This is a genomic window from Bacillus sp. MM09(2025) (genome assembly GCF_050496725.1).
Classification (GTDB): domain Bacteria; phylum Bacillota; class Bacilli; order Bacillales; family Bacillaceae; genus Bacillus; species Bacillus pumilus.
On record NZ_JBNWEN010000003.1, the window covers coordinates 341,326 to 394,533 of the forward strand.

The following is a 53,208-nucleotide window of genomic DNA, read 5'->3' on the forward strand; positions in this document are numbered from 1 at the left end:
TTGCGGCTCTCGTTTTGCTCATTGGTATCATCAGCTTTACGTGGATTTATCAGATTGCCATGGGACAAAAAGAACAAGGTCATGAGGCGGCGATTGAACGAGCAAAAAAACAAGCAAACATCGTACAAGTGGAGCAAGTAGAAACTTTTGTTGGAAAAGAAAAACAATTTATTGTTGAAGGGAAAAACAAACAAAACGAAACAACCTATGTTTGGGTACCTGCCAGCAAAAAAGAAAAAGTGATCGCAAAAAAAGCAAAAGAAGGCATTAGCTCAAATCAAGCAGTACAAGCCGTTCAAAAGGAGAACACGGTCTCTAAGCTAAAGGACGTTCAATTAGCAAGAGAAGATGACGTACTCCTTTGGGAAGTGACGTACTTAAATGAAAACAATCAATACAGCTTTAGCTATGTCGATTTCTCGACAGGACACGTGGAAAAAAATGTAACGCCGTAGTTTCTCCTGTCTTGCGTTGACCATGCTGATTTAGAACGGTTATAATAAAATGTATGAAAAAAGAATCACACCTATCGAAAAGGTGAGCTTCTTTCTGGCTTTGGAGGGAATTATGTTGAAAACAACGATTAATCAAGTGTTCAAACATGTCGATGAAGATGTAACCATCGGCGCATGGATTGCCAATAAACGTTCAAGCGGTAAAATTGCATTCTTGCAGCTGCGTGACGGGACAGGCTTTATTCAAGGAGTCGTAGTAAAAGCAGAAGTGGAAGAGGAAGTCTTTAAGCTTGCGAAATCAGTTACTCAAGAAACATCTGTCTATGTGACAGGACAAGTAACAAAAGACGAGCGTTCACCTCTTGGTTTTGAATTGCAAGTGAAATCCATTGAAGTGATTCACGAAGCAACTGACTACCCGATTACACCAAAAGAGCATGGAACAGAATTCTTAATGGATCACCGTCATTTATGGCTTCGTTCTAAAAAGCAGCATGCTATTATGAAAATTCGTAATGAAATCATTCGTGCTACATATGAATTCTTCCATCAAGAAGGCTTCGTGAAAGTAGACCCGCCAATTTTAACTGGAAGTGCACCTGAGGGTACAACGGAGCTGTTTGCAACGAAATATTTTGATGAAGATGCGTACCTTTCTCAAAGTGGACAGCTTTACATGGAAGCTGCGGCAATGGCACTCGGAAAAGTATTCTCATTCGGTCCAACATTTAGAGCTGAAAAATCTAAAACAAAACGTCATTTAATTGAGTTTTGGATGATCGAGCCTGAGATGGCTTTTGTCGAATTTAATGAAAATCTTGAGTATCAAGAAAATTATGTGACTCATGTGGTTCAAAGTGTACTTGAAAACTGTAAAGTGGAACTGCATACACTTGGCCGTGATACAGCAAAATTAGAAAATATCAAAGCACCATTCCCGCGCATCACTTACGATGAAGCAATTAAATTCTTGCAAGAAAAAGGATTTGACGATATTGAATGGGGAGATGACTTCGGCGCGCCTCACGAAACAGCGATCGCTGAAAGCTACGATAAACCGGTGTTTATCACTCATTATCCAACATCATTAAAACCATTTTACATGCAGCCTGCACCAGATCGTGATGATGTCGTTCTTTGTGCAGACTTGATTGCACCAGAAGGCTACGGAGAGATCATTGGCGGTTCTGAGCGTGTCCATGATCTAGAGCTGCTTGAAGCAAGATTGAAAGAACATGGCCTAGATCAAGAAACTTATAAATGGTACACAGAATTAAGACAATATGGTTCTGTACCGCATTCAGGTTTTGGTCTTGGACTTGAACGTACAGTTGCTTGGATTAGTGGAGCGCCGCATGTGCGTGAAACCATTCCTTTCCCAAGATTATTAAACCGTTTATATCCTTAAGTCGTGAAAGCCTCCAACATATGGAGGCTTTTTCAAACGTTTATTGAAGGGGCACGTGAAATAAAACGTGATATACTTAAAGTGAAGAGGTGTATCCGATGAATAGGCAGCAATTTATTAATATGCAGCAAATGGGCTCGACTAGTTTGCCTAATTTGCTGATTGCTCATTATGAGCAGTTAGGACTGAATGAATCACAAATGATGGTGATGCTTAAGATTAAAATGAATGAAGAACAAGGTGTGTTCTTTCAAACATTTGAAGAGCTATCCCATGGCATGACCATTTCAGCTGAAGAGTGTGCGTATATGGTTCAGCATTTAATTCAAAAAGGATTTATTTCGATTCAGCCGTTTGAAGACGGGTCTGGTATTCAGCATGACCGTTACTCAGTTGAGCCTTTATGGGGCGTGCTGTATGACTTTCTAGAGGCAAAACAAGCGAAGGAAGGTCAAAAACTTCATGTACAGGCTGAAAAGTCTTTATATGCTTTATTTGAAGATGAATTTGGCAGACCACTGTCCCCTCTTGAAGGAGAAACACTCTCGATTTGGATGGATCAAGACCATCATGATGCTGAAATGATCCGCCTAGCATTAAGAGAAGCGGTTTTATCAGGAAAATTAAATTTCCGTTATATCGACCGAATTCTGTTTGAGTGGAAAAAGAAAGGGCTGAAAACAGCGGAAGAAGCAAAAGAGCATAGCCAGCATTTCCGTTCTCAGCAAAAAGCGCCACCTTCAAAAGAAGAGACGTCAACATATAAGCGACAAGTTCCTTTTTATAATTGGCTGGAACAATAACCAATAAAGGAGAAGTCATGTTATCAAAAAAACAAATCAATGAATGTTTAGATATTATAGGAGATATGTTTCCAGAAGCTGAGTGTGAGCTTGTTCATTCCAATCCATTTGAACTTGTGATCGCTGTAGCACTTTCTGCGCAGTGTACAGACGTGCTTGTCAACAAAGTGACCAAAACGTTATTTCAAAAATATAAAACACCAGAAGACTATTTAAGTGTACCGCTTGAAGAATTGCAGCAAGATATTCGTTCGATTGGCCTTTATCGAAATAAAGCCAAAAACATTCAAAAGTTGAGCAAAATGCTGATTGAAGAATATGGCGGCGAGGTGCCAAAAGATCGGGACGAACTTGTGAAGCTTCCTGGGGTGGGCCGGAAAACAGCAAATGTCGTCGTTTCGGTCGCTTTTGGGGTGCCGGCAATTGCAGTGGATACACATGTGGAACGTGTCAGCAAGCGACTTGGAATCTGCCGCTGGAAGGATTCAGTTCTGGAAGTAGAACAAACTTTAATGAAAAAAGTGCCAGAAGAAGATTGGTCTGTGACGCATCACCGCCTAATCTTTTTTGGTAGATATCACTGCAAGGCGCAGCGTCCGCAGTGCGAATCTTGTCCGCTTCTTGATATGTGTAGAGAAGGGCAGAAAAGGCTGAAAAAAGGATTGGTGAAGCTGGCATGAGCGGGGCAGTTGTTTTTTCCGCATATGTCGAAAAATTAAAAGAGAAAAAGGTAGAGATGAAAGGCGATCGAGTAAACATCCTTAGAGAGCATCCACTCGCATATGATCTATCATCAGAACTTTTAACAGATGAACTTCCATGGCAGAAAACAGAAGAATTTGTTCCTGTGATGTTCGAACTGTGGAATGAATTAAAAGAAAAAATGCTTCCTCGTTTTCAAACAAGAAAGTCACGGTGTGAAGAAGAGGATATGCTGCAAGGGATTGTCAGTATGATTGCCGTGTTTTACTGGATCAAAGGGGAGAGACTTCAAACGCTTGATTGGGAACATATTAAGCAAGAGACATTTCCTGTTGCTCCTATTAATTGGACAGAACGTTTAGAGTTCATTTTGCTAAAACCGACTCAATATCACTGCTTTATTCAACTAGACGAGTTATACACAGAACTAAAAAAGCAGTATGGAAAATATGAAGCACTTAAAAAGATTAGACAAAACCGTTAAAAAAAGCACTTGCCATATAGGCAAGTGCTTTTCATTATTCATTTTCTTTTCGATTAGGAGAAGTTGATTGCGAATTTGAGCTTTGAGAGCTGGTTTTCGCATCATCTTTCTTTTTATCTTTATTGTCAGTTTGTGAGTTGCCGTTCCCATTTGTACTGTCTGAGCCATTATCGGAAGAACCATTATTTCCGTTTTCCGTATTTCCGCCTTGATCCTGATCCTTATCTTTGTCTTGATCTTTTTGATCATCTGGCTTTTGCTCATCAGTGCCTGGGGGTTGATTTTTGTTATCGTCAGTCTGGTCTGTCTGCTCGTCGTCAGGCTGCTGAGGTTCTTCTTCTTCTTTGTTCTCATCATCTGCTTTTTCTTCCTCATCTTCATCATCCTTGATGGTGAGGAAAGTAGAAGCTGTTTTACTTGTAACATCCTCAACAGTGGCTGTCACTTGGAATTTATAAGTAGAGCCAGGCTTCACATCAGAGATAACCGCTTCTTTAGCAGAACTGTTTTGAATCTCTTTATAGCCGCCGTTATCAACCGCTTGTTTTACATTAAATGTAGCATCTGCGTCGTCATCATAGCCCCAAGTCAGTGTGATGGATTTTTTCTCTTCATCATACACTGCTTTTAAGTCAGAAGGCTTATCTGCTTCTTTTTTCTCATATGTGTCAGACACTTTTGTCGGAACCGTTCCTTTTACAAAGTATTCTGTTGTCTTTTTATCGCTCGGTGTATTTGGTCCGGCTAATTTCGCTGGATCCGATCCTTTTTCAACCGTAGCTTCAACGACACTGTCTGGTTTTTCAAATGAGCCGCTTCCATCATCAATTTGAGAAATTAATCGCTGGAAGACGATTTTGGCAACACGCTGCTCATAATCTGTGAGCCACATTTTGCCGTCCGCATCTTTTGAGTTACCGATCCCAGTCCAAACGGCTGCTGTATATTGCGGCGTATAACCAACAAACCACGAATCTTTCGCACCGCCAGAAGGTATATTGTATTTATTGATATCATCTTGTGTAAAGTTCGTTGTACCTGTTTTACCAGCTACTTGAACGTTCGGTACTTGTGCAAGTGTCCCAGTTCCAGATTGGACAGCAGTTTTTAGCATATCTGTGACCATAAATGCTGTGTAATCACTCATAGCCGCTTTGGAATCTGGCGTAAGGTCAAGCTTTGTACCGTCATTAAATTCAACAGATGTGACAGCATGCGGTTCATTATAGTATCCGTTATTACCGAATGCACTAAAGGCTCCAGCCATCTTCAGGGAGGAGACACCATCGTCAAATCCACCGATTGAGTAAGACTCTGGAATGTCAGACGGTAAGTCCATACCTAAGTTATTAGCGAATTTAACGGCATTGTCTGTGCCAGCTTCTTGGAAAGCCTTTAGGGCAGGGATGTTTCTTGATTGTGCCAAAGCACTTCTCATCGACATTTTCCCTAAATGTCTTCTGTCAAAGTTATTAATCGGTGTACCGTTTGAGTACGTATATGGCGCATCATCAATTTGCTGATACGTTGACCATTTTTTGTTTTCAATGACAGGACCGTAATCTAAAATTGGTTTTATCGTTGAACCTGGCTGACGTTTTGCATCTGTCGCATAGTTAAAGCCGCCAGCTGGTACATCACGTCCACCGCCAATAGCTCGGATTTCACCATTTTTCGTATCAAGCAGGGTGACACCCGCCTGCATACCTTTCGTAAAACCAACTGAATCCCCATTGATAATATCATCTAAGTGATCCTGAGCTTTTCGATCAAGTGATGTATAGATTTTTAGTCCATCTGTTGATACATCCACTTTGGCTTTTTTCTGTACTTCTTCCATGACTTCTTCAATGTAAGCAGAATACTTACTTGAGTTCTGGCTCTTATATTTATCAGCAGGGACTACGGTCTTTTTGACAGGGGTTGCTTTTGCAACTTCATAGTCTTTCTCTGAAATATAGCCTTGTTTTTTCATGAGTCCTAATACGATATTACGGCGTTTTTCCGCTGCCTCAGGATTTTTCACTGGGTTATAAGCAGAAGGGCTCTGCGGCATACCAGCAAGTGTGGCAGCCTGTGCAACAGTTAGTTTATTTAAATCTGTCACGCCGAAAAATTGTTCAGCCGCTTTCCCAACACCATAGGCATAAGGCGAGAAGAAAATACGGTTTAAATACATTTCTAAAATTTCATCTTTAGAGTACTTTTGCTCAAGCTGAATCGAGAGCCATACTTCCTGTACTTTACGTTTTAACGTTTTTTGATTGTTAAGTAGAGTGTTTTTCACAACTTGCTGTGTAATTGTACTTCCACCTTCAGCTCCAAAACCGTCCTCGACGTTTGCGACAAGGGCACCGCCAATACGGATTGGGTCAATCCCGTGGTGTTTATAAAAACGTGCATCTTCCGTTGCAATAAATGCTTCTTTTACCACATCAGGTATATCTTTAATCGAGACATACGTTCTTTTTTCCGCACCGACTTCTGCAAACACTTTCTTGTCTATGTCATAAAGCTTTGAAGAATACGGTGTTTTGAGCTTACTATCATCAATTGAAGGAGCGCTTGATGCAAAAACGGCAAAAGTTGTGATTCCGGCCACTACACATAGGAGACCGATCACGAGTAAAGATAAAAATATTTTTTTAAATAGACCTGCTTTCTTTTTGCCTTTTTTGTTCTTTTGCTTCTTATTGTTTTCTTGACTTGCTTTACGTCGCTGTTCACGACTTGTAAATTGATCAGACATCACATCTCAACCTTTCGTGTTAAACCTTTTTCGAACGTCATTGTTACTCACTTTCATCCGAAAAATGAAGTGTCTCCACTACTTTAATATAATCAATTCTTGGCGAATATCCAAGTGTCATTAAGTGGCCTGCTTCCACTAATTCGTCTTTACTAATGGATTTTCGGCCGTTTAGCTTCTGCCGCTCCCAAAAGAAAAAGAGATCTGAAGCGGGCAAATAATAAACGGAGCCAAATGCGGATATAATAACGAAACAAATACCGCCTTGCTTTTCAACCTGTTTCATATGCTCAATTTGATGGTCGTGGAAATTTTTGAGCGGAAACGAGGTGGCGCTTTTGGTTTCCTTTGCTTCAAAATCGATATAGCGCCCTTTGTACACTCCATTATAGTCTGTTGTGGATGATTGTTTAAAGTAGGCTTCTTTGATCACAGCAGCGCTTCTTTTTGGATAATCCACATTCACAATTTGAACGGGGGTAGGCTTTTTATGAATGACTGCGATCCCGTTTACCAAATAGTACTGGTTGGTTTCATTTAAGTCAGCCTCAAGCGTCATCCCGCGGTTACTATAAGAGGATTCGCCGCTGATTCTTTTTTTTGTCCCAATTGGTTGAATGGGCTGATACGATTTTCCGTTTGGATACCGAATCATCAAGTTTCAGCCTCCTTTTAATGCATTTTGTATTGGAGAGATACCTATGTTGTCACAAAAAGAGCACATCATCACTCAGCATATATTGCGTGAAACGAAAGTGAAAAATAAAGACAACCTGACGAGGACAAATGCTTACAAGCGCTTTTATGACCGTCATCCAGAGATGAAATGGTCGCTGCTTGCTTCCTTTGTCTCGAGAAATGCTGGATGGTCTATGACGGATCTAAAGGGCGAGCTCTTCCATCCAGGTTTAACAGATCAAGAGGGGCACCTTTTTTTCACAGCATATGAAAGAGCGAATTGGCTGATCTTTGCGGATGCTTACCCTCAGCTTCTTTTGTATGAATGGTCTAAGCGGTGCGGCAAACCCTTGTTTCATCTGCTTCCGTATTTTTCTGTATCTCGTTTTATGAGCACTGAGTGGGAGCGATTTTGGTTAAAGCGTGACACAGAGCGCCTGCTTTATGCACTCATCATAAATGAACAATATACTATACAATCTCCTATTATACAAAATCCTCTTCTGAAAAAGAATGTTTTTCACTCGATTCAATATCTGTTCAGCGAGTGGGGACATTTTCAAACCGTTGTTTTTCCAACGGTGGACGGGCATTTGTACGGGTTAACCATACGGAAGTTTTCCCACGTAAAGGAGCGTATTACATTAGGGAAAAAACTAGCGAAACTATTATTTCGGGCCGATTTATTTTCGGATTTTTATCATTTTTTGCATACTGTTCCGCATACCGGATCACGGTTTGATTTTGAGCCGTTTTTAGGGATCGCTAGGAGGTCAACACCTTTTCTTCGAACTGTTTATCCAGTGATGACACATTCATTAGACGATCAAAGAGAAGATTGGTTTCAAAAGAAATTGAGCCCATCTTTGTTTGATGCAGAGACGCTGCCAAAACAAATTGAGCTGACCGACTGGTATTTTCATAAAAAAAGACAGCTTCGTTTTCTTTTCTCATTAGAGCACTATTTTTTGCATAAATAAAAAGCAGGGGGTACCTGCTTTTTTTACGTGGATGGTCGATTAGGACCGCCGAGCTTTTTATCAAGCTGATCTGTACTGTTTTCTTTCCCTTTTGGTTTTTGCTGCTTTTTCATGAAATCTACCTCCTTTGTCCTTAGAATTTACACAATCGGACGCAATCATACAAAGAAGGACAAGCATATGTCGAAAAGGAAGAAATAGCGCTCATCTACACTTAGATTGGCGATTTGCTTCTAGTTTTGTCATGTGTGAAGGAGGGTGTGAAAGAAAAGAGAATGTAACGAGAGACGATAAAGGAGGAATCTGATGATGAGCGAATTTGTATCAAAAGAATCCATTTTGCAGTTATTAGAGGAAATCGAGCGAAAAATTGATGCGGTGGAACAAGAGCTGTCTCTTGCTGTGAACGAAACAACACGTGCAGCCATAGAAGAGCAAGAGCAAATGATAGACCGGCTTGAATCGGAAGTAAAGGACTGTGAAGTGAAGATTCACGCAGCTGAGTATCAACTGGCGGCAAGACCGGCATACCACGCAGGGTAGCTTTCTATTTGAGCAATAAGTAAACGTTTGATAGGATGGTTCATAGAGGTGAACACTTTGGATAATCAAACATTACTTAAACATACACAAGAGCTGAGAATATGGATCGAAGAGGCGTATGAGCAGTACCAAAAGGGAAAGGCTGAAGAGGAATACCCCGTTTATGATTTTCACACAGAAATTCAGCCAGCCGTTGAGACGTTTGATCAGAAAATGGAAGAGTGGCTCACTGCTGCGATCTCGTTTATTCATCTGGCGAAACCTAGATATTTACACGAAGAACAGCTTGAAGCCGTCAAAGAAAATGGGAAAGAGGTTGTCCTGCAATCTTATTTTGGCAAACAGCATGCACCCCGTGTGAAAAATTTAGTTGAGTCAGTGATTTACACACTGAACCTTTTAATAGAAGAAATTAACAAGCGCAGCTGAAGACATCGCTGCGTTTTTCTTATGGCTGCTTTAGGCACATCTTCTGTTCTTCATCATAATATATGAGTGACAAGACTATGTGTTGAGAGCGAGAGGAGCGAGATATATGATCCCTTATTCAAACCAGCAGCCTTATGAATTCAATCCATTCAATCAAGGGCCTTTTCCGTATCCAGAAATGCAGCAGCAGCCTCCGCAGCCTCCAGAATATTTCATGCCGCCACATCAAGGTGGCATGAGCCAGGCATCACCTGCTGTCTATCAGCCGCCTTATGGATACCAAGAAAATGGGCCGCCTTATCAGCCGCCCGAAGCGATCAATCAACCCCAGATGCAGCCACCAGGCATGATGCACATGCAGCAGCCTATGAACCCTTATCCTTTGCCCAGACCGCAAAAACAGCAATCATCTCAATTTAAAAGTGTGCTATCGCAATTCAAAAAAACGAATGGACAATTCGACTTTAACAAAATGTTTGATACAGCTGGGCAAATGATGAGTACGATGAATCAAGTAGGCTCATTAGCGAAAGGATTTACGAGCATTTTTAAAGCATAGTGAAAACCCAATAGAAGGATCTATTGGGCTCTTTGCTTTGGTGCCGTTACACGAAGTGTTTGATCTTTCCACACGCTTTTCATGTTCGTTTCATCTATTTTTGCCGGCATTAAAATGGTTTTTGTAAAGCTCGAATACGAGGAAGTTGTATCCGTTTTGATTGTTTCTTGCACGGATAAGTGTAAATATTGGGCTTTTACTTCTAGCGCGATATCGCCTTCAACAAAATGGTCGGGAAATTGGATTGCGATATACACAAACTGCTCATCCTCTGTCACATCGGTCGTAATCGATGCAAGTGAATGCGATGTGGTCATGAGCGCCTCCGCACTATTTAATATCTCATGAAACGGGGAGGATGCGAAAAATTGTTCAATCGCTTCATAGAGAATATCTTCATTTGCCAGCAATTCATGTTTCTTTTCGCCTTCATGTTCCATTTGAATCACCTCTCATCTACAGCCTATGCAGAAAGGACTCAGGCGGTTATCAATTGATGAGAGGAAAAAATTATGATTAAATAGTGTTGAATGAAGCAAGGTGTATGAGCGTATCGTTTCATACACGGAATAGATCTAGAAGCAAAGCTTGAAGGGAGCAATTGACATTGCTGAAAAAATTATTCGGTTTCGGGAAAAACCAAGATGATGTAAAGGAAGAAATCATTTATTCTCCAGCTGATGGAGAGTTAATGGATATGACGGATGTACCAGACCCTGTTTTTTCTCAAAAGATGATGGGAGACGGCGTAGCAGTGAAACCAAAAAGTGGTACGATTGTGTCACCAGTAGAGGGTGAAATCATCCAGCTCTTCCATACAAAACATGCAATTGGCATTCGAACACTCTCAGGGCTTGAGCTTCTGATTCATATCGGACTTGAAACAGTGGGATTAAATGGTGAAGGATTTGAAGCGCACATCAAAGAGGGAGATAAAGTGAAGATCGGTGACCCTCTCATTACGTGTGATTTAGAACTGATTGAAGAGAAAGCGTCAAGCACAGTGACACCGATTGTCATTATGAATGGTGACTTGATCGAGCATCTCGAAAAAGAACCAAAGGGATCTGTTGAAAAACAGACATCTAAGCTTTTTACCGTTAAATTAAAATAATCAGGACAAAAAAACTACCCAATTGCATGAGGGTAGTTTTTTTGATGACATTAATCTTCCATCGGAACCCAGCCTTGACTCGCTTCCATAACAGACCACAATCCTTCTGGGATCAAATACTGATCTTTTTGGCTTCGTTTAATGACAGTTTCAATCTCGCTTTCTCTGCCTTCTTTAATCTTCTTTGCCCAATCTAGATCGACGATCAGTTCACGTGCGACAGCGATAAGCGGAATTCCTTGGTTATAGGCATTTAGTGCATCTTCGGCTGTAATCACGCTGCCTACGCCGATGAGCGGAAGTGTATCGCCGCAGCGATTCTTTAGCAGCTCCATCCGAGTCTTATCCGTATCTGCACCGCGTCTTGCTTTAGAGTCAATCTCCATTAAAGAGATATGCAAATAATCAAGGTTTTTAGTTTTAAGAACATCGACTAAGGTAAACGTCTCTGTCATCGTTAAACCAGGTGTTTCTGGTTCTTCAGGGGATAATCGATATCCAAAGATAAACGGTTTTGTCGCATGTCTTTCGATTGCCTCTTTCACTGCATCCACAACAGCGATAGGGAAAGCTAGACGCTTTTCTTCATTTCCTCCCCACTGATCTGTCCGCTGATTGCTATGCGGAGAGTAAAATTGCTGTAATAAATAACCGTTTGCACCGTGGATTTCCACGCCGTCAAATCCTGCTTCGACCGCTCGTCTTGCTGCTTCTTTAAAAGAGTCAATGATATGGACAATTTCCTCTTCTTTTAAAGCGCGTGCAATCTGATTTCCATCTTTAAATACATCACTTGGCGCAACCACATCACCATTTGGAACTAAGTGAGGGAGAGCCTGAGAGCCGCCGTGATGAATTTGAATGATGGCTTTTGTTCCCTTTGCCTGAATCGCAGAAGCTAGTTTTTTCAGACCAGGTATATCTTCATCTCTTGCGATAGAAGGCTGTCCTTCAAATGCCTTACCATCTGGAGTCACGTTCGCACATGCTGTGATCACCATGCCCATCTCACTAGATCTAGCTGTAATGAAATCAATTTCCTCTTTAGAAATGGTGCCATCCTCGTGAGAACCGAAGTGTGTCATTGGCGCAACGACTAACCGGCCATTAATAGACGCACCTCCTGGAAACGTAAATGGTTCAAATAAAGGCTTAAATTCGTTTTTCACTCTCATCATCTTCTTCCTTGATAAAATCATTTCACTATAGAAGTGTAATAGATACTGTTACAACACTTCAAAGTATTTGCTCATAAGCTGCGCATCAAAAAATTGCCGCCTAGTCATGCAAACAAATATTCGGTACACTATGTAAGAGAGGTGATGCGATATGAAAAAGAAAACAATGAACGAACTCATAGAAGAATTAAAAAAAGATGAACAGGTAGAACATTGGCATGAAATTGAAGCGAAGCCCGCACAGACCTCTCCAGTGCCTGAAAGAGTGAACGAAAAGCTGAAAAAGGCGCTTGAGAAACGAGGCGTGAGTGAACTCTACATTCATCAAAAGGAAGCCTTTGAACGTGTGATGGACGAGGAGCATGTTGTAACTGTCACACCAACAGCTTCAGGTAAAACACTTTGCTACAATCTGCCTGTCCTTCAGTCGATCGTAGAAGATCAGACAAGCCGCTCCCTTTATTTATTCCCAACAAAAGCGCTCGCACAAGACCAAAAGAGTGAACTTAACGAGATCATCCACGAGATGGATGTTCCGATTCATAGTGAAACATATGACGGGGATACCTCACCCGCCATTCGGCAGCGAGTTAGACAAGCAGGACATATTGTCATCACAAACCCGGATATGCTGCATTCAGCCATTTTGCCTCATCATACGAAATGGGTCAGCTTGTTTGAGAATTTGAAGTATATTGTCATAGACGAGCTTCATACATATCGAGGCGTATTTGGCAGTCATGTAGCCAATGTGATTCGCAGGTTAAAACGAATTTGTGCATTTTATGGAAGTGATCCGATTTTCATTTGTACGTCCGCAACGATTGCGAATCCAAAAGAGCTTGCGCAGCAGCTAACGGGAAGCAAGATGCATTTGATTGAGCGAAACGGGGCACCTAGCGGTAAAAAGAATTTTGTGTTTTACAACCCGCCAGTTGTGAATAAACCACTAAATATTAGACAAAGTGCCGCCACTGTCGTCAATCAGCTGGCTAAAACTTTTTTAAAGGAAAAAATCCAAACGATTGTTTTTGCTAGAAGCAGAGTAAGAGTAGAAGTGATTTTAAGTCATATTCAAGAGCTAGTGAAAAAAGAAATCGGTCCAAAATCAATTCGTGGATATCGTGGAGGCTATTTACCAAAAGAGCGGCGCGTGATTGAAAAAGGATTGAGAGAAGGAGATATTCTAGGTGTCGTCAGTACGAACGCACTAGAATTAGGTGTGGACATAGGTCAGCTCAAGGTCTGTATCATGACCGGGTATCCTGGCAGTGTAGCGAGTACATGGCAGCAGGCAGGCCGTGCTGGAAGGCGTCATGAGGAAGCACTCATTATCATGGTGGCAAGCTCCTCACCCCTTGACCAATATATTGTCAGACACCCAGAATATTTCTTTAATAGACCACCTGAAGCTGCCAGAATTAACCCTGAAAACCTCATTATCTTAGTGGATCATTTAAAATGTGCATCCTATGAGCTTCCGTTTCGGGAGGATGAACAGTTTGGCGGCATGGACGTAGAAGAGATTTTGCAATACTTACATGAGGAAGGCGTTCTCCATTTTAGCGGGAACCGGTATTATTGGTCAGATCAATCGTTCCCAGCGCATGGCATCAGCCTCCGGTCTGCAAGCCAGGAAAATGTCGTAATTGTGGATCAATCAGATGTGGCGAATGTTCGGATTATTGGCGAGATGGACCGTTTCAGTGCGATGACGCTACTTCATGATGAAGCCATTTATTTACACGAAGGGGTTCAGTATCAAGTGGAAAAGCTAGATTACGAGCATCTGAAGGCTTATGTGAAACAAGTAGATGTAGAATACTATACAGATGCGAATTTAGCCGTCCAACTTAAGGTGCTTGAAATCGATCAGACGACAGAGAAGGAAGCTGTATCTGTTCACTACGGTGATGTGACCGTTAACGCAATGCCGACGATTTTTAAAAAAATCCGTCTGAGTACCGGTGAAAATATCGGATCTGGACCGATTCACTTACCGGAAGAAGAAATTCATACGAGTGCTGCTTGGTTTGAATTACATGAGGCAGAGCGGAGATTTGAAGAGAAAACTCTTGAACAGCTGCTTCTAGGCATTGCAAATGTTCTTCAGCACATTGTACCTGCTTTTGTGATGTGTGACCGTTCTGATATTCATGTGGTTTCACAAATTAAAGCGGCACATACCGGAAAACCGACGGTCTTTTTATATGACCATTACCCTGGCGGAATCGGCTTAAGTAAGGAAGTACAAGCTCGCTTCGATGAAATAGCAGGCGCAGCCATTCAGCTCATTGAGCGGTGCCGCTGTGACAATGGCTGTCCATCCTGCATTGGCATGGAAATGAAAGAGGTCAACGGAAAAAGCAGCATCGTTGAATTGATGTCCGTATTTTAAGGGAAAGGAGGGGACACCTGCTCATGTCTTTAAAAGGGAAATTAAACAGAATGAAAAAGCATCTATCGCACAATCAGACACATGAAAACCGGCAGAAAACATCGGAAGGAATACCTCAGCCTGTGACTTCAGAAAATATCCCATTTTTAAGAGAATGGGAAGCATTAGGTGTGTCTCCTTATCATTTTGAGGAGTCCTTTTGTCTGATTCGCGAAGTTACCTACTCATTAGATCATCAGCATGGGCGCTATTCGTTTCCGGAACTGCCGAAAATCATTGAGCAATGGAACGAAAGCGGCATCCAGCATTCGCTATCGGCTAAAGGGTACGAGCCGCACGAGCTGTTTTTCTTTGATACAGAAACAACAGGATTATCTGGCGGTACGGGAAATATGATCTTCTTGCTTGGACACGCACGTGTCTTTTCGGGCAAAGTGGTGGTGAAACAGCACCTGCTCACCAATCCAGGAAATGAAGCGGCTCTTTACAAAAGCTTTCTGGATGAAGTAAACGTAGAATCGTTAGTTACATATAATGGTAAATCATTCGATTGGCCGCAAGTGAAAACGAGACATACGCTTTTACGAGGTCAAATCCCTGCACTTCCTGAATACGGCCATTTTGATCTTCTGCACGGATCTAGACGATTGTGGAAGCATAAATATGAACGAATGGCGCTATCTGTTGTGGAAAAAGAAGAGCTGCACGTGCAGCGTGAAAACGACACGCCGGGGTTTTTGGCACCGATGATTTATTTTCATTTTTTAAAGGAACAAAACCCGAAGCTGATTGAAGGAATCTTGACTCATAATGAACTAGACGTCTTATCGTTAATCAGCCTCTACATTCACCTATCCAAAAAAATACTATCTGAGGATGCGGTAAAGGAACACAATGAGAAATATGCGCTCGCTAGGTGGCATCTTGCTCATCGTGATGTACAGGAAGCAACGAAGCATTTGCAGGAATTAACGAATGCTGACTTTGAGCATGCGAATCAGGCATCTTATGATCTTTCCTTGCAATATAAACGACAAAACGAGTGGGATCAAGCGGTTCAAATTTGGGAGAAATTATTTGCATCAAGTGATGTCCATTTAGCATTAAAAGCGGGTATAGAGCTTGCGAAGTATCAAGAACATCGTGAAAAAGATGCAAGATCAGCTCTATCTGTCACTGAATCGTTATTATCTTTTTCTACGTTAAGTCAGCGAGAAACTGAAGAACTTGAAAAGCGAAAAAAACGGCTTTTGAGAAAAGCTGGGCAATAAACATTATTGCCCGGGAAAGCGCAAAACATGACAACGTTCGGCTCTCGACCGAAAATGAAAATTGTTTAGCACTTTTATTGTAGAAAAGTCACGAATCCTGTAAAATAACGTTAGATATTGAATGAGGAGCGTAGAGCATGTATAAGGGTCTTTTCTACTTGTTTTTTCTTGTTGTCATTTTGGTCGCTTTTGTGTTTTCAAACTATAAGGATGTTTTCCTTGCAAACTTTTAAAATAGGTTAATGCATTAGTACATGTACACCTCTTAATTCATACATTATTAATGTAAGAAAATTAAGGAGAGGGGAATGCTACATGTACCATCATCATCATTGCCAGCCTAATGTTACACAGCCAATTGTTCATCCGACGAATCATTGCTGTACACACAGTGATTCAACAACAATTGTGCCGCATATCCATCCGCAACATGTGACAAATGTTCACCATCAAAATTTCAAACATGTTCACTACTTCCCGCATACGTTTTCTCAGGTGGACCCGGCAACACATCAACACTTTAACTGCGGTGGACCTTGCTGTAACAGATAAAGTGGAATGGGACTTTTATAAGTCCCTTTTTTTAAAAGCAGGTGAAAAAATGAAAATTATTGCTGTCACAGGGTACAAGCCATTTGAGCTTGGGATATTCAAACAAGACGAGCCTGCACTTCAATACATAAAAGCGGAGCTTCAAAAAAGGCTGACAGCTTTAATTGAAGATGGCCTCGAGTGGGTTCTCATATCAGGCCAGCTTGGTGCAGAAATCTGGACGGCCGAAGTAGTATTTGAGCTTCAAGAGGAGTATCCAGCGTTAAAACTTGCCGTCATTACGCCATTTTATGAACAGGAAGAGCGCTGGAATGAACAAAACAAAGAGTTGTATGAAGGAATTCTTGCACAGGCCGATTTTGTAGAAAGTGTCACGCATAGACCGTATGAAAGTCCGGCACAATTTAAACAAAAGAACCGTTTTTTTATTGAAAAAACAGATGGACTCCTCGCCCTTTATGATCCGGAGCATGATGGCTCGCCAAAGTACATGATCAAAGAAGCGGAAAACTATACCGATTACCCTATTATGTACATCACAATGGATGATTTGAGAGCGCAAGTTGAGGCGGAAGATCCGTTTTTTGACTAAAAGCAAGAGAAAATTTGACAACGTCACGTATTTCTGAAAAAATATACTATGAATTCACGATATGAGGTGAAAAAGATGCTTGCTGATAAAGTAAAGCTTTCTGCGAAAGAAATTTTAGAAAAAGAATTTAAAACTGGTGTCAGAGGATACAAACAAGAAGAAGTCGATAAATTTTTAGATATGGTCATTAAAGACTATGAGACCTTCAACCAAGAAATCGAAAAGCTTCAACAAGAAAACCTCCATTTGTCAAAACAGCTTGAAGAAGCCGTTGAGCAAGGGAAAAGACAGCCTGCACAGTCTAATACAACAAACTTTGATATTTTAAAAAGACTATCTAACCTTGAGAAACACGTTTTCGGAAGCAAACTTTATGATTGAGCCTTGCTGAAAAAGCTTGTGCCTCATGTCATTGTCGTTTATAATAACGCATGTTGATTAACGTTCGGGTAATCGCTGCAATGCGTTTAGACATTGCAGAGGAAAGTCCATGCTCGCACGGTGCTGAGATGCCCGTAGTGTTCGTGCCTGGCGAAAAAATAAGCCAGGGCAGCCTGGGAAAGGCTGACGGCAGGAAAAATGCCTACGTCCTTTTAGGATATGGCAAAGTATCCTTGAAAGTGCCACAGTGACGAAGTCTCACTAGAAATGGTGAGAGTGGAACGCGGTAAACCCCTCGAGCGAGAAACCCAAACTTGGTAGGGGAACTTTCTCAAAGGAACCAAACGGAGAGAAGGACAGAGTATTCTGTAGATAGATGATTACCACCTGAGTACGAGGCATTTGCCGTTTGCAGTACAATGGAACAAAACATGGCTTACAGAACGTTATATCCGTTATTATAAACATGATGAAAACAAAGCTCTCCTATTTCAACATATGGAGAGCTTTTATCTTGGAATACATAAAAGGACGAGAAAACAGGTGATAAATCAATGAAAACCTATACACTTATCGCAACTGCTCCAATGGGGATTGAAGCGATTGTTGCAAAAGAAGTAAGAGACCTTGGCTATGAATGCACAGTAGACAACGGAAAAGTGATTTTCGAAGGGGACGCACTTGCGATTTGCCGTGCGAACCTTTGGCTGCGTACAGCAGACCGAATAAAGGTACAAGTCGCTGAATTTTCGGCAAAAACATTCGATGAGCTGTTTGAACGCACAAAGGCGATTGACTGGGCCGCTTTTTTACCGAAAAACAGCACGTTCCCTGTCATCGGTAAATCTGTGAAATCACAGCTTGCCAGTGTGCCGGATTGTCAGCGTATCGTCAAAAAGGCGATTGCGCAAAAGCTCATCTCCTCTTACAACATACAGTCTGAATGGCTTGAAGAAACAGGACCCGAGTATAAAATTGAGGTTGCCCTTTTAAAAGATAAAGCTGTGCTCACGCTTGATACATCTGGTGTAGGTCTTCATAAACGGGGGTACCGCATGGATCAAGGCGGAGCACCTATTAAAGAAACCCTTGCGGCTGCACTCGTGCTATTAACGAATTGGACACCTGACCGTCCGTTTGTTGATCCTTTCTGCGGATCAGGAACAATCGCTATTGAAGCGGCCATGATTGGACAAAATATTGCCCCAGGATTTAACCGGGATTTTGCATCCGAGTCATGGGAATGGATTGGTGAAGACGTATGGAACAAAGCGCGTCACGAAGTGGAAGAAAAGGCAAACTATGATCAGCCGCTCCACATTATTGCAAGTGATATCGATCACCGGATGATAGACATTGCAAAAATGAATGCGGAAGAAGCTGGACTAAGTGAATTGATTGAGTTTAAACAAATGCAAGTGAAAGACTTTCAAACAAAAGAAGATTACGGTGTGATTGTCGGAAATCCGCCTTATGGAGAACGACTCAGTGATAAACCAGCTGTTGAAAAAATGTATCAAGGAATGGGCGAAGCATTTAAAAGCCTAGACACATGGTCCATTTACATCTTAACGTCACACGAACAGTTCGAAGAGTGCTTTGGTAGAAAAGCAACGAAAAAGAGAAAACTGTTTAATGGTTTTATTAAAACAGACTATTACCAATATTGGGGAAAACGCCCGCCTAGAAAACAGACAACTGAATCATAAAAAATGGTCACACCTACAGAAGGTGTGGCTTTTTTTATCGCAGAAAGGTATAAACCTTCACGGGACGGAATAAACTGAACTTGATTTTAAAAAAAGAGGTGTCTCCATGATACAATATGATCAATTTCAGTTAATCCAAAAAGCACTCGCTTCGACTGCTCAAGAAATTAAAGGGCAAGAAGGTGGACAATCTGCTCAGCTGACTGCAGCCATCGAAGATTTAGCGCTTGCTCAGGCTTACATAGAGCGATCTGAGCATGCATTTTTAATGAAGGAAACCTACCAACATCGTTTGCGGTCATAAAAAAGATTGTCATTCCCCAGCATAAATGTTACTATAGAATGTCTGAATGATTCAAAAGTTGGGGGTTGAAGCAGGTGACAGCATCTCGTTTGCCTTTTTCATTATCAAAAGAACATAATTTTTACGAAGAACTGGGCAACTGGATTGGTGATGTGTTCTATGACATTTTGCCAGAAAAGGGCTTTGATCTTCGAGATGAACAAATATTCATGGCTTTTCAACTAGAAAGAGCCTTTAAAGAAAAAAGTGTGATGTTTGCCGAAGCTGGGGTAGGCACAGGCAAAACCATCGTTTATCTATTATTTGCGGTCACATATGCAAGGTATACAGGGAAACCTGCGATTATTGCATGTGCAGACGAAACGTTAATTGAACAGCTAGTGAAACAAGAGGGTGATATCTATAAAATTGCCAATCACCTTGATATTCAAATAGATGCGAGATTAAGTAAATCGCATGATCAATATTTATGCTTAAAGAAATTAGAGAAAACCATGCAGCGTGAAGATGATGAGAAGTGGCTCGATATTTATGAAACGCTTCCTTCGTTTGTTCATGAATCACATGGGATGCAGAATTTTTATCCGTATGGTGATCGAAAAGAGTACCCAGAGCTATCCAATGATGAATGGTCACGCATTGGCTATGATTCGTTTCAGGACTGCTTGACGTGCGATATGCGTCATCGCTGTGGTTTGAATTTATCAAGAGATCATTACCGGAAAGCAACAGACCTCATCATCTGTTCTCATGATTTTTATATGGAGCATGTGTGGACGAAGGAATCCCGCAAACGCGAGGGTCAGCTTCCGCTGCTTCCAGAACATAGCTCTGTTGTATTTGATGAGGGGCACCTTCTTGAATTTGCCGCACAAAAAGCACTGACATACCGAGTGAAGCAATCAATGCTGGAAACCTTTTTAGAGCGCCTGCTTCAAAACGATATACGCGAAGAGTTTGCCGAGCTCGTTGAAGATGCACTAGCTACAAACGATGAGTTCTTTTATCTCTTAAAAACACATGCCAAAGAAATCAAGGGCTCACATCGACTTGAAATTGGCCGGGTGGATGAGGTGAAGCGTTCTGCAAGTGAATTGTGTGATTTACTTGAAAAAATCGGAGAAGCACTCGTATTTGAATCAGAGATGTATACAATCGATCAATACGAATTGTCTGTTGTAGAAGAGTACATTGAACAAATGGCGTATTCTCTGTCGCTTTATCAAAAAAATGCGATTAGCTGGCTTGAAAAGCAGGAATTAGATACGACATTTGTTGTGATGCCAAAGACTGTCGCAGAGGTACTTGGTGAAAAGGTATTCTCGCAAAAAAGACCATACATTTTCTCTTCTGCTACATTGTCTGAAAATCAATCCTTTGATTATTTAGCTGAAAGTCTTGGGATAAAAGACTACTTATCAATGAGTGTCGCTTCGCCGTATGATTACGATGAACAAATGAAGATTTATTTCCACGGGATTCAGCAGCTTCAAGAGCAAGAAGTAAAAGGACAGCAAGTGATCACTCAGCTGAAAGATAATGGAGGACGGTCTCTCATTTTGTTCCCTTCATTTGATGAACTTCATTTCTTTAGAAAGCAGCTTGAAGCATCGGATGAATCACTGCCTTTCGACGTGTACTTTGAGGGAGACGAGGAAATCAGTACGATTGTTCAAAAGTTTCAAGCGGATGAGACATCTGTGTTATGCTCTGTTCACCTTTGGGAAGGGCTGGATATTCCAGGACAATCATTAACAAATGTGATCATCTGGGGACTTCCTTACCCGCCTCATGATCCGGTATTTGAGGCGAAACGGAATGAAGCAAAGGATGCTCGTGCTGAAGTCGACCTTCCGTATATGCTGCTGCGTTTACGACAAGGTATTGGAAGACTGATTCGGACAAGCCAAGATGCAGGAACCATTCATATTTACTTTGACCGTAAGGAAGATACAGAGCTTCAAAGTAAAATTGAATCCGTTCTGCCAGTAAAGCCAATCATCACATCTTAAATAATATATAACGAAAAAAGAGAGGAGGATACCATCTGCGTATCCTCCTTTTTCATTGACAAAAGAACATTCCTTGAAGTAGCCTTGAAACGTACATACATATTTTATCGATTGGGGGAACAAACGTATGAGTCTTGAAGCACAAGAGAAAGCGTTTTATCAATTACTAGGAAAAATCGCCCACTATACGGAGGCGCTCCATTTACTTTATTGGGACTCTAGAACACAGGCGCCTAAAAAAAGCGCCGATTTCAGAGCTGAAACGATCGGTCAATTATCAAGTGATATTTTTAATATGAAGACTTCTGATGAAATGAGAGATCTTCTTGATGCATTAAATAAACACCGAGATGAGCTGTCAAAAGATACACAAAAGGCGCTCGAATTATCACAAAAAGAGTATGATGAAAACAGCAAAATTCCGAAAGAAGAATTTAAAGAATACTCGATTTTACAATCAAAAGCAGAGCATGTCTGGGTTGAAGCAAGGGAGAAATCAGACTTTTCACTCTTTGCTCCATACTTAAAACAGCTCATTGATTTTAACAAGCGTTTTATTCAATATTGGGGCGTGAAACAAACGCCATATGATGTGCTGCTCAATAACTATGAGCCAGATATGACGGTTGAACAGCTCGATCAAAAGTTTGGTGCACTTCGTGATGCCATTGTTCCTCTCGTGAAAAAAATCGAAGCCTCTCCTCATAAACCGGATACTTCATTTTTATCGAAAAGCTTTCCGATCGACAAACAAAAGGAACTGAGTCTTTTCTTCTTAAAAGAATTAGGCTATGACTTTGATGCAGGACGTCTGGATACAACGGTTCATCCGTTTGCTGTGACATTGAGCAGAGGGGACGTTCGTGTGACGACCCGTTATGATGAGCATGATTTTCGGATGGCGATCTTTGGCACCATTCATGAGTGTGGTCATGCCATCTATGAGCAAAACATTGATGAGGCGCTGAGCGGAACATTATTATGTGATGGCACATCAATGGGGATCCATGAATCACAGTCTCTTTTCTTTGAGAATTTTATTGGCAGACATGAAGACTTCTGGAAAACGTATTATCAAAAGCTTCAAGAAGCGTCTCCTGAGCAATTTAAAGATGTCTCTTTAGAAGACTTTGTGCATGCAGTGAATGAATCGAAGCCAACTTATATTCGAATTGAAGCAGATGAGCTTACATACCCGCTTCACATTATCATCCGCTATGAAATTGAAAAAGCGATATTCAATGAAGAAGTGGCGGTTGAAGACCTGCCTGCACTGTGGAATAAAAAATATAAAGCATATCTTGGCATTACGCCTCCTAATGATGCACTCGGCATCTTGCAGGATGTTCACTGGTCTGATGGTAGCTTTGGATATTTCCCTTCATATGCCCTTGGTTATATGTATGCGGCGCAACTAAAGCACCAAATGATCAAAGATTTACCGAATTTTGATGAGCTGATTCAAAACGGGTCTTTTGCACCAATAAAAGAATGGCTCACAACACATGTTCACCAGCATGGAAAACGCAAAAAGCCTTCTGAAATCATTCAAGATGCAACTGGTGAGGAATTAAATGTACAATATTTAATCGATTATTTAACTGATAAATATACGAAACTGTATTTATCTTAAATAAAAGGCACCCTTTGCTCAGAAGGGTGCTTTTTTGATGCTTGAATATTCTAAAAACGAACGTTTTGATCTGATTTATTATTTAAGTTCGGTATTTTTCTAGAAAAGTGCTTTCCAAGCGTCTGAAATCTTGTTATAATTTGAACACTATAACACTCATATAATCGCGTGATGATGGCACGCAAGTTTCTACCGGACACCGATACCGTCCGACTATGAGTGAGCAAATGAAACAGCTCTTGTTTGAGCTGAAGATCCGTGGATCGTTTTCGCATTGCTTGCTCCTCATGGACAGCAATGCTTTTTTTATGCGAAAAATAAAAATGTTTGCCAATATGCTGGGAGGAAGAATGATGGAATTGTTACGTCAAAAAATTGAGAACGAAGGAATCGTTCTGTCAAATCAAGTGTTAAAGGTAGATGCCTTTTTAAATCATCAAATTGATCCTGTCTTAATGCATGAGATCGGGCAAGAGTTTGCTAGATTATTCAAGCATGATGGCATTACAAAAATTATCACAATCGAATCTTCGGGCATTGCACCTGCTGTGATGGCTGGACTAGCTCTTCAAGTACCCGTTGTCTTTGCTCGAAAACGTCAATCACTCACACTAACAGAAAACCTATTAACAGCGAATGTGTACTCTTTTACAAAAAAAGTAGAAAGCACGATCGCTGTCTCAAATACGCATCTCGGTGAAAAAGATTGTGTATTAATCATTGATGACTTTTTGGCGAACGGTGAAGCCGCTAAAGGACTTGCCGCAATCGCAAAGCAGGCGAAGGCAAAAGTAGCCGGATTTGGCATTGTCATTGAAAAGTCATTTCAGCCAGGAAGAGATGCGCTTGTTCAAATGGGCTACCGCGTCGAATCCCTTGCACGTATTGAATCACTTGAGGAAGGGAAAGTCACGTTTGTACGAGAGGTACAATCATGAGTACAGCTAAAAAAGCCAAAACACTCTCGCTAGGGATTCAGCATGTGCTGGCGATGTACGCAGGTGCCGTTCTTGTACCACTCATTGTGGGAGATGCACTCGGCCTCACACCTGCACAACTGACTTACTTAATCTCAGCAGATATTTTCATGTGCGGGGCCGCCACGCTCCTTCAAGTTTGGAAAAATCGTTTCTTTGGTATCGGTCTGCCTGTTGTATTAGGCTGTACATTTACTGCGGTTTCTCCTATGATTGCGATTGGCTCTAAATACGGGATTTCGTCTATCTATGGAAGTATTATCGCTTCGGGGTGTATCATCATTCTGCTTTCCTTTTTCTTTGGGAAGCTTGTGAAATTTTTCCCGCCTGTCGTGACAGGGTCTGTCGTAAGCGGTATTGATTGGGTACAACAAAGGTTTGCATGAAAAAAGAGCCGTACGATAGGCTCTAGTCTATAGACAAGTTGTTCATCAATTGATTTACTGCTTTATTAGTTTGATCGATAGCTTCATCCGATGGCTTGTTTCTTGAATAAACTGTTATGCTATATCCTCCTTTAGAGAACTTCGAAACACTATCTGCCTCATCAATTTCTAAAGAATCTAGAGTATTCTCAATAAACTTTCGTACACGTATGTAACTCGACTTTATAAAATCACTTACAGAAATTTCGCTATGTATGGACTCTGTCACCATATTCACCTCCTCTTAGTCTATGATACCACACTTTGCTATGTATGTAATTTGTATTTTATTAAATTTTTGTTTCCCATAAAACATATCTTTTATTCTAAGTACATCAATTTTAATAAAAGCTGATCTTTTGCTATAATAAGCATAGCTCTAAAATACAGTAATAAGTTAGGTGTATGTGATGCGTAATAAACACATCTTTGAACAAAATAGAAATAAAAATCCACTCAAACAAAAAGATAGCGCCACCAATAAGGCCGAACTTATAAAGAAAATGAAGTTGAGCATGTTCATATTGGGAATTTTAAAGTTTTAATAATTAGTAGCAGGGACAGGAAAAAATTTACAGATTGGTTAAGGTTGCATGGATTGCAAGTAGAGTGGATGGACGGTTTCAACAAATTAAAGGATACTAAAAATATGATGATCAGTGCTGATGTAGTGTTTGCGTGCGCTGACAGTGCTTCTCATGACATAATAAATCGTGTTTCCGATCAAGGGAATGATCCCAAGTATCAAGTATTGTTTAATCCGAATGAAGACATAATAATCTTAAGAACCATTTACGCCAAACATCAATTAGGGTTAGATAAGATAGGAGGAGATAGTGATGAAGAAGTTTAAATTTAAAAAATTTGGAATAGATTTAGAGATGAATTATGGAATCAACAATGAAGATGAGAATGCTCGTAATATGAATGAATTGATCACAGTTTCTGGGGAATCATTTAAAATTAATAGAGCTTACAAAACACAGCCTAACGAGTTTATGCATGTTAAAAATGACTGTGTACTTACATTCGAAATAGGATGGGCTACTTTAAAGATAACGCCAAAGAAATTTAAGTTGAAAGACGTTGAAGGTAATGTATATCCTTATTACTTCACCAAGCAAGAAGACGAAGCATATCTTTTAGATAAAGAAACGAATAAAATTCATTTTGATGTTAAAAACTGCGACCGTTACCATTTGATATTCACATCACTTGAAAACAATGAAATATTAATTAATGTTGATAATATATAAGGATGTAAGGTGTTTACTTACATCCTTTTTTTGTTTGAATGAAAGCACAATGTCCATAACCTGAGCTTGATTAACTAAAGCAATGAGTCTAATTAAATTCTCTCTTTTGCGGTATACCGAAAACTTTTAAAATGGGCACCTCGACTTTACATATGTTGTAAATATCGTGTTAAAATTATACAAAGGAATTGTTTACAAGGGGGTAACGGGATGACAAGGTTAATTGCCTCTCAAGAGGTAGGAAACATGTTGAACACTTGGAATCTTGCCATACAAAAAGGGGATTTATCAGCAGCTATTGAAATGCAAGATGACATAGACAAAGCAATCGAATCAATGGAAGAAAATCAAGATATTCTTTTGTACTATCAACTATTGAGCTTTAGACTTAAGCTGAAACTTCAGAATATTAGCAGAAATTTAGACAAGCCGTTCTTTGAGAGAAACGCTCCAGACGAAAAAGAAGAAAAAACAAATAAACTCATGTCATATTACTTCTATTTCTATAATGGGATATATCATGACTACTTGCAAGATTATGATAAGGCATTAAGTTTTTTCAGAATAGCCGAAAAGAAGTTGGCTTATGTTGATGATGAGATAGAAAAAGCTGAATTTCATTATAAATTAGCTGTTCTATTTTATGATTTGAAAATGACTTTCTTATCTAAATATCATGCTCAAATCGCTTCAGATACTTTTAATGCACATGAAACCTATGTCAAAAGACAAATCAATTGTAGGATGCTACATGCGCTGAACTTAATAGATCAATTTAAATATGATGATGCAAGTGTCCTCTTTAATGAAGCAGAGGAAATGATTAAGAATATAGGCGATAATCACTTAATCATACACCTGTATTACAATATGGGATTTTTGGAAAGTAAGAAAGGCAATTACTCAGATGCCACTGAACTATATAGGCATACCTTAAGCTATAGTGAAATCGACAAAAATGATTTATTGAAATTGAGATGTTTGTACGAATTATCTAGAGTTGCAATATTAACTCAAAGTAAAGAAGCGATAGAATTAATTGATCATGGCTATAGCTTATCTGAACAAGTTGAGCATGAAATTTTTATGGTTAAATTTAAATTATTGAAAGAGCTTGTTTATGATGTTTCTGAGAGCCAAATAAATAATATCAGTACCTTGTGCTCAGATCTTGAAGGAAAAGGTGTATGGGTTGATTTAGAGGAAATCTTGGTTGATGTGGCGAAATATTTAGAAAGAAGAGGCTTGCTGCAACAATCATTGGATTACTATAAAAGAGCCTTACGTGCAAGCCAGTATGTAGGAAAAGGAGTGAATTAAATGAAGAAGTCAATTTTTATAACATTATCAATAGTTGTAATGGCACTAGGTACACTTTTCTTTACAAATGGTTTGATTCAACCTTTGCAAGATGATGTCCAGACAGTCGCATCAAGAGGAAGCTCTGGTGGTTAAAATTGGATAAAATAGATTAAAGTATAAGACTCCTTATGGTATTCTAGTAAAAGAATATTCCATAAAGGAGTCTTTTTTATTATGAAAATATTAGACGCTCCCTCTCTTGTATCAGCTGTTGAGAAAAGGTCAAAGGCATATGAACAGCTTCGAGAAGAAATAACAGATTTAAAAAAGGCATTACAAAGTGTTGCCAATCTCGGTGATGATTTCACAGGTAAAGGTGCAGACAATATCAAAGCTTTTTATAATGATCTTGCACTATACACAGACACTTATCTTGATTTTATTGATATGCAAAAGGCTTTTTTAGATGGAGTCAAAGGAAAGCTTGATGATGAATCATTAGGCGGTAGTACATTTATTGATGAGCACTTTTTAGACGCTCAACTGAAACAAGGCATTCAGAACAATAAAGACATGGTTGAAGAACAAAAGGAAGCCCTTACGGCTATTTTCGATGATATTAGTGATTTGATTGAATTACAGACATTTTCCAGCAAAGAGGTAGATGAGCATTTAGATGATGCGGACAACAAAAGGAAAGAGGCAATTGATGCTTTACATAAAATAGATCATGCCCTAAAAACAGAATACGAAAAATCAGAAGCGATTGAGAAACATCTTGCAACTTTTTATGCAAAAATGATGGCTGCTACAGGAAAAGGGAAAAATGCGCAGCCAATGTATTACGATGCAAAAGCATTTCATGAGACAGATGTGTACAAGAATCATGATAAAATCGATGCACAGGTGAAAGCATATTTAAAGGTGAAAAAAGAAGAAAAAGAGAAACGAAGAATCAAAGAATTAAAGGAAAAACTCAACGATCCTTCGTGTATATCAGAAGAGAAATACTTTGAGATTGTAGACGAAATTGGATATGAAAGTCTTTCTTACGATCAAAAAATGTATTACAGCCAGCTTCTCCAGATCAAAGCGCAGGAAGAAGCATCAGAGGGGTTCGTTGATGTTGTAAAAGGTGCAGCAGTTGGTCTGTATGATGTGGCCAAAGATACAGTAGTTGGCATCTACGATCTTGTGACAGATCCTGGAGGTGCCGTTGAATCGGTCGTAACGGCTGTTTCCCATCCAATTGAAACATCGAAAGCGATTGGAAAGTCGATTTCGGACTCATTCCAAAAAGAAGTCATCGATGGTAATGCATATTCTCGATCACACTGGTTTGCCTATGCGACTGGTTCTCTAGCAGAGATTGTCTTTGGTTCTAAAGGTGCAGGAGCCATTACAAAAACGGGGACAACAGCGGCCAAAACAACGGTGAAGAAAGGCCTTGAACAAGGAGCAAAATCATTAGACAGAGTTTCTATTCCGAATCTATTGCCATACTCACCAAAATTTCAACTGGCTGGTGGCCCGAAGCTGCCGTATAACGTGTTTGACGGAGAAAATCTCAAAAATAAACTCCTCTCTATGGCAAAGCGTCTAGACAACAATTCAGGATATGGAATCTCTAAGACAGGCAGACGTTTACCAGCACCAAAATCACCACCGACTGTTGTCAGTTACGGAGAACACTATGTGAGATGGAAACGTAAAAAAGTGTTAAAACCAAATGTTGTGTATACAACAAAACAAGGGTATACCTACACAACCGATCACTACGGAAGGATTGTCAAAGTTGAAGCAAGTGATTTAAAATACGGAGAGGTCAAAAGAAACCAATACGCCCAATCCAATTCAGGAAAGCCAGATCGATTACTGGATGATGATGGAGGACATTTAATTGCGTCAATTTTTAAAGGTTCAGGGGATATTGATAACCTGCTTCCGATGAATTCACAGATTAATCGTAGTGGTGGGAAATGGTACAACATGGAGCAAGAATGGTTGGCTGCACTAAAAGAGATTCCACCTAAACATGTAGAGGTAAGTATTGAGCCTATTTATCAGGGTGATTTGTTAAGACCTGATAGTTTTTTTGTGGAATATAAAATCGGAAAAAGTTATGTTCAAGAATTTATCAAGAATCAACCTGGAGGTTAAAGATAATGGAATCGATAGAACACTATTATAAAAAAATAGCAGAATCAATTGATGAAATAATACCGTGTGATTGGGATAAAGTTTGGATGTATGCAGAAATATTAGATGATTCAGCTGGAATTACATTTTGTTTCAACGAGACTAATAGTGAAGAGTATGTTTATGGACATGAAATTCCACTTAAATATAATGTAAGTAAATCAACATACATTCATTTATTATACGAACTCAGTAAAACTTTTGAAGAATTGAAAAAAGCATATATACAAAATGATTTAGGTGCTTGGACAACAGCTACCCTCCAATTAGATAAAACAGGGAATTTCTCGATTGATTATGGATATGAAGATATTTTATCTATAGGGCTTTATGGTATCCAGAGAAGAGCCGTATGGGAGTATAAAACGTTCGGGTTTTTACCAGAAGACGAGAAAGATAAAGAAGCTGTGCTGAATTATCTTAAAAATAAAGAAGAAAACAACTAACACACTGCCCTCCAATAAAGGAGGGTTTTTAAATACCAATATTTACATCGAACAAAAGTTCTTAAAACACATTGATAAAGAACGTTTGTTCTGTTACTATTTAATCATTCAAGAAGGAGTGATTAAATGCTTAGAGACAGAGGTACGATTAAATGGACAGCTATGATGTTACCTGAGCATGTTGCACGACTTAAACACGATCTAGCAGAAACGAAAAAAACAGATAAACCAATTATAGATGAACAGCAAGCAGAAGAATTTGAAGCAACAATTGCTTACGCCATGAGTGTTAACAAGGCATTGAATTTTTCAATTTTTGATTCAGGAGTTGTCAATCAACTTAAAGGTTTCACACAATACATCAATTACGAAAAGAAGATGCTACATATAAAGGATATGTCAGATGATATACACTTTGTTTTGTTAGATGACATAGTGGGTGTTTCTTATGATTGATTACACCAAGTTTCCACGTCACAAGATACTGTGTGTAGACATGAAATCTTTTTATGCTTCCATTTCAGCAGTTATGATGGGGTTAGATCCACTAGAGTGTTATTTAGCTGTAGTGGGCAACACAGAGAGACAGGGGAGTGTCGTGTTAGCAGCAAGCCCTAAACTCAAGCAAGATTTCAAAATTAAAACTGGCTCAAGGCTATTTGAAATTCCGAATGATTCAAGAATTCATATTGTTAATCCCAAAATGGACACTTTTATAAACGTTTCAACAAAAATCACACAATTGTTTTATCGCTATGTGCCAGAATGTGATGTTCACACTTACTCCATAGATGAATCCTTTTTAAAAGTTGATGGTGTTATGAGAATGTGGAACAGTGTTGAAGAAATAGCAGAGCATATACAGGATGCTATCATGCGGGAATTTGGCTTACCTTGTACAATTGGAATTGGTGATAATATGCTGATCAGCAAACTTGCTTTGGATTTAGAAAGTAAGAAAGCACCGAACGGTATAGTTAGATGGAGATATGAAGACATTCCAGAGAAGCTATGGCCAGTTAGACCAATCTCTAAAATGTGGGGAATTGGGAGACGAATGGAACAAAACTTGAATCGAATGGGCATATACACAGTTGGTGCATTAGCTAAATATTCACTTGAATCCTTAGAAAAGAAATTCGGAGTAATGGGGAATCAGATTTATCACCATGCTTGGGGTATAGACTTATCTGAGATAGGTGCCCCATTGTTACAAGGTCAAGTTAGTTTCGGAAAAAGTCAGATACTACTCAGAGACTACACGACAAAAGAAGAAATCAAAGCAGTGATTCTCGAAATATGTGAAGAGGTTGCTAAAAGAACACGAGATCATAATAAAGTGGGGAGAACGATTAGCTTAGGTATAGGTTACAGCAAAGAGGAATATGGCGGAGGTTTTCACAGGAGTAAAACAATTGAAAGTCCAACCAATATCACTATGGACATATATCAGACGTGTATGGAGTTGTTTAACACGTTTTATCAACATAAGACTGTTAGAAGTATATCAGTAACATTAAGTAAAATTGAAGAAGATACTAATCAGCAGCTAACTTTATTTGATGAAAGAGGATTGGAGAAAAAAAGACAGCTCGGCTATGTCATGGATGGTATAAGAAATAAATACGGATCGAAATCGCTGCTTCGGGCAGTTTCATATACTAAAGGTGGTACGGCATTGTATAGAGCTAGTTTAACAGGTGGTCATCAAAGTTAATGTTGAAATAAAAATTGAATTGAGATAAAATTAGATGAGGATAAAAGTGGATAGCTTCATATTTTTCACCTCCTTTGAGGTGGAACGAGCTTGGGCTACTGGCATAGCCTAGGCTAAACAAAAACAGACATTTCCACAACTGTCCACGTTCATGAGATGTCTGTTTTTGCAACTAGAAAGAAGCTTGGATGGTGCCGTATCATGGCGATAACAATAAGGCCTACAAGAGGGCTGGCTAATCATTAGATAGTTTTTAAGGATAGACTTTCCCTTTTACCGTCCAAAGCTCAAGGGGAGTCTATTTTTTATTTAGCTAAAAAAACGAAAAAAATACCCCTGCTCAAATGAGGAGGGGCTTTGTTTATTTAATCCTAATGGCAATAAATTTTGAAATAAATGAAGAATAAACTGTTGATGTTCCAGGAGTTGTTTCAAAAGCTCTATACACTTTTTCTTCATCTTTAATTAAGTCTCCATTAACAAGTCCGTCTGTGGAACCGAACGAGAAAACTTCAGGTATTGTACCCTTTAACCCTTCGCTCGTACTCCCATAAATAACGTTACTCATCAATATGTTTTCACCAGTTTTATTCTTACCTCCTAATCCTAAATAGGTTAGACAGGAAATTGGCGGAATAACAGAATAATCATTCTTTATATCAGTCACATATAATCTTCTGCCTCCTCCTATACTACTTGAAGCAAATACACAGGAACTCCACTCATGTTCATCTGCGAAAGTTACGGGAACACCTATGTAATTCAATGTAGATGGTAGTGTAAGCGACAGAGAATAGTCAGTCAAGAAGATAAGTCTGTCCTTATTGCAGCTGTAATAAAGTTCGATTGGCTGATTAGGAAGGATTTCTGATTGATAAGTTATCGCTACAGCTTTCCATGTATCACTATTTTTTGAAAATATTCCAGCAACACCAGAAGATCCAGGCAGATACCTACCTGATAATCTCATTGAGAAAAATCGTGAATTTGTATTTGAAAATGTCGTGGATGAGCCTGCAGTTGTACTGGCAATATCTCTAATCTGAAAATAAATTTCCTTCTTTCCATTCTCACCATTTGAAAACATCACATCATAATCAGTTGATGGACGACTAGAGATATTTTGCCATCCTGATTCGAGCATGATTTGCTTTAGCTTGCTATATAAATCTTTCTTTAAAACAGTTATTTTATTGAAAATTGTATCAGACATTAATTCTTCATCCCCTTAGTCCAACTATGCTCTAAAGGTGTTTGTCTAGGGGCATTCATGGACGATCCACCTAAAACGAAACCTTTTCTAATATCAGTTTTCTTCTTAGCTGATTTAATTGCAAAGGGATCTGAAACAATAATCTGTTTTTCGAAATTCGAGTCTCTTAATCCTACAACAGGCGCAGGTGGAACAATCTTAACTTTAGTGTATGACGGCTTCCTCTGGCCAAATAAAGTTGAGCTCATTACAAATCCTTTTAGCTTATCCATTATTCCACCTCAATTCCAATGTAGTTTGAGGGAAAAGAAGTTGTTCTGTTAGTCGTGTAGTAAGTATAGAACACCTTATATTTTTTCTTTGTATTCGAGTCAATGTAAACATCTCCATCTAACAGGGCAGTGTCTTTTATAGCATACAGTCCGTCTAAATAACCTCTCACACCTTCTAGGGTATCACCGAAAGCAATTGGGCTTATGAACATAGTGCCAAAAATGTTGGTTATGTTATCGCTCATAAAGGTGCTTAATAAATAAGAAGCTGCTTGAGGATAATCTGCTTGATCGTCTATTAATGCTTTTCCAGTAGTCAATGGGTTGGCTGAAGTGGCATAAAGGCAATTAACATTCTTAGCTGTTTTACCATAATTAGTAGGCTTCCCAAAATAGCATATGCTGGCATTAGACCTTAAGATAGTGGGAGGAACAACAGTGAAAACTATCCGATCTCTATTTACTGAATAATACAAAGTCAAATCAGTTTCTGGGTTGAGCGTTGCTGCAGTTGTTATAAAAACAATGTTCCAAGCTTCATTTCTTTTGAAAGTTCCAGGATTCATCGGAGTAATAGATGGTGCGTACTCCTTACATAGTCTGAAGGAAAAGTAGGCGTAATCGGTTGTTGAAAAATTTGTAGAAGCGGAAGGGGAAGTAACTGCACTAGCAAAGGGACGAATATTAAAATAGATGCTTTCTTTACCAGTCTCACCTGTAGAATACATAACATCAAAATCTGTACCAGGATTCGATGTAACATTAGTCCATCCAGCATCAATTAATAAGGATAGAATTCGATTATAAAGATTCTTTTTTTTTATGGTTTCCTTCTTGAACACACTCATAATTAATATCCTGTGACTTCGATTGCTAAAGCAGCAGAACCAAATGTATTGCTGGAGAATACGCCTGGAACAACCACGAAGTATTGCCTTGAGCCGTCTTCTATAATGCTTCCATGCAACACGTTATCATTTGGCAACCCATAAATTCCAGTTAGTTTACCACGAGTACCTTCACTAGCGTTTCCATAGTAGAATTCGGAAAGCATATACAAGCCTTGAGTATTTGGATTCTTTGGTGAAAGATTCACTATGATTGGTCTAACTGTAGCGCTAGTTGCAGGAGCGATGTTGACTGGTGAATTTGAAATAAGTAGGTTGCTTGCAACATCTGCTCTTGAGGTAGTTGCAAAAATCAATCCTCTGCTATCTGGTTCATCTGCATAGATTTCGTCAGGAATGCCAATGTAATTAAGTACACAACCTAATCCTGTTGCGGAAGGACTTTCAATGACTATAATCAATCTATTTTTGTTAACGTTAAGACGATATGTCATCGTAGTGTCTTTCGATAGTGTGCCCGAACTAGGGGCTACCATGAAATACTTCCACGGCTCGCTAGGTCTACCTACAGTGCCAGCAGCACCATTTGAACCAGGGGTGTATGATTCAACTAATCTTAACGAAGCTGTGCAATAATCGGTTGAGATGATTGAGTTTTTGTCTGTGATATCAGTTGCTCTCATCTGAAATACAAGTTTTTTATCTCCTGATTCTCCAGTAGAATAAAAGACATCATAATCAGAAGTGGCGTTAGAGGATTTGTTTTCCCAGCCAGCATTAATTAAAGAGTTTTTAATCACTGAGTAGAGATCACTCTTAAGACAAGTTCCTGTTGTAAATATGTATCCCATAAATAACCTCCTATAGTAAGTTTGTTGTTTTGATTTTTAATGTTACTTGAGCATTGTTCTGGCTGTGATTGATTAATTGAACATGTATTTTTTGCGTTCCATCTTTATCCTGACAAGGAATGTTTGCGATATCATAGATTGAATCTGATTTCAAACTCTGATAAACAACGTCACCATTTGAAGATTTGTCAAAAACAGACACGGATATTAAATTCTTGTTCTCATCTTTTGCGTAAATGGTTCTAATATCATATTTATCAAACCACGCATCTAGTGAGAGTGTTTTTGTTTCACTAGGCAGCAATGCAACAGTATCATTAATCTCGTTTAACGTAGGCACTCCACCTCGTCCTCCTGACATTGCAATAAAGACAATATGGTCTTCAACTGGGATTTCTTTAATAAATTCAATGGATTTATTCGATTTTTCAATGTAATCCATCTGATTTGATTGAAGAACACCGTTTTTGTAAACCATCATTGTGTCATTGTTGTTTTCGTATTCTGGTACATTAAACAACTTAGCTGGGGTAGAACGATCATTAGGCAATGATTCATAACGATATTTAATCCCACCGCTATTAATAGAAGTGATCGTGATTTTCTTTCCAGTTTCATCTACTGCCAGTTTCGTATATCCTCCAGCAATCAACTCATAGTTCCCTGTGATTTTCTTCATGCCAATAAAAACTGAATTACTTTCTACAGGTACATAATTCAGTCTTTCAGTACCTTCGTTATATGCAAGAACTTTATTGTTTCCGATGCTAGATTCATCAACTAAAACTGTGCCCAGCAGAGCAGGATCGTGCAAGTTTGTATGAGTGTGATTAGTATTAGCCTTGAAATTTAATGACTCATTAATTTTATCGCTTGACCATGTAGACACCTTATCAACGTTATTGTCATTTATAGCAGTTGATTGGCCATTTGCTATGCTTGAAACTCTTCCTTTTTCATCGACAGTGACAGTGGGATTAACATATGTTCCAGCTTCAACACCATTCTTGGCCAATTGAGGAAGAGAAGCCGTTCCTGTCAAGTCACCACTTAATGTAATTCCGCCCTTAACTGTCGATGTGGCATCATTAATAGTCGAAGCTCCACCTGCATACACCCAAACATCTCCGCTATAAATATACTGCGTTTTACTTCCACCGTGGTTTGAATCACTTTTTACAAAAATCCAATATCCACGTTGAGGAGAAGGGAAAGCTTGCATAGCTGCTGGGTATGTATCAAACTCACCTTTAAATTGAACTCCAGTAGTGATTCCATTAATCTGATCCTGGATATTACCTGTTACGCCTAATAGGCTATTAATTTCATCGATTGATACAACTTGACCAGAAAGTGATTTTGCGAAGTCGACAATATCATCGCCATCAGCATCGTATATTAATTTTTGCATATCTCCTGAAGCCACTTTTGAGTTGCCATACATCAGGTTGCCGTTTTGCTCAGTAAATTTATCAATCACTTGCTTGTTGCTGTGTACATGACTTTTTATCTCAAGTTGATCAATAGAATCATTAACTGTTCTGATGGCTTCTGCTGTAGTTTTTAACCTGTTTTCGACATTGCCTGTTAACCCTTGTAAGTAAGCAATTTCTTTAGGTTTAACATTTCCAATGGAAGTTGTTTCAGGTAATTGGACTACGCCCTCAAATACAGGACTATCAATAGGAGCTTTTTTGAAGTCCATTTCCTCAATAGCTGTTTGTACGTTATCAGATTCAATTGAATCAGTAGGGGTGAACACGACCGAAGAAGCGTCACCGCCTGATCCACCACCTTGCGGAGCATCAACAAATATTAGCCCAGTACCACTTGGATTTATCTTAATCCACTTGTTCGCATACCCTTCATACGAAGCAGGCGTGTCTATCAGGTCAAGAAAACTTAATTCTGTATCACCGACAGATGATCCACTAACAAGCTCAAATTGTCCATTTTTATAAATATAGAGAGTTGGCTTATTAGATTGGGATTCATCATTTAAAACAGCGTAGATAGCGCCTTCTTGACCATTAGATAACTTAGTTCTATTCTCTACAACTAAAACAGCTTCTTTGCCAGCTAAATGCTGTATGGTCTGTAAGATTAAATTCAAATTATCACCTCATTTCTATCCAAAACATCTCACCATGATTTCGAACAAATTCGTATCAACTGGGTTATTAAAGGTTATTTTGTTTTTATCAGTTTTTACATAAGAGGAAGGAGAGCACTCAACTCCTCCAACAATAACTGCAAGTTGATCTTTAGTCGGGTCGTAATCTGGAACTACAATATACGAGATTGTTTGGTCGTTCTCGTCAGGCGTATATTCAAAAGACCATTTCAGTGATATTCCGTTGTTTAACCTGGGATTAAAAAAACTCATGTGTGAGCACCAGCAAAGTTATACTGAATTCCTTTTTCTTTGATTACAAAGCTAAAGATAGGAGTGTCAATATGATCCATTGAAAAGCCATCCCCAGACCTGATGAAAATGGGTTCTCCGTGATTTATAGAAACAGTGCAATCTTGGTCATTGCGAAATTGAAATTTATAAAACTGTGTCGGTCTATTCGAACCTTTTGATTCTGGAGGGACAATATCGAAGTTCTCAATGTTTGTTGACTCTAGTTTTAAAGAGCCTTTGTATCCAGATCCTAATCGCATAATTTAACCTCCATTAAAAATGAAAAAAAGAGAGGGATTACCCCTCTCACATTTGTTTAATCATATCTTTTAAAACTTGAAGAAATGCTTTAGCATCTTCTTTTTCCATCCTTAAAATGTCTTCGTTGCCCAAGCCTTCAGAGAGTGAAATCTTGAGAACGGGGAAGATGGCTGGTTCACTTTCTTCATCAGCTTGGGGAACTTCAACTTCGTCTAACAACAGAGTTAGAACTTTCTCCTCACCCTCAGCATTAATGTGGGCTTCACTGAATTTATTCGGGTATGGCGAATACTTAATGTTGACTGTATTCATTATTTTCTAGGCTCGTCATATTCTAAAGCTTGATCACTGTCAGACACTCCTTTAGTAGTTGGGTCATCTACAATACCGACAATGGATAAGAATGTGAGAAGTGCGTTAAATTTCACAGTTAGATCATCGCCAAATCCTGTTAAGTCATAACCGAATGCTTCAGCGATCATTTGAACGAATAAAAGGGTGGCTGAGAGGATTGACACCCAAAATGTTTTCTTTTTTAAACGTACTTTCCAGTTGATTTTCATTACATCAAGCTCCTTATTTATTAATTCCGAAATGGTATAGCAAATATGCTCCGATTATCGTTGTAGCTACTGAGGGAAGAATCTTATAAAAAATATCTTTGGTAAACTGCGAGGGATCTATCTTTCTTGTTGAATCACTTCGTTCAAGAGTTTCAACCCGTGTATCTAATTTTTCATAAGATTTATTGAGGTTTTTTAAATTATTACTCATTTCAATGAGTGTTGAAGTTAACTCTTTCGATTGCTTTTGAGATTCTTTATTAAATTCAAGTTGTTGTTCGCATATCATTTCAATTCTGTTGAGTGTATTTGTTTTATCTTCTAGCTTAACAATTTGAATTGCTTGCTGATTTGATTTTTCTTCAAGCAAGCTTATACGAACATGAACGTCATTACTTTCCATTTGACACCAGCCTTAGAGAAGGAGGTGATTTTAGTTCACCTCCTTGAAGTTGATTTTCATAAATTCTCATGGATATTTGTAAATCCACAAAAATCTATATTAATTTAGTTATACTTTGCTTCCATACTGACCTGAAATATAAGCTCGTTTACCTTTATGGATTACTTCCCAGTATCCTTTAGGGTTGTTAGAACCTTTTACAGATCCTGAGATTTCAATTGTTTTTCCTAGTCCGATGGTGTCTAAATTCTTGGCTGAATTGCGATCAGGCTTATCCATAATAATAGCTGCATTTGATACGCCGATAATTTTAATTTTGCCTGCTGATTTAATTGCAGAGCTTTTAGTAGTCTGTTTTGGCTTTGAAGCTTTCTTAGCAGGAGTAGCTGTTTTAACTGCGCCTGTTACTTCAACATACTTATCAGAAGCAGTAATGTAATAAGTCGTACCCTTAGAGTTTTTCACTTTATATTGATATGCCGTGTCAACTTTTACTTTTTCGACAACAATAGGAAAGCCAACACCTTTATTAACAGTACCTACAACATCTTTATCATCCCATGAAGCTTTAGCATAAAATCGAAGACCGTCTACTTTAGATTTTAGAGAGCTACTTGCTTTAGAAGAGTTAGACATGGAGGGAGTTGGGGAAGAGGGGGCTTTAGACTTAGTTAACAACTCTTTGATCTTAGCAAGAGTTGCTTTACCAGCGATTCCATCTACTGCAAGCTTGTTTGCTTTTTGGAATGCCTTCACCGCAATTGCAGTTTCATCACCAAAGTGAGAATCAGCGCCATATTTCGATAGCTTATAACCGAGTTTAATAAGGTTAGATTGAATTTCTTTAACTTTTGCACCTTTATCACCAAGACCATAAGCCTCGACTAACTCAAGGTCATTTTTGTTTGATGGTTTAGGTGTTGGAATAGTTACAGTTTTACCTGTTAAAGCTTTATTAACATCACTGACAAATTGAACCCATGCACTAGGGTTGTTAGTGTAATAACGGTGGCAGTCTTTCCATCCTACTACTTGATGGTGTGTCCAGAGATTTTCAGATTTGAGTCCATAGGTTTTGAGAAGGGAAGCAGCTAATTCTACAGTTGTTTTATAAGTTGTAGCATCAGGTTTGCCAGTCCAATCAGGATGTGTCATCTCAATACCAATGGTGCAGTTGTTAGGGTAAGAACTTAAATTTCGAAGTGCGCTTGCTGTATAAACATTAGAACCAACATGATAGGCCAGCTCACTGTTCGGCAAACATTGAATTACTTTTGTGCCTTCTACAATGTAATGTGCTGATCCAAAGCCCGATGTACCACTCTTTCTATTGTTGAAGAAGTTGCGGTTGCCTTCAGCGGATGACCTTGGATTAGCAACCCAGTGAATTACAACAGCTTTTACACCTTTCAAAGCCGTTTGAGGTCTGGAGTATTTGTTGGGAGTCAACAAACTTTGTGTAATATTCAAATTAAATTCCTCCAATTGATTTTTTGAGCACAAAAAGAGAGCAGGGGATAACCCAACTCTCTCGTTCTCACACATGCTCTGTTTTTCTCTGTTATGTATTGAATATATTCCTATAAAATCATAGTTTTATTTTAATAAAGCGGCTTTAAGTTCACGCATCTCTTGTTGCATCTTTTCGGTTTCACGTCTCATAAGAGCCATCTCTAGGAATTGGCATTCATCAGCACGAATCCCCCACATGTATCCACCTTTTACGACTTCAATTGTTTCTCCAGTGAATTCACCTGTTTTAGGGTCTACCTTGTTCACATATTCAGAATTCCACTTGTCATAACAAAGTAATCCAATTTCAGTTGCATCTAAGCCGTGCTTTTTAAACACCTCATCGATTTTCTGAGCAATGACACCGATATGCCATCTTGCAGAACTTCCTTTTTCACTTACTGCATCTTTAAACTTAAATCTACAGAAATCAACTTCAGACCATGCATCTAACCATTCGTCAGGAATATCAGTGATGTTTTGCTTGTATCTCTCATCAGAAGTGTTGATTGTTCCATTTGAAGCATAGATGTTAGCCCATCGTCTTGAAGGAGCACCTAATGATTGAGAAGCATCAGTGTCAGGTCGCAAGTTTGCACGAAGGTTCATAATGTTATTTCCCATATCACCGTATATGAAAGGAGAGGCATTGCCATCATTTCCATAATCAATCCATAATAATCGATCTTGGTTACTATTAGGCATTGCTTTATTTCCGATGATAATAGAGTTGTTGCCAGTATAGTTGATACCAGCTTCAGTACCTACAACAACGTTTCGACTACCATTTGCACCATTTAGAAGTGTTCTAGCACCGATAGAAACGTTTGCTTCACCATCTGTTTTATTTTGATGAGCGTACGTCCCAATAACAGTATTTAGAGTGTGGGAAGCATTCTTATTTCCGTTTGATCTTTGTCCAGCTTGATGCCCGATGAAAATATTTCTAGTGCCAAATACGTCATACCCCATAGCGTTATTACCGATAACAATGTTCTTTTGACCAGTCTGGTTATACTTCATTGCGTTTCTACCAATGCCAATGTTTTCTTTACCAGCAAGGTTGTTAGCTAATGCAAATGCGCCAATAGCAGTACATCTTTCAGTCGTATAAGATCTTGCAAGAGCTTGATATCCAATTGCAGTATTATGGATACCTCTAACCAATTGAAGCAGAGCGTTACGGCCAACACCAGTATTACCTAGTACTTGAGATGAGGAAGTAGCTGCGGGAAAGCCTCCTCCTTCATTGACAATGACAGCGCCTTGAGGAGCAGGGTATCCAGTAGGCTGAATCAATTTTTCAACTTCAGGGTTCATTTGTTTCAAGATGTAAGAATCTGTTCCTGAAATGTTCCAAATGTTGTTTAAATCCTTCTCATTTAGCCACAGCTCATGTCTTGACACGATTGGATCTTTAATACCAGCCCATTTTAAAGAGTTGTTTCCGATAGCTGTTGTACGACTATAATAAGTTCCTTGTGCTAAAGTACTTCCACCGACTGAAACGTTTGAGTATTGCGTTTGGTTGTTCATCTGAGATAGGAAGCCAATAGCTGTATTTTGCTTACCAGAAGTAAGATTTTTTAGAGACTCTTCTCCTGTAGATGTGTTTCCGTAAGCGTCTAAAGTGATTTTGTATCCCGAGTTTTTTCCGTAGAATTCATTAAGAATAGGTAGAGGTGTAGAGGTAAGAGGGAACAGGCGTTGATCTCTTTTTTGACTCGGGGGAGCAGTTGCGTTGAAGGCTTCTCTTTCTTTGACAATGAGGAATGCGCCGCTACCAAAGTAATTACCTTTTAGGTCTGCATGATCAGCTAAATAAGTGCCTGGTGGTACGAAAATCGGATACTCATTATTAGACAATGCTTCTGCAGCAAGAAAGGCTGGAGTGTCATCTGTTTCACCATCTCCAACTGCTCCTAGCCATTTAACATTTATCCCACGTTGATTTAGTTCTTTTTTGATTGTGTCCACAACACTTCCAGTATCACCTGCAAGCTCACCAATGTCTCCAATTAAATCAGCCATTTCTTTTAGCTTATCAGTAGTTGTTGTAGACAGGTTTGTTACCGAATCTAGAATTCCATCAAATTTGGCTTTAATTTCAGGTGCGGTATATCCAACACCGTCAGATTTCAGCAATTCAATGGCCATTGGTACATATTCACCAGTAGCAGGATCTGGCATTCTAAAACCCATTAATTAATTCCTCCTTTATGTGTATCAATCAGGTTTATACCATATCTGTCCTGTTTCTGGAGCTGCGTTAGAAATAACAACTCTTTTCTTTGTAGGACTTAAACTCTCATCTTGATACCAAATATAATTTAAACTGTGCGGCTCATAAGCACTCAAAAGAATATTGAATCCTTCATAGACTTCTGAAACACCAATATCAACCCATTCAAATCCATCCCAGCGATAAACTGTTTTTATGTTCTTAACAGCGACTGTCCAACCAACTTGAGGATTCGGATATTCAACAATTAAATCAGAGTAGTTATTGACAGATGGGTAGTATTTTTTCTTCGTTTCTTCAACGACACGCTCGTATTGCGAAGTAATTTGACGGCACCAAGTAGTTATTTCTATACAACGCTTAATGACTCGTTCACACTCTAAAATTCTTTCATTCATGCGAATGATACAGTCTTCTGCTTCATCAATTAAACCTTGAAGTGTCTCAACTACTGTATTACCTGACCGTCTAACCCAAATGCGTGCCGCAGGGAAGAAGTGGGCACCTTCGCCAACGTATTTAACTTGCAATTCTTTTCCTTCGTTAGAGGCATTAAAAAAGACAACTCCCATCATGTAATCAACACGATAACAGTCATCTTCTAATTCACCATCTTCAATTTCTTTCCACTCTTTGTTTCCGCCAGTGATAACAACTCTATTTTCACGATTAGGATTTTCAGTTAAAAATATCCGCCCATTTAAAATAGAGTGGGTTTCATCATAGCTCATATAAGGATCATCGTAAGTGTCTTTTCGTTTGTGGTATAAGATCGGATCATTATAAAGTTTTGGGAAATCCATATAGAATCACTCCTTTCCTATAGATTTCTATATGCTTCGAAGAAGTATGTGACTCCTTGTTTGTTGCCTTTAAAAGTTGAATCAGAACCAGTAATAAACCCCATATTTGCAAGTCGTCCGTTTGTATTATCGGGAAGGTTGTTTATTCCTTTAAAATAGATATTTGATCCGAAAATTTCCTCCACATAGCCGCCACTAGTGCTCACAATAGCTAATGAGGGATCACTTTGAACAGTTGACCTAACTTTGACTAGAGTGGGAGTGAAGGGGAGAGAGATCATTCTGTTTTGAACCCCGTTGCCAATGTATGTACCGACAAAACTTACTTGTTGAAGATTGGTTAGCTTAATCTTTCCGTTAGCATCTAATACAGCAACTCCATTTGGCGTATCTTTATCTGTCTTCAGAATGAAGTCTTGGTCTGTATACTCACCTAATTTAGATGCGCTGCCTGATATAGATGCTGATATTACACCGTTATCATCTCTAACAGGTATAGTGTTGGGTTCTTCGTTTAGAGCAGGAGTTATACCATTTAAGGAGTCTGCGTTACCAGCAGATTGAACAATCCACTTTTCGCCATCATACAATTCAGATTTATTAGTTGTAGGATCAATCCAGAGAGTGTTGACATCTGGACTAGAAGGCTTTTCAGGCGTAGAAATCTGGCGTATTCCGTTTACTTTACCTTTAACCTCAACAGTATTAGATGGTCGGTAAGGATTCTCACTCGGTGATTGTGGTTGAACTATATCAGATAACAAAACACCATTTGTACTAATCGAGGTTTCAACGTTTCTGTATGCCTGTACACCAAAGGTGAAATATTTCGTAGGTACTTGCGATGTGAAGGTAGCTATGCGTTTATCATATCTAACAGAAATTCGTTGCTCCTTGGCTAACGAAGCGCCAAACAAGTAGGTGTCTGAAGATGTATCAGGATAACAATGTACGATGAAACCGTCTATATTGTACTTATCTTCATCAGACCTTGGATAATTCCAGGAGACCGAAATATCGACAGATCCATTTTCATTCACTTTGTGAGTCACAGATTTCATTCCGATGGTTGGAGGGGAGGGAGGAGTGGAAATACGGTCATTACGTGCATTGTAGTTAGTAGTAAGTCGATCATAGTCGATTTTGCGAGTGTTGAATTCAGTCGAAGCTTTTTTATTTCTATATAGCATATCTGACCATTCTTGCTCAATACTTTTTGGTTTTTTCCCATTTGTGAGTGTTACAGAAATAGTGGAATCATCAAAATTCAAACTCATCCCAGCTAAAGTGGCTCTGTACTCAGTGCCGAACTCTTTGTTTTGAATTCTAATTATGTCTCCTAAAGAAATTCTATCCCAATAATCTTTTTCACTTACTGCATTATATAGGTTAACTATGTTTGTTTTGATGTCGATAGGAGGTGATCTTCGTTTCTCTAACTCTTCGTAACTTTTTTCATATAGTTCCGTTTCATCAAAAATGTTGTCGTTAGTCCATTCGCCTTTATGAATAAACGGAATCAACTCGTTGAAAAGCGTTTCGCCTAAAAATGTGGGCATATCTAATCGATTTTTCAGTGTAGCAATTTCACTGTTCAATAAATTGATTTTTGCTTCAATTTGTGCAATTTCACTTTTTTTAGAATCGACTTGACTCAATTTTAAATCTCTTTGTTTGATTAAATCCTTAGTATCACCATTGGTTTCTTTAACCACTTCAATTCGATCCAAAATTTGTTGCAATTCTAAATTTTTTAGCACATAAAGCTCATTTTCTTGGGTTGTCTTATTGGATTCGGCCTGTTTTTTTTCATTCAACAAAGTTTTAAATTCTTCAGCTTCCTTATTTACCATATCATTATAGTCTAACAAAGCATGGCACAACTCATTACTCATGTAATCACTATTCTTAATTACATTCCTATTTTCATCACGTTGAAAGGGACTTAAAAAGAAACTGAAATCGTCTAGATATGCTTGCCCTGTTGGATTAACCGAATTAATTACGATCCCATCTTTTCCTGATACATGAAGCCTTGTCACGACTTCCTCCATACTGCGTGTGTCTGTCATATCAATCATAAAGTTGTGGGAAGAAATTTTAACGCCTTTATACTTTGAGATTTCATCACTTTTGTAAAATGAGACTGTGTTTTTGATAGTATCAAAAACTGGTGTTGCATCAAAAGTTTCGCAGATATTCTTTAAAAAATCATACCTTGATGTCATTGAGCTGATTGAAAACGAACGCCTTTTTTCGTTGAAAGCATTATCGATTTCACCTACAGTCCAACCTGTTTCGTTTAAACAAACTTCGCCAATCTCTTTTAAATTTTTAGAAATGCCTTCGTACTGCATGATCTTGGGTTTGTGAAGCATGTAAGGAGTTAGTTGGCAATTAATCTGAATATCATCTTTCTCTTGGCTACTGGAATCGGTAATACTGTCAATTACGTAGTATTCTGTACGGTTCAAGAAAGTTGCTTTAACTAGGTACCATTCCTTGATTAGCTTAGTGACGTGATTTGTTTTAATCTCATCACCATACCTAGCTTTAAGAGGCATGGTAAAGGTTAAGTCGTTAATTGCAGCATGGTTCAAGTTTACAGATGCATTAGAGAAATCCACTATATTAGCTATTTTCTTTTTATTCGTTTTACATAATTCCAGTTTAAGTTTACCTGGTTTGAAAGTGAATTCTCCTAAATTCAACGGAAGTTTCACCTCCTAGAAATATTTAAAGCGATAATTAAATCTAATCAAACAAGATCCTTCGACTTTAATTCGATTTTGCCCCTTGCCAAGCACAATAAAATTTTCATTAGATTGTTCATAGCATTCATAGCCAGAAAAACTCGATTCCAATATTTCTTTAACAGAATCAACTTTTATAATTTCTTTATCAATTAATTCATTAAAGGAAAACGGGTTTCTATAAGAACTGAGATTTGTGATTTTAATATCTCCATTGCCTATCTTTTTAATTTCCATTGAAAGGGGTATATCTAGATCGCCTTTATTGTCTAATTTTATAATATTATCTTGATGTCTCGAAGGGTCTATCCAGGGGGAAGATATCTTAACTCCGAATTTAAAAGGGAGTACCTTCATAGTTAGCCGAACATACCCATCTTCAGAACAGTTATGAACCAGATCAATCGGATTAACAGGCATTGCATAATAAATAATGTCTAGATTTGAGCTAAAGGAGAGAGGGGAGTAATCTGTAACACTTAACCAACTTGCAATTTCTCTGAGCTTCTTTTGAGTCAAATTTCTATTTTTATAGAAACCCTCTTTAATATTCTGATCTACGTAAAAATTCAGTGAAATCTCGTATGGTTCATAGGTAACGCTGTCAACGATAGGCTCGGATCGACCTTTGATAAAAGTCTCGTTAACGGTCTTTCCTGCTAGAAAGTTTTCTTCTTGTAAACCACCGTCAGTATTCACATTCGCTACACCCATGTCTGTTGACCTTATGTGGTTAAAAATAAAATATTGACTTTCTCTAATCATATAATCACCTTTTAAAACGAAGTAAGAGCCTAGAGACTAGACTCTTTATAAACTTCCATAATTCTGTTTGGTATAGTTAGTGATTTTCTTTATTACAGTATCAGAAAACTTATCTACTGTATTCTGGTCACCATACATGTTTTCAATGTGGAAATGCAGTTCACCAATATTACCTACGTTATTGTCTGTACTGTTTACAGACGGTTGAGGAGCTTTTGTAAGCTTTGTGATCGCACTAGGAATAATGCTAATAGCAGATGCAGCACTTTTAACAATATTCGCACCAGCCATTTTAACTTCGGTAGGAACAGCGGACATAATGGAATTCAGCTTTTGTCCAGAACCCCATTTAGGAGTAAACGGCACATCATTTTGACTGATGTCTCTAACTGTTTCGACTGCTTTAAGCATATTAACTGAGTCTTGTTTATTGAGGACGATTTCTCCATCATCTACAACTGCAAGCGCTCCTTGAGCTGGTACTTTACCAACTGATCCACCAGTCTTAAAACGAGCGATTTTTTGTCCAGTAGTATTGCCCTTAACGACAACACCGAGAGCATTTGAAGCCTCTTTAAGCTTATCAATCAAATTATTAGAAATAGACTTACCGATTGACTCCATATTTGAATTGATGAATTTAGTAAACTCAGAAAGCTGTTTATTGATATCACTAATCTTACCGTTCATCAATTTACCTTCTAAATCCTTAAATCCACGCTCATCATTTACAAGATCATCATATTTAGTGTTGATTGATTTTTCGTCTTTTTCAAGTTGATCTTGTAGTGCTTCTTTACGCTTGGAGTTTTCACGATCTTTGAGGAATTGGTCTAAATCAAGCTGTTCTTTTTGCATCTGTTCAGTAAGTTCTTTTACCTTCGACTTACCAAACTCAGAGTCGTCTAACGCATATTGATTTATCTGATCCAAAAGCTTTTGAATGCTTTCCTGACGATCTTTTAAATCCTTTTGGAACTTGGCTTCATCATCTTCCTTATCAATGCCATCAATGATATCTTGAGTAGCTTTACGATGAGCTTCAAGCTCGATATCTCGCATTTTCTCATACATCTCTTTGTAGATAGAGACAACTTCATCTGCAAGTGACTTGTAAATATCTTTGATGCTTTTTTTTGTTTGGTGTAGCTCTAAGTTGAAATCCTTTTGCTTATCTTTCCAAGTTGAAATTTCATCTGATATTTGCTTTTGGATTTCAGGGAAACCCTTAGCTGCTTTCTTTTGTTTCTCCAAATCTTTTATGTACTTTGCAGCTTCTTTTTGTTGTTGCTGTATCAGCTTGATTTGCTGACTATAGTACTTAACTTTATCTTTGTCTTCTTCAGTTGTTTGGATCTTAATGTCGACATTCTTAAGCTTTGATTCAGTCTTTTTGACTGACTTATCAATGTTATTAAGAATTTGATCGGTTTTAGATTGAACAATAGTAGCCTGTAACTCATAAACCTGATCTTTGATGCTGATGAGATCAAGTTTAGCTTGTTTTAATTCTTCACGTAATTGATCACGTTGAGCAGCGTTTAATTGTTTATTTTGCTTTAGCTCTTTGTTGATCCAATTAACTTTTTGATTCTGAATTTTTTGTTGCGCTTCAACTGCTTTACGTTGCTCATTTGTATATTTTCTAAACTGAGCACTATCATTGAGATAGCGACTTGCTTTAGATTGGTTTTGAGCAACTTTCAATTCTAAATCAGATTTGCGTTTTTCAAATTCATCAAGTTTTGACTGAACGATTTCATATTGTAGGTCTTGAATTTGGTCTTTGACAGAAGATAGGTCGCCTTCAAGTCCAAGTAAGTCAGATTTAGCTTGTGAAATAGCTTGTTGACGTTCAGCTTCTGAGCTAGACAAGTCAGAGCCAATTTGTTGCATATATGCTTCTGGATCAATCGCTTTACCGTTTTTCTCAATCTGCATATGAAGATGAGTACCAGTAGAACGACCAGTACTTCCCATCTTACCAAGAGTTTGACCAGCTTGAACCTTTTGGCCAGACTTAACATTAAGCCCTTTTTGCATATGCATATACTTAGCAACTGTGCCATCATCTTGTTGTACAACTACCCAATAACCAGCTGATTTAGAGTATGCGGCAGTAAGTACTTTACCTGATTTTAGAGACTTGATAGGAGTTCCAGATTTAGCGGCTAAGTCTAAACCTTTATGAGGAGCAGAACGCAATCCTTTTTCTTGCTGACCAAAGTGAGATGTTCTTCTCATGGAGTCGTAGTAGCTTGCAGCTGAACCTCCACTAGAAGATAGTGAACCGCCCATTTGTTTAAAGTAGTTATTCACTTTCTTAACGTAATTCTGGGTTTCTTTAAATGGAGGAATGCCTCCATATTTAGTTACATTACCAGGCCCCGCATTGTATGCGGCTAACGCTTTTTCAATCGATCCAAACTTATCAAGCATTTGCTTAAAATACTTGGTACCGCCCATTACGTTTTGATAAGGATCTTTTGAATTTTTAACTCCAAGACCTCTAGCTGTAGCTGGCATAAGTTGCATTAATCCTGTTGCTCCAACTGATGAACGAGCATTTGGATTGAAGTTTGATTCTTGTTTAATGACCGCAGCAATTAATGCAGCTGGAACATTGTATTTCGATGCAGCCTGATTGATAATATTTGAGTACTTACCAGAGTAAGAACCACCTGAAGCAGAATATGAAGAGCTAGAAGGGGAGTAGGATGAAGAAGAGTCGACAATACCCGTTTGAGCAATGTAGCCAGATTTAATTTGCTCTTTAAGTAGCTTAATCTGACTCTTAAGAAGCTTTTCTTTTCGTTCTAACGCCTTGATTTCCTTCTTAATTGAATCACGATATTTCTGTGACCACTTAGGATAGTCATTTGTTTTTCTGTTTTGTTCTTCAATTTGCTTATTGACTCGCTCTAATGCTTCTTTATATTTATCTGCAACGTAGATTGAATCTTTCGTTGATTTTGAAGCCTTGTCAGCCGAATCCGACATTGTTTCAAAAGACGTTCCTGTTTCATTTAAAGATGCTTGAGTTAATTCCGAAAGTTTATCTAATTCTTCCAGTTGATCAGTGATACCAGATAATTCACCAAGATCTCTTTGAGCCGCCTTGAATTGTTCAATTGCGAGCTGATCTTGCTTACCATTAGTCATTTTCAATGAATCTTCTTTTAACTTTTCTAACTCTGCCTTTTTTCGCAATGCATCTTGAACAGTTTTAATTGCTGTGATTTCAGATTTGTAATACCCGATTTTCTTACTTAAAGCATTCGCTTGATTCAATAACTCTTGTTTTACGGAAGTTTGCATATCTGCATATGCTTTAACTTTAGCATTTCTTAGCTTGATTACTGCATCACGATTTATTTTCACAATCCCGTTTTCTATTGAAATCGCACCAGCTAGATCTTTTTCCTTTTGAATAAGTTTCATTGCTTCTGATGCAGAAATAGACTTACCTTCAGCCATCTTTTCCAATAAGCCGTTAAGAGGGGAAACCTGATCAGCTAAATCATCGTAGACATCGCCTTGCAAAGCTTCCATTGCTGCTGTAGCTTGACCAGATTGCAGTAATTGATCTAAAACATCTACTGTAGCTTCAATATCGCCTTTAACTTCTTTAAGCTTATCAGATAGATTCCCAACTGATTCACCTAGCTCATCTACACCTTCACCATTTTCATTCCAGGTGACTTTCGCTGAATCACCAGCATTTTTAGCCTGATCTAATGAATCTTTTAGAGTAGAGTAGGAGAGGTTCAAGTTGTCTACTTTTACTTTTCCATCCGAAAACTCAGTAATAAGTGATTTCAGTGGATCCACTTGCTTATCAAATTCTGAACCATTGCCATTGTTTAAAGATTTTTGAAGAGAATCCATGATGACAGCTACTTGCTGTGAAAAACTCTTAAGTTGCTCAGGACTTAATTTACTGAAATCCATTGTATTCAGGATGTCAGTTATGGACTTTTTAATATTAGGGTTAATATCAATGGAATTAAACGCACTGATTACATCTAATACTGAAGCCTGAATTTCAGCATTTGCGCTTACTATTGATTGTTTCGCACGCAAGGCTTCACGTTCGTATTTGTATCCTTCTTTTACGTAATCATCATCATTAGCAAAGGGGTTTTCGAAGATTCTTGTAATCCAACTTGAACCTTCTTTATAGTTATCAGCTAAAACTTTATTTGCTTCCATTTCTTTGTTCAAATCTTTTAGCTTTTTAATTTGATCTTCAAAGTTGGAAGTTGCATTATCCTTTAAATCACGCTTGTTAAAGGCAGCCATTTCTTCAGTATATTTGATTGCCTCTTTTAAGGCCTCATTATTCTTGATGATGGCATTGCCTTGAGCGTCATATCCTTCAACAAGGTTAGGAAATGTTGCTGCTAACTGTTGTGAAACTGATAGGTATTCTTGTTCTTTTTCAGGTGTTAGTTGGTTGTTTTCTTTAGCTTTACGAAGTTCTTTATACTTATCAATTAGCCCTTGAGTAGCTTCTTTATTTGTAGTCCAAGCCTCTACAGAAGTTTTCTGTGCTGTTTCAAATTCCTCTTGAGCTTTTTTAGCATCAGCATAAGTGCTAACAAGCTTTTCGATTACAAATCCAAGTGCGGCAAAAGCGGCAATAGGAAGGGCAGTACCAGCTAAGAATATACCTGCGGATCTTGCTGCTTTACCTAATGCTGCAAACGAATGCGATAAGATGTTAGTAGTAGCTGTTGTAGTTGCTGCCTTTAGAGAATATGTTTGCAGATTCGCAGGTATTTCTCTTAAGGTGTTTATAATCTTAACACCACTTTGCATTGACGTGCTTCTTAATGCAGATGAGAACAATAATGTGGCAACGGTAGCTGTTGCGAAAGCAGGAGCAAGGAAGCCGATATTTTTAACTAAGCCAGTGGTCAATCCCATGAAATTTCCTAGAGCTTCTGTAGAAGCGATCAGACCATCTGAAATGAAGGCATCACTTGCGGCAACAGCAAATTCAGTTACCGTATTTTGAAGTCTGTTTATTCTTGCTTGTAAACTATCAGCATACTTTTCTTGTTCTTTCCAGGCCGAACCCATTGAGTTTGCAGATGTGTTTGCTGCATCTTGATAAATTGAGTAGTTATTCAATAGGGCGTTAAATCTAGATAGTTGATAAATACCCGCAACACCAATCGATGTGTTTTGCTTTTGGGCATCAGATAAGCTATCCCATTTTTCTGCCACTTCGCCAATTAACTGACTTGATGTTTTCGCTTCACCAGCTGCTGTTTGCACAGAGATACCAATTTGGTCTAAGGCTTTAATAGAGCTTCTATTGTTACCAATTCTTGCGAAAATGGTCTTTAATGAGTTACCTACTATATTTCCACTTTCACGTGTGGTGCTCCCGATGGCCGCTGTATAGCCGATTAAGTCATTCAATTCAACACCGAATGTAGCAGCGGTACTTCCTGCTTTTCTTATCGAGTTAGCCATGTCAAGTGTGGAAATTGCAAAGTTGTTATCAACTTCATTGAGCTTATCAGCGATGGAAATTGACTCTTTTGCCGATACGTTGTAATTGAGCATGGCCGCAGTAAGAGTGTTTACAGTATCAGTCGCAGTTAAATCTGAAATGTTCTGCAAAACTTGTGCAGTTTTGGTTAAATCGGAAAGCTCATCTGCCTGAAAACCCATTCGACCAAAACTTCCCGTAATTTCTAGCACATCTGAGACTTTGTTTGATAAATCGTTGCTTAAATCTAAAGAAGTTTGAAGGAGCTCATTGAATTTATAATCTGGCAAATCCATGACTCTACGGATATTTGTCATTAGAGTGTCGATTTCGATTGCTTGCTGGGTTATATTTTTTAAAGCTGTAATAGCTCCATAAAATATAGAACCTGAAAGCAAATATGCTGGAATACGACTAAAAGCATCGCCCAATTGTTGTCCAAACGATGTAGCTCTTTGGGTTGAGTTTTGTATCGAAGATGAAAGCTCTCTAAACTGCATATTGAGGTCTTTAATTCTTGAAGATAGAGCAGGGGTTTTAGAAGTGAGCTGAGTAACAGCAATAAGGTATTCTTGAATCTGTGCCTTACTCTGATTACTTAAGTTATTGCCATACTTACTCGTTAAATTGTTTGCATTTAACTGAGCTTGCCTTTGGTATAGTGCAATCGTCTGCTTTAGCTCGTTATTCTTTGCTACAACAGATGACTTGTCATCCAATGTGCGAATTTTTTGTTTGAGAGAGTCAATTTGAGCTGAAGATTGAGCAAGGTTGATTTTACGGCCGAGAGAGGAGAGGGTAGTATCAGATAGAATACCTTGCTCACGAAGTCTCTGCAGAGAGACATTCAACGCTTCAATATCTTTTCTTTTTTTCTCGAAATTTGTGGAAACAGTTGAGTTTTTTACATTTCCTTTTTCATCGAGATTGTATGTATAATCCTTGTAACCATCACGATTTTTCTGAGTAGAACCAGTAACTTTACCTTGAGCATTCAGTCTGTCAGTATTCTTTACAACCTGACCTAACTTTTGTTGTGCGGAGGCTAAATTATTTGTTTCTTTGGTTTGCTCTTTAATTTTCTCAGTTGTTCTCTGAATAATTTCACCACTACGCTTATGCTCCTGAGTGACCTTTGTGACATTACCGTTAAGGTGTTGTGTTATCTTAGTTGTTTCTTTTACAGTGTCGTTGTAATTTTTTAAATTGGACTGATATTTGTCAAATGCAGAAGTAAACTCTTTTAGAGTCTTTAGGGTGTCGTTGTCAATGTTTGTTTTTAATTCGAGGACATTTAGCTTAGATTGAATTTGTTTTATTTGTTTATTAAGATTTTCAGTTGTCTGTGAAGAGGTATCTGCTACTGGAGTAACAAATATTTTCAGTTGTTCGCTCAATTACTCACATCCTTTCTAACCTATAGAAGAGGGGAAGAGGAATCAAAAAGGACTCCATCGATTGAGGAGTCCTTTCTAAGATTTACACTTCTTCGGATTCGTTCACTTCATAGTTCAACTCATATGCTTCGAGTTTTAGAGTTTCTCCATGTCAGTTTA

48 protein-coding genes, 1 other RNA gene, 1 pseudogene and 1 riboswitch (1 of these 51 only partly in view) are annotated in these 53,208 nt (G+C 38.6%); of the genes and pseudogenes, 30 read left to right on the forward strand and 20 right to left on the reverse strand.

The features are described from left to right. From tseB to ACQYAC_RS06050, 5 genes are all read left to right on the forward strand, one after another. Positions 1 to 455, forward strand: partial view of a cell wall elongation/penicillin-binding protein regulator TseB gene (gene tseB, locus ACQYAC_RS06030; protein ID WP_429942913.1) — the 3' portion only. The gene continues 31 nt to the left of window position 1, outside the view; only the last 455 of its 486 coding nucleotides appear in the window; its start codon lies beyond the left edge, outside the window; its stop codon occupies positions 453 to 455. 115 nt (positions 456 to 570) lie between these two features. After that, entirely contained in the window at positions 571 to 1,863 is a 1,293-nt protein-coding gene (gene asnS / locus ACQYAC_RS06035) for an asparagine--tRNA ligase (protein ID WP_088001079.1), read from the forward strand. Positions 1,864 to 1,961: 98 nt separating this feature from the next. Next, entirely contained in the window at positions 1,962 to 2,666 is a 705-nt protein-coding gene (locus ACQYAC_RS06040; RefSeq protein WP_034661036.1) for a DnaD domain-containing protein, read from the forward strand. A 17-nt stretch (positions 2,667 to 2,683) separates the two neighbouring features. Further along, positions 2,684 to 3,346 carry an endonuclease III gene (nth, locus tag ACQYAC_RS06045; protein WP_012010351.1) on the forward strand — a complete coding sequence of 221 codons (663 nt, stop codon included), beginning with the start codon at positions 2,684 to 2,686 and terminating at the stop codon, positions 3,344 to 3,346. After that, complete coding sequence (locus ACQYAC_RS06050; protein WP_429942914.1) at positions 3,343 to 3,852, forward strand: YpoC family protein; 510 nt, start codon at positions 3,343 to 3,345, stop codon at positions 3,850 to 3,852. Before nth ends, ACQYAC_RS06050 begins: the two co-directional genes overlap by 4 nt. A 34-nt stretch (positions 3,853 to 3,886) precedes the next feature. On the opposite strand, the gene ACQYAC_RS06055 is transcribed toward ACQYAC_RS06050, so the two are convergent. Continuing rightward, complete coding sequence (locus ACQYAC_RS06055) at positions 3,887 to 6,601, reverse strand: PBP1A family penicillin-binding protein (protein WP_429942915.1); 2,715 nt, start codon at positions 6,599 to 6,601, stop codon at positions 3,887 to 3,889. 43 nt (positions 6,602 to 6,644) lie between these two features. Next, positions 6,645 to 7,256 carry a Holliday junction resolvase RecU gene (gene recU, locus ACQYAC_RS06060; RefSeq protein ID WP_169057213.1) on the reverse strand — a complete coding sequence of 204 codons (612 nt, stop codon included), beginning with the start codon at positions 7,254 to 7,256 and terminating at the stop codon, positions 6,645 to 6,647. Between the two features lie 46 nt (positions 7,257 to 7,302). On the opposite strand from recU, the gene ACQYAC_RS06065 reads away from it, so the two are divergent. Further along, positions 7,303 to 8,259 (forward strand): DUF2515 domain-containing protein, encoded by a 957-nt coding sequence (locus tag ACQYAC_RS06065; protein WP_144462819.1) that lies wholly within the window; start codon positions 7,303 to 7,305, stop codon positions 8,257 to 8,259. 23 nt (positions 8,260 to 8,282) lie between these two features. Here the strand turns inward: ACQYAC_RS06065 and sspM are convergent, their stop codons facing one another. Beyond that, positions 8,283 to 8,372: an acid-soluble spore protein SspM gene (gene sspM, locus ACQYAC_RS06070; RefSeq protein ID WP_429942916.1), complete on the reverse strand. Its 90-nt coding sequence runs from the start codon at positions 8,370 to 8,372 to the stop codon at positions 8,283 to 8,285. Between the two features lie 196 nt (positions 8,373 to 8,568). Here sspM and ACQYAC_RS06075 point away from each other — a divergent pair, with 196 nt between their 5' ends. From ACQYAC_RS06075 to ACQYAC_RS06085, 3 genes are all read left to right on the forward strand, one after another. Further along, positions 8,569 to 8,802 carry a YppD family protein gene (locus ACQYAC_RS06075; protein ID WP_257474628.1) on the forward strand — a complete coding sequence of 78 codons (234 nt, stop codon included), beginning with the start codon at positions 8,569 to 8,571 and terminating at the stop codon, positions 8,800 to 8,802. A 57-nt stretch (positions 8,803 to 8,859) separates the two neighbouring features. Further along, the gene (locus ACQYAC_RS06080) at positions 8,860 to 9,231 is read left to right on the forward strand and encodes a YppE family protein (protein ID WP_169057111.1); all 372 of its coding nucleotides are present in this window, start codon (positions 8,860 to 8,862) and stop codon (positions 9,229 to 9,231) included. A 106-nt stretch (positions 9,232 to 9,337) separates the two neighbouring features. Next, positions 9,338 to 9,790, forward strand: coding sequence for a YppG family protein (locus tag ACQYAC_RS06085; protein ID WP_429942917.1), 453 nt, complete (start codon positions 9,338 to 9,340; stop codon positions 9,788 to 9,790). A gap of 20 nt (positions 9,791 to 9,810) precedes the next feature. Here ACQYAC_RS06085 and ACQYAC_RS06090 read toward each other — a convergent pair whose 3' ends face one another. Beyond that, positions 9,811 to 10,230 (reverse strand): Hsp20/alpha crystallin family protein, encoded by a 420-nt coding sequence (locus tag ACQYAC_RS06090; protein ID WP_003215994.1) that lies wholly within the window; start codon positions 10,228 to 10,230, stop codon positions 9,811 to 9,813. Positions 10,231 to 10,397: 167 nt separating this feature from the next. On the opposite strand from ACQYAC_RS06090, the gene ACQYAC_RS06095 reads away from it, so the two are divergent. Then, positions 10,398 to 10,904 (forward strand): PTS sugar transporter subunit IIA, encoded by a 507-nt coding sequence (locus tag ACQYAC_RS06095; protein WP_144462821.1) that lies wholly within the window; start codon positions 10,398 to 10,400, stop codon positions 10,902 to 10,904. A gap of 50 nt (positions 10,905 to 10,954) precedes the next feature. On the opposite strand, the gene ACQYAC_RS06100 is transcribed toward ACQYAC_RS06095, so the two are convergent. After that, complete coding sequence (locus ACQYAC_RS06100) at positions 10,955 to 12,073, reverse strand: NADH-dependent flavin oxidoreductase (RefSeq protein WP_429942944.1); 1,119 nt, start codon at positions 12,071 to 12,073, stop codon at positions 10,955 to 10,957. A 160-nt stretch (positions 12,074 to 12,233) separates the two neighbouring features. Between ACQYAC_RS06100 and ACQYAC_RS06105 the strand changes: the two genes are divergently transcribed. The 20 genes and pseudogenes from ACQYAC_RS06105 to ACQYAC_RS06200 all read left to right on the forward strand — a co-directional run bounded on the left by ACQYAC_RS06105 (position 12,234) and on the right by ACQYAC_RS06200 (position 31,256). Beyond that, complete coding sequence (locus tag ACQYAC_RS06105; RefSeq protein WP_061408318.1) at positions 12,234 to 14,480, forward strand: DEAD/DEAH box helicase; 2,247 nt, start codon at positions 12,234 to 12,236, stop codon at positions 14,478 to 14,480. A 23-nt stretch (positions 14,481 to 14,503) separates the two neighbouring features. Then, entirely contained in the window at positions 14,504 to 15,751 is a 1,248-nt protein-coding gene (locus ACQYAC_RS06110; RefSeq protein WP_429942918.1) for a ribonuclease H-like domain-containing protein, read from the forward strand. A 315-nt stretch (positions 15,752 to 16,066) separates the two neighbouring features. After that, a complete protein-coding gene (gene cotD, locus ACQYAC_RS06115) occupies positions 16,067 to 16,303 on the forward strand; it encodes a spore coat protein CotD (RefSeq protein WP_080984739.1) in 237 nt (78 codons plus the stop codon). A gap of 49 nt (positions 16,304 to 16,352) precedes the next feature. Continuing rightward, positions 16,353 to 16,895, forward strand: a complete 543-nt coding sequence (locus tag ACQYAC_RS06120; RefSeq protein WP_199800961.1) for a DUF1273 domain-containing protein — start codon at positions 16,353 to 16,355, stop codon at positions 16,893 to 16,895. Between the two features lie 75 nt (positions 16,896 to 16,970). Beyond that, positions 16,971 to 17,276, forward strand: a complete 306-nt coding sequence (gpsB, locus tag ACQYAC_RS06125) for a cell division regulator GpsB (protein ID WP_012010336.1) — start codon at positions 16,971 to 16,973, stop codon at positions 17,274 to 17,276. A 60-nt stretch (positions 17,277 to 17,336) separates the two neighbouring features. Next, positions 17,337 to 17,720: RNase P RNA component class B (gene rnpB / locus ACQYAC_RS06130), an RNA gene on the forward strand. A gap of 110 nt (positions 17,721 to 17,830) precedes the next feature. After that, on the forward strand, positions 17,831 to 18,985 hold the full coding sequence (locus tag ACQYAC_RS06135; RefSeq protein WP_169057115.1) for a THUMP domain-containing class I SAM-dependent RNA methyltransferase: 1,155 nt from the start codon (positions 17,831 to 17,833) through the stop codon (positions 18,983 to 18,985). A 106-nt stretch (positions 18,986 to 19,091) separates the two neighbouring features. After that, positions 19,092 to 19,289 carry a hypothetical protein gene (locus ACQYAC_RS06140; protein WP_429942919.1) on the forward strand — a complete coding sequence of 66 codons (198 nt, stop codon included), beginning with the start codon at positions 19,092 to 19,094 and terminating at the stop codon, positions 19,287 to 19,289. Between the two features lie 74 nt (positions 19,290 to 19,363). Then, positions 19,364 to 21,301 (forward strand): ATP-dependent DNA helicase, encoded by a 1,938-nt coding sequence (locus ACQYAC_RS06145; RefSeq protein WP_058014845.1) that lies wholly within the window; start codon positions 19,364 to 19,366, stop codon positions 21,299 to 21,301. 127 nt (positions 21,302 to 21,428) lie between these two features. After that, on the forward strand, positions 21,429 to 22,934 hold the full coding sequence (locus ACQYAC_RS06150) for a carboxypeptidase M32 (RefSeq protein ID WP_429942920.1): 1,506 nt from the start codon (positions 21,429 to 21,431) through the stop codon (positions 22,932 to 22,934). Positions 22,935 to 23,070: 136 nt separating this feature from the next. After that, positions 23,071 to 23,170: riboswitch (purine riboswitch) on the forward strand. Positions 23,171 to 23,287: 117 nt separating this feature from the next. After that, positions 23,288 to 23,872 carry a xanthine phosphoribosyltransferase gene (xpt, locus tag ACQYAC_RS06155; RefSeq protein WP_144462829.1) on the forward strand — a complete coding sequence of 195 codons (585 nt, stop codon included), beginning with the start codon at positions 23,288 to 23,290 and terminating at the stop codon, positions 23,870 to 23,872. Further along, positions 23,869 to 24,264, forward strand: a pseudogene (locus tag ACQYAC_RS06160) (solute carrier family 23 protein); the annotation flags it as partial. The gene xpt and the pseudogene ACQYAC_RS06160, both read left to right, overlap by 4 nt. A 670-nt stretch (positions 24,265 to 24,934) precedes the next feature. Then, positions 24,935 to 25,189: a hypothetical protein gene (locus ACQYAC_RS06165; protein WP_429942921.1), complete on the forward strand. Its 255-nt coding sequence runs from the start codon at positions 24,935 to 24,937 to the stop codon at positions 25,187 to 25,189. Next, a complete protein-coding gene (locus ACQYAC_RS06170) occupies positions 25,176 to 25,592 on the forward strand; it encodes a hypothetical protein (protein WP_429942922.1) in 417 nt (138 codons plus the stop codon). The genes ACQYAC_RS06165 and ACQYAC_RS06170 overlap by 14 nt, the downstream gene beginning before the upstream one ends. A 210-nt stretch (positions 25,593 to 25,802) precedes the next feature. Then, the gene (locus tag ACQYAC_RS06175) at positions 25,803 to 26,912 is read left to right on the forward strand and encodes a hypothetical protein (protein ID WP_429942923.1); all 1,110 of its coding nucleotides are present in this window, start codon (positions 25,803 to 25,805) and stop codon (positions 26,910 to 26,912) included. Then, a complete protein-coding gene (locus ACQYAC_RS06180) occupies positions 26,913 to 27,047 on the forward strand; it encodes a hypothetical protein (RefSeq protein ID WP_263639953.1) in 135 nt (44 codons plus the stop codon). Between the two features lie 81 nt (positions 27,048 to 27,128). Next, entirely contained in the window at positions 27,129 to 29,054 is a 1,926-nt protein-coding gene (locus ACQYAC_RS06185) for a T7SS effector LXG polymorphic toxin (protein WP_429942924.1), read from the forward strand. Between the two features lie 5 nt (positions 29,055 to 29,059). Continuing rightward, complete coding sequence (locus ACQYAC_RS06190) at positions 29,060 to 29,539, forward strand: TIGR01741 family protein (protein WP_429942925.1); 480 nt, start codon at positions 29,060 to 29,062, stop codon at positions 29,537 to 29,539. A gap of 126 nt (positions 29,540 to 29,665) precedes the next feature. After that, positions 29,666 to 29,995 (forward strand): YolD-like family protein, encoded by a 330-nt coding sequence (locus ACQYAC_RS06195; RefSeq protein ID WP_429942926.1) that lies wholly within the window; start codon positions 29,666 to 29,668, stop codon positions 29,993 to 29,995. After that, entirely contained in the window at positions 29,988 to 31,256 is a 1,269-nt protein-coding gene (locus ACQYAC_RS06200; protein WP_429942927.1) for a DNA polymerase thumb domain-containing protein, read from the forward strand. Before ACQYAC_RS06195 ends, ACQYAC_RS06200 begins: the two co-directional genes overlap by 8 nt. 361 nt (positions 31,257 to 31,617) lie before the next feature. Here the strand turns inward: ACQYAC_RS06200 and ACQYAC_RS06205 are convergent, their stop codons facing one another. From ACQYAC_RS06205 to ACQYAC_RS06275, 15 genes are all read right to left on the reverse strand, one after another. Continuing rightward, positions 31,618 to 32,469 carry a hypothetical protein gene (locus tag ACQYAC_RS06205; RefSeq protein ID WP_429942928.1) on the reverse strand — a complete coding sequence of 284 codons (852 nt, stop codon included), beginning with the start codon at positions 32,467 to 32,469 and terminating at the stop codon, positions 31,618 to 31,620. After that, positions 32,469 to 32,741: a hypothetical protein gene (locus ACQYAC_RS06210; RefSeq protein ID WP_429942929.1), complete on the reverse strand. Its 273-nt coding sequence runs from the start codon at positions 32,739 to 32,741 to the stop codon at positions 32,469 to 32,471. The genes ACQYAC_RS06205 and ACQYAC_RS06210 overlap by 1 nt, the downstream gene beginning before the upstream one ends. Further along, complete coding sequence (locus tag ACQYAC_RS06215) at positions 32,741 to 33,589, reverse strand: hypothetical protein (protein WP_429942930.1); 849 nt, start codon at positions 33,587 to 33,589, stop codon at positions 32,741 to 32,743. Before ACQYAC_RS06215 ends, ACQYAC_RS06210 begins: the two co-directional genes overlap by 1 nt. 2 nt (positions 33,590 to 33,591) lie before the next feature. Then, positions 33,592 to 34,440 carry a hypothetical protein gene (locus ACQYAC_RS06220; protein ID WP_429942931.1) on the reverse strand — a complete coding sequence of 283 codons (849 nt, stop codon included), beginning with the start codon at positions 34,438 to 34,440 and terminating at the stop codon, positions 33,592 to 33,594. Between the two features lie 10 nt (positions 34,441 to 34,450). Further along, positions 34,451 to 36,553: a hypothetical protein gene (locus ACQYAC_RS06225; protein ID WP_429942932.1), complete on the reverse strand. Its 2,103-nt coding sequence runs from the start codon at positions 36,551 to 36,553 to the stop codon at positions 34,451 to 34,453. Between the two features lie 269 nt (positions 36,554 to 36,822). Continuing rightward, a complete protein-coding gene (locus tag ACQYAC_RS06230) occupies positions 36,823 to 37,107 on the reverse strand; it encodes a hypothetical protein (protein WP_169510821.1) in 285 nt (94 codons plus the stop codon). Positions 37,108 to 37,153: 46 nt separating this feature from the next. Next, the gene (locus ACQYAC_RS06235; RefSeq protein WP_044141822.1) at positions 37,154 to 37,420 is read right to left on the reverse strand and encodes a hypothetical protein; all 267 of its coding nucleotides are present in this window, start codon (positions 37,418 to 37,420) and stop codon (positions 37,154 to 37,156) included. Beyond that, positions 37,420 to 37,671, reverse strand: coding sequence for a phage holin (locus ACQYAC_RS06240; protein WP_106067513.1), 252 nt, complete (start codon positions 37,669 to 37,671; stop codon positions 37,420 to 37,422). Before ACQYAC_RS06240 ends, ACQYAC_RS06235 begins: the two co-directional genes overlap by 1 nt. 13 nt (positions 37,672 to 37,684) lie before the next feature. Continuing rightward, a complete protein-coding gene (locus ACQYAC_RS06245; protein WP_044141820.1) occupies positions 37,685 to 38,074 on the reverse strand; it encodes a hypothetical protein in 390 nt (129 codons plus the stop codon). A 108-nt stretch (positions 38,075 to 38,182) separates the two neighbouring features. Next, positions 38,183 to 39,544: a peptidoglycan recognition protein family protein gene (locus ACQYAC_RS06250; RefSeq protein ID WP_429942933.1), complete on the reverse strand. Its 1,362-nt coding sequence runs from the start codon at positions 39,542 to 39,544 to the stop codon at positions 38,183 to 38,185. A gap of 126 nt (positions 39,545 to 39,670) precedes the next feature. Next, on the reverse strand, positions 39,671 to 41,788 hold the full coding sequence (locus tag ACQYAC_RS06255; protein WP_429942934.1) for a tail fiber domain-containing protein: 2,118 nt from the start codon (positions 41,786 to 41,788) through the stop codon (positions 39,671 to 39,673). A gap of 24 nt (positions 41,789 to 41,812) precedes the next feature. Next, positions 41,813 to 42,631 carry a hypothetical protein gene (locus ACQYAC_RS06260; RefSeq protein WP_429942935.1) on the reverse strand — a complete coding sequence of 273 codons (819 nt, stop codon included), beginning with the start codon at positions 42,629 to 42,631 and terminating at the stop codon, positions 41,813 to 41,815. A 17-nt stretch (positions 42,632 to 42,648) separates the two neighbouring features. Then, positions 42,649 to 45,342 (reverse strand): DUF7359 domain-containing protein, encoded by a 2,694-nt coding sequence (locus ACQYAC_RS06265; RefSeq protein ID WP_429942936.1) that lies wholly within the window; start codon positions 45,340 to 45,342, stop codon positions 42,649 to 42,651. A 15-nt stretch (positions 45,343 to 45,357) separates the two neighbouring features. Further along, entirely contained in the window at positions 45,358 to 46,149 is a 792-nt protein-coding gene (locus ACQYAC_RS06270; protein WP_429942937.1) for a phage tail domain-containing protein, read from the reverse strand. A 45-nt stretch (positions 46,150 to 46,194) separates the two neighbouring features. Then, complete coding sequence (locus ACQYAC_RS06275; protein ID WP_429942938.1) at positions 46,195 to 53,049, reverse strand: phage tail tape measure protein; 6,855 nt, start codon at positions 53,047 to 53,049, stop codon at positions 46,195 to 46,197. Positions 53,050 to 53,208 lie beyond the last annotated feature (159 nt).

Bases quoted from the DNA above. Each gene is read 5' to 3' on its own strand.
- ACQYAC_RS06040 (WP_034661036.1), top strand. From the start codon at position 1,962: ATGAATAGGCAGCAATTTATTAATATGCAGCAAATGGGCTCGACTAGT.
- nth (WP_012010351.1), top strand. From the start codon at position 2,684: ATGTTATCAAAAAAACAAATCAATGAATGTTTAGATATTATAGGAGAT.
- ACQYAC_RS06050 (WP_429942914.1), top strand. From the start codon at position 3,343: ATGAGCGGGGCAGTTGTTTTTTCCGCATATGTCGAAAAATTAAAAGAG.
- ACQYAC_RS06055 (WP_429942915.1), bottom strand. From the start codon at position 6,601: ATGTCTGATCAATTTACAAGTCGTGAACAGCGACGTAAAGCAAGTCAA.
- recU (WP_169057213.1), bottom strand. From the start codon at position 7,256: ATGATTCGGTATCCAAACGGAAAATCGTATCAGCCCATTCAACCAATT.
- ACQYAC_RS06065 (WP_144462819.1), top strand. From the start codon at position 7,303: ATGTTGTCACAAAAAGAGCACATCATCACTCAGCATATATTGCGTGAA.
- sspM (WP_429942916.1), bottom strand. From the start codon at position 8,372: ATGAAAAAGCAGCAAAAACCAAAAGGGAAAGAAAACAGTACAGATCAG.
- ACQYAC_RS06075 (WP_257474628.1), top strand. From the start codon at position 8,569: ATGAGCGAATTTGTATCAAAAGAATCCATTTTGCAGTTATTAGAGGAA.
- ACQYAC_RS06085 (WP_429942917.1), top strand. From the start codon at position 9,338: ATGATCCCTTATTCAAACCAGCAGCCTTATGAATTCAATCCATTCAAT.
- ACQYAC_RS06090 (WP_003215994.1), bottom strand. From the start codon at position 10,230: ATGGAACATGAAGGCGAAAAGAAACATGAATTGCTGGCAAATGAAGAT.
- ACQYAC_RS06105 (WP_061408318.1), top strand. From the start codon at position 12,234: ATGAAAAAGAAAACAATGAACGAACTCATAGAAGAATTAAAAAAAGAT.
- ACQYAC_RS06110 (WP_429942918.1), top strand. From the start codon at position 14,504: ATGTCTTTAAAAGGGAAATTAAACAGAATGAAAAAGCATCTATCGCAC.
- cotD (WP_080984739.1), top strand. From the start codon at position 16,067: ATGTACCATCATCATCATTGCCAGCCTAATGTTACACAGCCAATTGTT.
- ACQYAC_RS06120 (WP_199800961.1), top strand. From the start codon at position 16,353: ATGAAAATTATTGCTGTCACAGGGTACAAGCCATTTGAGCTTGGGATA.
- gpsB (WP_012010336.1), top strand. From the start codon at position 16,971: ATGCTTGCTGATAAAGTAAAGCTTTCTGCGAAAGAAATTTTAGAAAAA.
- ACQYAC_RS06135 (WP_169057115.1), top strand. From the start codon at position 17,831: ATGAAAACCTATACACTTATCGCAACTGCTCCAATGGGGATTGAAGCG.
- ACQYAC_RS06140 (WP_429942919.1), top strand. From the start codon at position 19,092: ATGATACAATATGATCAATTTCAGTTAATCCAAAAAGCACTCGCTTCG.
- ACQYAC_RS06150 (WP_429942920.1), top strand. From the start codon at position 21,429: ATGAGTCTTGAAGCACAAGAGAAAGCGTTTTATCAATTACTAGGAAAA.
- xpt (WP_144462829.1), top strand. From the start codon at position 23,288: ATGGAATTGTTACGTCAAAAAATTGAGAACGAAGGAATCGTTCTGTCA.
- ACQYAC_RS06170 (WP_429942922.1), top strand. From the start codon at position 25,176: ATGAAGAAGTTTAAATTTAAAAAATTTGGAATAGATTTAGAGATGAAT.
- ACQYAC_RS06175 (WP_429942923.1), top strand. From the start codon at position 25,803: ATGACAAGGTTAATTGCCTCTCAAGAGGTAGGAAACATGTTGAACACT.
- ACQYAC_RS06180 (WP_263639953.1), top strand. From the start codon at position 26,913: ATGAAGAAGTCAATTTTTATAACATTATCAATAGTTGTAATGGCACTA.
- ACQYAC_RS06185 (WP_429942924.1), top strand. From the start codon at position 27,129: ATGAAAATATTAGACGCTCCCTCTCTTGTATCAGCTGTTGAGAAAAGG.
- ACQYAC_RS06190 (WP_429942925.1), top strand. From the start codon at position 29,060: ATGGAATCGATAGAACACTATTATAAAAAAATAGCAGAATCAATTGAT.
- ACQYAC_RS06195 (WP_429942926.1), top strand. From the start codon at position 29,666: ATGCTTAGAGACAGAGGTACGATTAAATGGACAGCTATGATGTTACCT.
- ACQYAC_RS06200 (WP_429942927.1), top strand. From the start codon at position 29,988: ATGATTGATTACACCAAGTTTCCACGTCACAAGATACTGTGTGTAGAC.
- ACQYAC_RS06205 (WP_429942928.1), bottom strand. From the start codon at position 32,469: ATGTCTGATACAATTTTCAATAAAATAACTGTTTTAAAGAAAGATTTA.
- ACQYAC_RS06210 (WP_429942929.1), bottom strand. From the start codon at position 32,741: ATGGATAAGCTAAAAGGATTTGTAATGAGCTCAACTTTATTTGGCCAG.
- ACQYAC_RS06215 (WP_429942930.1), bottom strand. From the start codon at position 33,589: ATGAGTGTGTTCAAGAAGGAAACCATAAAAAAAAAGAATCTTTATAAT.
- ACQYAC_RS06220 (WP_429942931.1), bottom strand. From the start codon at position 34,440: ATGGGATACATATTTACAACAGGAACTTGTCTTAAGAGTGATCTCTAC.
- ACQYAC_RS06230 (WP_169510821.1), bottom strand. From the start codon at position 37,107: ATGCGATTAGGATCTGGATACAAAGGCTCTTTAAAACTAGAGTCAACA.
- ACQYAC_RS06235 (WP_044141822.1), bottom strand. From the start codon at position 37,420: ATGAATACAGTCAACATTAAGTATTCGCCATACCCGAATAAATTCAGT.
- ACQYAC_RS06240 (WP_106067513.1), bottom strand. From the start codon at position 37,671: ATGAAAATCAACTGGAAAGTACGTTTAAAAAAGAAAACATTTTGGGTG.
- ACQYAC_RS06245 (WP_044141820.1), bottom strand. From the start codon at position 38,074: ATGGAAAGTAATGACGTTCATGTTCGTATAAGCTTGCTTGAAGAAAAA.
- ACQYAC_RS06255 (WP_429942934.1), bottom strand. From the start codon at position 41,788: ATGGGTTTTAGAATGCCAGATCCTGCTACTGGTGAATATGTACCAATG.
- ACQYAC_RS06260 (WP_429942935.1), bottom strand. From the start codon at position 42,631: ATGGATTTCCCAAAACTTTATAATGATCCGATCTTATACCACAAACGA.
- ACQYAC_RS06270 (WP_429942937.1), bottom strand. From the start codon at position 46,149: ATGATTAGAGAAAGTCAATATTTTATTTTTAACCACATAAGGTCAACA.